At 60.2% G+C, this 57671-nt stretch carries 51 protein-coding genes and 1 pseudogene (1 of these 52 only partly in view); 22 read left to right on the forward strand and 30 right to left on the reverse strand.

Features of this window, described 5'->3' with window-relative positions; translation table 11 throughout:
• Both M0D68_RS10360 and M0D68_RS10365 read left to right on the forward strand, forming a co-directional pair.
• Positions 1-592, forward strand: the 3' portion of a protein-coding gene (locus M0D68_RS10360) for an ABC transporter substrate-binding protein (RefSeq protein ID WP_200621773.1). Its footprint begins 197 nt before the window's first position; 592 of the gene's 789 nt are visible here — the last part of the coding sequence; the start codon falls outside the window, past its left edge; it ends in the stop codon at positions 590-592.
• A 64-nt stretch (positions 593-656) separates the two neighbouring features.
• Complete coding sequence (locus M0D68_RS10365; protein WP_200621774.1) at positions 657-1898, forward strand: FAD-binding oxidoreductase; 1242 nt, start codon at positions 657-659, stop codon at positions 1896-1898.
• A 171-nt stretch (positions 1899-2069) separates the two neighbouring features.
• On the opposite strand, the gene M0D68_RS10370 is transcribed toward M0D68_RS10365, so the two are convergent.
• From M0D68_RS10370 to M0D68_RS10390, 5 genes are all read right to left on the reverse strand, one after another.
• Complete coding sequence (locus tag M0D68_RS10370) at positions 2070-3029, reverse strand: alpha/beta fold hydrolase (protein ID WP_234487069.1); 960 nt, start codon at positions 3027-3029, stop codon at positions 2070-2072.
• A 45-nt stretch (positions 3030-3074) separates the two neighbouring features.
• The gene (locus tag M0D68_RS10375; protein ID WP_200621776.1) at positions 3075-4376 is read right to left on the reverse strand and encodes a UDP-N-acetylglucosamine 1-carboxyvinyltransferase; all 1302 of its coding nucleotides are present in this window, start codon (positions 4374-4376) and stop codon (positions 3075-3077) included.
• Positions 4377-4538: 162 nt separating this feature from the next.
• Positions 4539-5540, reverse strand: a complete 1002-nt coding sequence (locus tag M0D68_RS10380; RefSeq protein WP_200621780.1) for an NADP-dependent oxidoreductase — start codon at positions 5538-5540, stop codon at positions 4539-4541.
• 93 nt (positions 5541-5633) lie between these two features.
• Entirely contained in the window at positions 5634-6443 is an 810-nt protein-coding gene (locus tag M0D68_RS10385; protein ID WP_200621781.1) for an oxidoreductase, read from the reverse strand.
• Positions 6444-6559: 116 nt separating this feature from the next.
• The gene (locus M0D68_RS10390) at positions 6560-7168 is read right to left on the reverse strand and encodes a TetR/AcrR family transcriptional regulator (RefSeq protein WP_200573809.1); all 609 of its coding nucleotides are present in this window, start codon (positions 7166-7168) and stop codon (positions 6560-6562) included.
• A gap of 433 nt (positions 7169-7601) precedes the next feature.
• Between M0D68_RS10390 and M0D68_RS10395 the strand changes: the two genes are divergently transcribed.
• A complete protein-coding gene (locus M0D68_RS10395) occupies positions 7602-9158 on the forward strand; it encodes a methyl-accepting chemotaxis protein (protein WP_266224225.1) in 1557 nt (518 codons plus the stop codon).
• A gap of 143 nt (positions 9159-9301) precedes the next feature.
• Entirely contained in the window at positions 9302-10399 is a 1098-nt protein-coding gene (locus M0D68_RS10400; RefSeq protein ID WP_200621778.1) for a beta-propeller fold lactonase family protein, read from the forward strand.
• 700 nt (positions 10400-11099) lie between these two features.
• Here M0D68_RS10400 and M0D68_RS10405 read toward each other — a convergent pair.
• Positions 11100-12344, reverse strand: coding sequence for a M20 aminoacylase family protein (locus M0D68_RS10405; protein ID WP_200621782.1), 1245 nt, complete (start codon positions 12342-12344; stop codon positions 11100-11102).
• 44 nt (positions 12345-12388) lie between these two features.
• The gene (locus M0D68_RS10410) at positions 12389-13708 is read right to left on the reverse strand and encodes an MFS transporter (protein WP_054038300.1); all 1320 of its coding nucleotides are present in this window, start codon (positions 13706-13708) and stop codon (positions 12389-12391) included.
• A 123-nt stretch (positions 13709-13831) separates the two neighbouring features.
• Between M0D68_RS10410 and M0D68_RS10415 the strand changes: the two genes are divergently transcribed.
• Complete coding sequence (locus M0D68_RS10415; RefSeq protein ID WP_200619847.1) at positions 13832-14713, forward strand: LysR family transcriptional regulator; 882 nt, start codon at positions 13832-13834, stop codon at positions 14711-14713.
• Positions 14714-14771: 58 nt separating this feature from the next.
• On the opposite strand, the gene M0D68_RS10420 is transcribed toward M0D68_RS10415, so the two are convergent.
• Positions 14772-16073, reverse strand: coding sequence for an aspartate aminotransferase family protein (locus M0D68_RS10420; RefSeq protein WP_211702633.1), 1302 nt, complete (start codon positions 16071-16073; stop codon positions 14772-14774).
• Between the two features lie 78 nt (positions 16074-16151).
• On the opposite strand from M0D68_RS10420, the gene M0D68_RS10425 reads away from it, so the two are divergent.
• Positions 16152-17036: a LysR family transcriptional regulator gene (locus M0D68_RS10425; RefSeq protein WP_266224249.1), complete on the forward strand. Its 885-nt coding sequence runs from the start codon at positions 16152-16154 to the stop codon at positions 17034-17036.
• 124 nt (positions 17037-17160) lie between these two features.
• Positions 17161-17634 carry a VOC family protein gene (locus M0D68_RS10430; RefSeq protein WP_200619849.1) on the forward strand — a complete coding sequence of 158 codons (474 nt, stop codon included), beginning with the start codon at positions 17161-17163 and terminating at the stop codon, positions 17632-17634.
• An 84-nt stretch (positions 17635-17718) separates the two neighbouring features.
• On the opposite strand, the gene M0D68_RS10435 is transcribed toward M0D68_RS10430, so the two are convergent.
• From M0D68_RS10435 to M0D68_RS10445, 3 genes are read right to left on the reverse strand one after another with little or no spacing between them, the layout of a single operon-like run.
• On the reverse strand, positions 17719-18813 hold the full coding sequence (locus tag M0D68_RS10435; RefSeq protein ID WP_234486761.1) for a hypothetical protein: 1095 nt from the start codon (positions 18811-18813) through the stop codon (positions 17719-17721).
• Complete coding sequence (locus M0D68_RS10440) at positions 18810-21047, reverse strand: FAD-binding protein (protein ID WP_200619850.1); 2238 nt, start codon at positions 21045-21047, stop codon at positions 18810-18812. The genes M0D68_RS10435 and M0D68_RS10440 overlap by 4 nt, the downstream gene beginning before the upstream one ends.
• A gap of 7 nt (positions 21048-21054) precedes the next feature.
• Complete coding sequence (locus M0D68_RS10445) at positions 21055-21426, reverse strand: DUF805 domain-containing protein (RefSeq protein ID WP_154560212.1); 372 nt, start codon at positions 21424-21426, stop codon at positions 21055-21057.
• Between the two features lie 206 nt (positions 21427-21632).
• On the opposite strand from M0D68_RS10445, the gene M0D68_RS10450 reads away from it, so the two are divergent.
• From M0D68_RS10450 to M0D68_RS10460, 3 genes are all read left to right on the forward strand, one after another.
• Positions 21633-22619 carry an alpha/beta fold hydrolase gene (locus M0D68_RS10450; protein ID WP_200619851.1) on the forward strand — a complete coding sequence of 329 codons (987 nt, stop codon included), beginning with the start codon at positions 21633-21635 and terminating at the stop codon, positions 22617-22619.
• A gap of 90 nt (positions 22620-22709) precedes the next feature.
• On the forward strand, positions 22710-23831 hold the full coding sequence (locus M0D68_RS10455) for a sensor histidine kinase (protein ID WP_200619852.1): 1122 nt from the start codon (positions 22710-22712) through the stop codon (positions 23829-23831).
• Between the two features lies 1 nt (position 23832).
• Positions 23833-24321 (forward strand): SRPBCC family protein, encoded by a 489-nt coding sequence (locus tag M0D68_RS10460; RefSeq protein WP_093633157.1) that lies wholly within the window; start codon positions 23833-23835, stop codon positions 24319-24321.
• A gap of 22 nt (positions 24322-24343) precedes the next feature.
• Here the strand turns inward: M0D68_RS10460 and M0D68_RS10465 are convergent, their stop codons facing one another.
• A complete protein-coding gene (locus tag M0D68_RS10465) occupies positions 24344-24910 on the reverse strand; it encodes an isochorismatase family cysteine hydrolase (protein WP_200619853.1) in 567 nt (188 codons plus the stop codon).
• Between the two features lie 126 nt (positions 24911-25036).
• A pseudogene (locus M0D68_RS10470) lies at positions 25037-26368 on the reverse strand (PLP-dependent aminotransferase family protein).
• Between the two features lie 90 nt (positions 26369-26458).
• Between M0D68_RS10470 and M0D68_RS10475 the strand changes: the two are divergent.
• Positions 26459-27055, forward strand: coding sequence for a DJ-1/PfpI family protein (locus tag M0D68_RS10475; protein ID WP_200619855.1), 597 nt, complete (start codon positions 26459-26461; stop codon positions 27053-27055).
• A 56-nt stretch (positions 27056-27111) separates the two neighbouring features.
• Here the strand turns inward: M0D68_RS10475 and M0D68_RS10480 are convergent, their stop codons facing one another.
• The 5 genes from M0D68_RS10480 to M0D68_RS10500 form a co-directional block, all read right to left on the reverse strand.
• Positions 27112-27843 carry a hypothetical protein gene (locus M0D68_RS10480; RefSeq protein WP_200619856.1) on the reverse strand — a complete coding sequence of 244 codons (732 nt, stop codon included), beginning with the start codon at positions 27841-27843 and terminating at the stop codon, positions 27112-27114.
• 194 nt (positions 27844-28037) lie between these two features.
• Positions 28038-28358, reverse strand: a complete 321-nt coding sequence (locus M0D68_RS10485; RefSeq protein WP_093633152.1) for a DUF4148 domain-containing protein — start codon at positions 28356-28358, stop codon at positions 28038-28040.
• Positions 28359-28544: 186 nt separating this feature from the next.
• Complete coding sequence (locus M0D68_RS10490) at positions 28545-29537, reverse strand: asparaginase (RefSeq protein ID WP_200619857.1); 993 nt, start codon at positions 29535-29537, stop codon at positions 28545-28547.
• A 34-nt stretch (positions 29538-29571) separates the two neighbouring features.
• The gene (locus M0D68_RS10495; RefSeq protein ID WP_200619858.1) at positions 29572-30822 is read right to left on the reverse strand and encodes a D-amino acid dehydrogenase; all 1251 of its coding nucleotides are present in this window, start codon (positions 30820-30822) and stop codon (positions 29572-29574) included.
• 168 nt (positions 30823-30990) lie between these two features.
• Positions 30991-32070, reverse strand: a complete 1080-nt coding sequence (locus M0D68_RS10500; RefSeq protein ID WP_200619859.1) for a GlxA family transcriptional regulator — start codon at positions 32068-32070, stop codon at positions 30991-30993.
• 319 nt (positions 32071-32389) lie between these two features.
• On the opposite strand from M0D68_RS10500, the gene M0D68_RS10505 reads away from it, so the two are divergent.
• On the forward strand, positions 32390-33514 hold the full coding sequence (locus M0D68_RS10505; RefSeq protein WP_200619898.1) for a branched-chain amino acid ABC transporter substrate-binding protein: 1125 nt from the start codon (positions 32390-32392) through the stop codon (positions 33512-33514).
• 87 nt (positions 33515-33601) lie between these two features.
• Here M0D68_RS10505 and M0D68_RS10510 read toward each other — a convergent pair whose 3' ends face one another.
• Positions 33602-34633 carry an NAD(P)H-quinone oxidoreductase gene (locus M0D68_RS10510; protein WP_200619860.1) on the reverse strand — a complete coding sequence of 344 codons (1032 nt, stop codon included), beginning with the start codon at positions 34631-34633 and terminating at the stop codon, positions 33602-33604.
• A 151-nt stretch (positions 34634-34784) separates the two neighbouring features.
• Between M0D68_RS10510 and M0D68_RS10515 the strand changes: the two genes are divergently transcribed.
• Complete coding sequence (locus M0D68_RS10515) at positions 34785-35669, forward strand: LysR family transcriptional regulator (protein ID WP_200619861.1); 885 nt, start codon at positions 34785-34787, stop codon at positions 35667-35669.
• Positions 35670-35683: 14 nt separating this feature from the next.
• On the opposite strand, the gene M0D68_RS10520 is transcribed toward M0D68_RS10515, so the two are convergent.
• The 7 genes from M0D68_RS10520 to M0D68_RS10550 form a co-directional block, all read right to left on the reverse strand.
• Positions 35684-36145, reverse strand: coding sequence for a MarR family winged helix-turn-helix transcriptional regulator (locus M0D68_RS10520; protein WP_093633146.1), 462 nt, complete (start codon positions 36143-36145; stop codon positions 35684-35686).
• A gap of 245 nt (positions 36146-36390) precedes the next feature.
• Positions 36391-36663 carry a hypothetical protein gene (locus M0D68_RS10525; RefSeq protein ID WP_200619862.1) on the reverse strand — a complete coding sequence of 91 codons (273 nt, stop codon included), beginning with the start codon at positions 36661-36663 and terminating at the stop codon, positions 36391-36393.
• Positions 36664-36733: 70 nt separating this feature from the next.
• The gene (locus M0D68_RS10530) at positions 36734-37180 is read right to left on the reverse strand and encodes an Ohr family peroxiredoxin (RefSeq protein ID WP_200619863.1); all 447 of its coding nucleotides are present in this window, start codon (positions 37178-37180) and stop codon (positions 36734-36736) included.
• A 216-nt stretch (positions 37181-37396) separates the two neighbouring features.
• The gene (locus tag M0D68_RS10535) at positions 37397-39217 is read right to left on the reverse strand and encodes a PAS domain S-box protein (RefSeq protein WP_234486762.1); all 1821 of its coding nucleotides are present in this window, start codon (positions 39215-39217) and stop codon (positions 37397-37399) included.
• Entirely contained in the window at positions 39214-40305 is a 1092-nt protein-coding gene (locus tag M0D68_RS10540; protein WP_234486763.1) for an ABC transporter substrate-binding protein, read from the reverse strand. Before M0D68_RS10540 ends, M0D68_RS10535 begins: the two co-directional genes overlap by 4 nt.
• 295 nt (positions 40306-40600) lie before the next feature.
• Positions 40601-40864, reverse strand: a complete 264-nt coding sequence (locus M0D68_RS10545; protein ID WP_093633142.1) for a hypothetical protein — start codon at positions 40862-40864, stop codon at positions 40601-40603.
• Between the two features lie 243 nt (positions 40865-41107).
• Positions 41108-42094, reverse strand: a complete 987-nt coding sequence (locus tag M0D68_RS10550) for a helix-turn-helix domain-containing protein (RefSeq protein WP_200619865.1) — start codon at positions 42092-42094, stop codon at positions 41108-41110.
• A gap of 94 nt (positions 42095-42188) precedes the next feature.
• Here M0D68_RS10550 and M0D68_RS10555 point away from each other — a divergent pair, with 94 nt between their 5' ends.
• The 3 genes from M0D68_RS10555 to M0D68_RS10565 all read left to right on the forward strand — a co-directional run bounded on the left by M0D68_RS10555 (position 42189) and on the right by M0D68_RS10565 (position 45956).
• Complete coding sequence (locus M0D68_RS10555; RefSeq protein ID WP_200619866.1) at positions 42189-43433, forward strand: DUF1479 domain-containing protein; 1245 nt, start codon at positions 42189-42191, stop codon at positions 43431-43433.
• A gap of 103 nt (positions 43434-43536) precedes the next feature.
• Complete coding sequence (locus tag M0D68_RS10560) at positions 43537-44784, forward strand: ABC transporter substrate-binding protein (protein ID WP_200619867.1); 1248 nt, start codon at positions 43537-43539, stop codon at positions 44782-44784.
• Between the two features lie 98 nt (positions 44785-44882).
• Positions 44883-45956, forward strand: coding sequence for an aldo/keto reductase (locus M0D68_RS10565; protein WP_234486764.1), 1074 nt, complete (start codon positions 44883-44885; stop codon positions 45954-45956).
• Between the two features lie 27 nt (positions 45957-45983).
• Here M0D68_RS10565 and M0D68_RS10570 read toward each other — a convergent pair whose 3' ends face one another.
• From M0D68_RS10570 to M0D68_RS10585, 4 genes are all read right to left on the reverse strand, one after another.
• Positions 45984-46871, reverse strand: coding sequence for a LysR family transcriptional regulator (locus M0D68_RS10570; protein ID WP_200619868.1), 888 nt, complete (start codon positions 46869-46871; stop codon positions 45984-45986).
• 105 nt (positions 46872-46976) lie between these two features.
• Positions 46977-48287: an MFS transporter gene (locus tag M0D68_RS10575; RefSeq protein WP_200619869.1), complete on the reverse strand. Its 1311-nt coding sequence runs from the start codon at positions 48285-48287 to the stop codon at positions 46977-46979.
• Between the two features lie 98 nt (positions 48288-48385).
• The gene (locus M0D68_RS10580) at positions 48386-49675 is read right to left on the reverse strand and encodes a M20/M25/M40 family metallo-hydrolase (protein ID WP_200619870.1); all 1290 of its coding nucleotides are present in this window, start codon (positions 49673-49675) and stop codon (positions 48386-48388) included.
• A gap of 219 nt (positions 49676-49894) precedes the next feature.
• Positions 49895-50392 (reverse strand): NYN domain-containing protein, encoded by a 498-nt coding sequence (locus M0D68_RS10585; RefSeq protein WP_200619871.1) that lies wholly within the window; start codon positions 50390-50392, stop codon positions 49895-49897.
• 99 nt (positions 50393-50491) lie between these two features.
• On the opposite strand from M0D68_RS10585, the gene M0D68_RS10590 reads away from it, so the two are divergent.
• The 6 genes from M0D68_RS10590 to M0D68_RS10615 all read left to right on the forward strand — a co-directional run bounded on the left by M0D68_RS10590 (position 50492) and on the right by M0D68_RS10615 (position 57662).
• On the forward strand, positions 50492-51505 hold the full coding sequence (locus M0D68_RS10590; protein WP_200619872.1) for an Ldh family oxidoreductase: 1014 nt from the start codon (positions 50492-50494) through the stop codon (positions 51503-51505).
• A 248-nt stretch (positions 51506-51753) separates the two neighbouring features.
• Positions 51754-52890, forward strand: a complete 1137-nt coding sequence (locus tag M0D68_RS10595) for a porin (protein ID WP_234486765.1) — start codon at positions 51754-51756, stop codon at positions 52888-52890.
• 161 nt (positions 52891-53051) lie between these two features.
• Positions 53052-54461 carry an MFS transporter gene (locus M0D68_RS10600; protein WP_200619873.1) on the forward strand — a complete coding sequence of 470 codons (1410 nt, stop codon included), beginning with the start codon at positions 53052-53054 and terminating at the stop codon, positions 54459-54461.
• A gap of 9 nt (positions 54462-54470) precedes the next feature.
• A complete protein-coding gene (locus M0D68_RS10605) occupies positions 54471-55016 on the forward strand; it encodes a GAF domain-containing protein (protein WP_093633132.1) in 546 nt (181 codons plus the stop codon).
• Between the two features lie 163 nt (positions 55017-55179).
• On the forward strand, positions 55180-56328 hold the full coding sequence (locus M0D68_RS10610; protein WP_093633131.1) for a branched-chain amino acid ABC transporter substrate-binding protein: 1149 nt from the start codon (positions 55180-55182) through the stop codon (positions 56326-56328).
• Between the two features lie 59 nt (positions 56329-56387).
• A complete protein-coding gene (locus M0D68_RS10615; protein WP_093633130.1) occupies positions 56388-57662 on the forward strand; it encodes an FAD-binding oxidoreductase in 1275 nt (424 codons plus the stop codon).
• Positions 57663-57671 lie beyond the last annotated feature (9 nt).

Below are 57671 nucleotides of genomic sequence, written 5' to 3' on the forward strand. Positions count from 1 at the left end.
CGTGAAATGCGAGTGGGTGGAGAATTCGTTCGACGGATTGATTCCCGCATTGCAGGCGCGCAAATTCGATGTCATCAATTCCGCGATGAATATTACGGACAAGCGCAAACAGTCCATCGATTTCACGCCGCCGATCTACGTGGTGCCGATCGTGATGGTGGCGAAGCGCGGTTCCCCCTTGTTGCCGGATGTGAAGAGCCTGCAGGGCAAGCGCGTCGGCGTCCTGCAGGGATCGTCGCAGGAAGATTTCCTTAAGCGCCACTGGGCGAATGCCGGTGTATCGATCGTTTCGTATCAGGACCAGGATCAGGTGTACGCCGACCTCGTTGCCGGACGCCTGGATGCCGCCGTCCAGGAAGCGCAGACTGTTGAGGATGGTTTCCTGAACAAGCCGTCAGGCCATGACTATGCGATTGTCGGCCAGCCACTCAGCGATCCGGCAACGCTTGGCGAAGGCACGGGCTTTGGCTTGCGCAAGGGCGACAAGGCGCTGGCCGGAAAGATCGATGCCGCGCTCGCCGCGCTAAAGAAAGACGGCACGCTCAGCAACCTGTCGCAGAAGTATTTCAAGCGCGACATCATCGCGAAGTAACCGGTTCATGACCCGATGCGAGCCGATTCGCATCGGGATCCGAAATGAACATTCGAGCGGGCTTATGGATTTCGATGTGATCGTGTTGGGAGCCGGGATTGTCGGCGTGTCGTCCGCGCTGCATCTGCAGGATCGCGGTCGCCGCGTGGGGCTTGTCGATCGGCGCGGCCCCGGCGAAGAGACCAGTTTCGGCAATGCCGGGCTGATCGAAAGCTCGTCGGTGGTTCCCTACGGCTTTCCGCGCGATCTCGGTACGCTTCTGCGCTACCTGCGCAATCGGTCGACCGATCTTTACTGGGACTACAAGGCGCTGCCGTCTTTTGCGACGTGGCTCGCGCGATTCTGGTGGGAGTCGTCTCCTGAGCGGCTCGAGGCTGCCGCGCACGACATGTTGCCGTTGATCCGGCGCAGCGTTGCCGAGCACGATGTGCTGATCGCGCGTGCCGGCCTTCAAAGCCTCGCGCACGACGGTGGCTGGATCGAGGCATTTCGCACGCGCTCGGAATATGAACGGCAGGCATCGGCCGCCGAAGTCACGGCGAGGACATACGGACTGCGCGTGGTGCCGTGCGACGCCGATGCACTGATGGCGCGCGAACCGGGTATCGCGTCGGGTTTTAGCGGCGCATTGCATTGGCAGGACCCGAAGAGCATCTCCAATCCGGGTGCGCTGACGAAGGGCTATGCGCGGCTGTTCGACGAGGGCGGCGGCGCGCTGCTCACTGGCGAAGTGGTCACGGTGCGTCAGGAAGCCGATGCATGGACTGTGCAGACATCGCAAGGCAGGATCAGCGCCAAAGAGGTGGTTGTAGCGCTCGGCCCTTGGTCCGACAAGGTTTTTGAACCGCTCGGATATCGGATACCGCTACGGGCAAAACGCGGCTACCACATGCACTACGAGGCGACGAAATCGATGCTCTCGATACCGCTGGTCGACACGGAAAAAGGGTATGTGGTCGCGCCCATGCAAGGTCGCTTGCGGCTGACCACCGGCGTAGAAATCGCCCGACGCGATGCGCCACCGACGAGCGTTCAACTGGACCGCGCGGAAGCCCTTGCCCGGCCGATATTCGGTCTAGGCCGCCGCCTCGATGACGCGCCATGGCTCGGGTTGCGGCCGTGTACACCTGACATGCGGCCTGTCATTGGGCGCGCACCTCGCCATCGAGGGTTGTGGTTCTCGTTCGGGCATAACCATCACGGATTGACGCTCGGTCCCGTGACAGGCCGTTTGCTCGCGGAAATGATGACGGGTGGCGAGCCTATTACCGATCCCCATCCGTTCCGTCCCGAGCGATTCCGATAGGGGGCCGTAGCGGACCCGCTTCATCGATAAGTCACTGCGTCACGAATCATCGCGTATCGGGTATGCGAACAACCGGAACGTACTTGAAACGGGGCTGGCGAAGGTTTCGGAATTCCTCGCGAGGTTCTGATCGCTGTAGGCTGCACGCGATCGAGCCGGGCAGCGCGCTGCCTACAGTCCCTTCAGGAACGCAACCAGCAACTCGCTCACTTCCGCCGAACGCTCGCGCTGAATCCAATGACCCGCGCCGTCGAGAATATGGCATCCGCGCAGTCCGGGCAGTACGCGTGCCAGATTTGCGATACGGGCCTGCGCGCCCGGAAACTTAAGGACGTCATCTTCCGCGCCGGCAAAGAATAGCGATGGCTGCCGGATCACGCAGCCTCGCCACGCGGCCATGAGTTCCGACGAGCGCCGAATGCTGCGATACCAGTTCAGGCCGCCTCTGAAGCCGGTGCGCGCGAATTCGCCCGCCACGTAAGCGATTTCTTCGCTGCTCAGCCAGGCTGGCAGCGTCTCGGGGTCCACTGTGTTGTCGAGAAAACTTGTGCCGGGCGCGAGTATGCCCGCCACCACGTGGTCGGGCCCATCGCCCGACATGCTGAACATGACGCGTCGAATGGTGGCTTCGGGATCAGCTTCGAACTCGCGCTCAGCTACGCCGGGTGTCTGGAAATACTGCATGTAGAACGTTTGCACGCCTTGCCGCTCCAGCGCACTGAGCAAGTCCTCCCGCGCAGGCGGATGGAACGGCACGCTCATGCCGACGACGGCACGGAACAGATCCGGCCGCAACATCGCCGCGTTCCAGGCCACCGGCGCGCCCCAGTCGTGGCCGACGATCACCGCCTCACTCTCGCCGAGAACATTGACGAGCTCGACCATGTCGCCGACGAGATGCAGCATCGTGTACGACTCCGCGTCCGGCGGCGCATCGGTGCCGCCATAGCCACGCATGTCAGGTGCGACGGCGCGGAACCCGGCGGCTGACAGCGCCGCCAACTGGTGCCGCCAGGCGTACCAGGATTCCGGAAATCCATGACATAGCAGCACCAGCGGGCCGCTGCCCTGGCTGGCCACACGCATGCGCAGTGCACCGACCTGCAGTGTCTCGAGGCGAAGTTCGTGCAAGGTTTGCTCCATGATGTTCGGGTTCTGGCGGATCGCCTTAGACGATCATTCGCTGCTGGTCCATTCCACGCGCGCGCCCACCGAGCGCAGGTTTTCCACAAAATTGGGGTGTGCACGGCGGATTGGCAGCGCATTGGTGATTTCCGAGCGCCCCTCGATACTTGCGGCGACCATGAGCAGCGCAATCGCCACGCGAATGATGTACGGACTCTCGACCTTCGCGGGACTTAACCGAAGTCCGCCGAACGTGATCAAACGATGAGGGTCTGACAGGAACACGTGCGCACCGAACTTGGAGAGTTCAACGGACCAGCCCATCGCGCCGTCATAGACCTTGTTCCAGAACATCGCGCTGCCTTCTGCCTTCACGCCAAGCGCGATGAAGATGGGGAGCAGATCGACGGGCAGATACGGCCAGGGCGCCGCTTCCACCTTGGTGAGGATGTTCTGCGTGAAAGGCCGGCGCACTCGTAACGGACCCTCCCGAACGGCATGCGACCAGCCATCACGATGCTCCACCTGCACGCCGAACTTCGCGAAGGTTCGGTCGATCAGTGGGAACTGATCGGGCGCGCTGTTTTTGACCTTGATGTCGCCCCCGGTGATTGCGCCAAGCGCGAGAAAGGTCGCGATTTCGTGGAAATCCTCGCTGAACCGGAACTCGCCGCCGCCGAGTTTATGGCCGCCTTCCACGCTCAGGCGCGATGTGCCAATGCCGTCGATTGGCACACCCAGCATTGCCAGAAAACGGCAAAACTCCTGCACATGCGGTTCCGATGCTGCATTGACCAAGGTCGACGTACCGTTGGCCGACGCCGCGCAAAGCACGAAATTCTCGGTGGTGGTGACCGACGCGTAGTCCAGCCAATGATGATTCGCCGCCATTTGAGTGCTCGCGCGCACGATCAGCGAGTCGGTGGTGCGCTCAATGCCCGCGCCGAAGCGCTCGAACACCTCAACGTGCGGATCGATCTCACGTACGCCCAACGTGCAGCCCTTCACGTCGTTCTCGAGACGTGCAACGCCGAAACGCGCCAGCAGCGGCGGCACCAGCATGATCGAAGAGCGCATCTCCTCGGGCAGCCTGTGCGCGACGGGATCGAAGGACGTGGCGTGATGATGCAAATCGAGAATGCCGGTAGCAAAGTCCATCGACACATTGCTGCCGAGCGTGCGAAAGATATCGAGGATCTTCCTGACGTCGGTAATCTCGGGTACGCCGATGAGACGCAGTGGCTGGTCGGTCAGCAGCGTGGCGCAAAGGATAGGCAGGACAGCGTTCTTGTTGGCGGATGGCACGATCTCGCCGCGTAACGGGAGGCCGCCATGTACGATCAGGTTCGACATGTTCGGGAGAGAGCTGGTGGATTGAGAAGCGAGGCCACTATCATGCCACTGGATGGCATGCGGAGGATGTTTCGGGATTCCGGAGCCGTTTTTTTCTTGTCGCTGCTTAAAGCGAACTATCCAGCATCTCCCGGCCAATGGCTCGCGACCGGTCCAGGCCGTCTAATGGATCTTGATGACAACCTTACCCTTTACACGCCCGGTTTCGACGTAAGCCATGGCCTCATTGGTGGCCGCAAACGGGAAGATTCGATCGATCACCGGCCGTATGGACCCTGCATCGATTAGTGCTGCGATCCGGCTCAGTTGGTCTCCGCTGGCGCGCATGAACACAAATGAATAGCTGACGTCATGACGTTTTGCGGTTTTCCGGATGCGATAGCTCAAAAGACGCATCACCGTTTTCAGGAACCACGAAGCGCCCATCTCTTTGGCAAAGTCGGGATCGGGCGGTCCCGCGATTCCGATGAGTTTGCCACCTGGTTTGAGCACGCGCAGTGACTTCTTGAGCGTATCGCCGCCCTGCGTGTCGAGCACGAGATCGTAGCCATTCAGGATGTCAGCAAAGTCGTCTTTTTTGTAATCGATGACGATATCCGCACCGAGTTGCTTCACCAGTTCAGCATTGCGCGCGCTCGTTGTCGTTGCGACGGTCGCGCCGACATGTTTCGCCAGTTGAATGGCAAATGTGCCGACGCCGCCGGAGCCTGCATGGATCAGCACTTTCTGCCCTTTCTTGAGTTGTCCTTTTTCGATTAGCGCCTGCCACGCGGTCAAGCCTACCAGCGGGATCGAGGCTGCTTCCTCCATGGCGAGTGATTTGGGCTTCAACGCCACGCCGTCTTCTTTGACCGCAATGAATTCCGCGAAAGTGCCGATGCGATCTTTGTGCGGTCGGGCATAGACCTCATCGCCTGGCTTGAATTGCCGAACGCGCGATCCAACGCGGACGACCACCCCGGACAGATCGTTACCCAGAATCAGCGGCAAACGATAAGGCAGAATAAGCTTGAACTCGCCGTCCCGGATTTTGGCATCGAGCGGATTCACGCCCGCGGCGTGGATCTGGATCAATACGTCGTCCTCGCGCAACTCCGGGACCGGCATTTCGCCGGCTCGCAAGTCATTCTTGCGTCCGTATCGATCGACAACAAAAGCTTTCATCATGTTTCCTTGTACGTTTCTCGTTGAGTCAGAGTGCTTCGCGGGGAGTAGGGGATGCAGCGTTCCAGATCGATCGCAACGCAGTCATGCCGTTCAAGTTTGAAGTCGCAGGTCTTTGCGAATACCGGCATCCACAAGGCCGGCGGGCGCAAACCTGCGCAGCAATCGCAGACGGGCGGCGAGTCCACCGGCTGTATAGCGAAGTTTCGGGCGAGCCGCGATGGCGGCCTGCAGTACGGTCTCGGCCACGACCTCCGGACCGTCAGCGCTCTCGACAACCTCTTTCACACGCCTCGCGATGGCCGTGCGTATCTCAAGGTAGTCGTCGAGGGGAACGTCCGGCTCCATGAAGTTCGCGTCGAAAGGCGTCTTGATGTAGGCGGGCTCAATGACGGAGACCCGGATGCCCATTGTGCGCAACTCATGATCGAGCGATTCCGAATAGCCTGCGACCGCATGCTTGGTGGCGGAATACAGCGCCATATAGGGCATGGGCAAGAAGCCCAGCACCGAACCAATATTGATGATGCGGCCGCTGCCTTGTTGCCGCATTTGGGGCAGCACGGCGCGCGTCATGCGAACGATCCCGAAGAAGTTCGTATCGAAGATCGCACGAGCCTGGTCAATCGAACTCTCTTCCGCAGCAGCAGGCGCCACGCCGAAACCAGCGTTGTTCACCAGCAGGTCGATGCGGCCGTGCAGGCGCAGTACTTCCTTGACGGCAGCTTCGACGGATTCATCGCTAGTCACGTCCAGTGGCAGCATCCCGAACGTCCGCTGGCCGGCCTGTGCGCCGCGCCGGCTGGTGCCGTAGACCTTGTATCCAGCCTTCGCGAGCCGCTTGGCGGTGGCTTCGCCGATTCCTGACGAGGCGCCCGTCACGAGCGCTATTCCAGTTTCCATGATGTCCTTCCGATGTTGAGGGATGTCTTCAGGTGCTTGCGTGAGTGTTTGTCTTGCTAAAATATGACGTTCATCATATTTTCGATCCAACAAAAACCGGCACCGGGCCGGTGGACTTACGCGTCAGTAGGCGCGAGTTTTTTCAATGCGGCTTCAAGAAAATCTTCCGACAGTTTCGGGTCGTCGACGGCGCGCGCCAGCACCATCGTGCCAACCATGGTGGCCGCCGTGACAAGCGCCTGCTCGTGCGCGCCCGGCTGACCCCAATCGGGCAACTGGCGCGCAATGACATCGATCATCTCCTTGATGCGGCGGGTGGCTGCGCGCCGCACGACCGGCGCCTGGCGCGGCATCTCGGAACCAAGGGCGGAGACAGGGCAGCCATTCTCTATGTCTTCGCAATGCTCCTTCGACAGATAGGCGCGCACCATCGACGGCAATGCATCCTCTGGCGGGACCGAGGCGGCGATATGTTCGGACAGGGCTACGGCTTCAGCACCGGCGCGGTCAGCCGCTTCGGCAAGCAGCACCTCGCGCGATGGGAAATGGGCATAGAAGCCGCCATGCGTCAGGCCGGCCTCCTTCATGATGTCGGCCACGCCTGTGCCGTCGTACCCGCTGCGCCGGATTGCGCGCGCGGCAACTTCGACGATGCGCTCGTGCGTGATTTCTTTGCGGCTGGCAGCCTTACGATTGATTGATGGCGTTTTCATGATGACCATCATATAACATTTCGACGCAATTTGCTGGGCGAGACCATGTCGATGACGGTCAATGTTCGTCAGACTGCGCTGAGCAGTGCAACCAGCTTCGGCGTCTTGGCTGTAAAGATAATGAGTGCGTGGGCGCGTTGCTTCGTTTGCGATATCGGTGATCGCGGGAGGCCTGATAGATATATGACGTCTTATAAATGGGATCTCGTCTGCTATCGCGCTGAAAGGAATTGAAATTTAGCGAAAGGGGAAAATTTGGGTGAATACGCATCAAAGAATTTCTACAAAGGGTCAATTCATCTTGTATGATGACGTATCTCGAAATGAATCTGCACGACGCCACGCGGCGCAGCGGTCTGTACGGCAATCTTGCGAGCTGGACGGCTCAGGTTTTGCGTTGTTTATGTCGTAAACAAACGAACAATGGTTAACTGGATCGGTAGGCATGCGTAATCTCACAATAAGAAACAGTCTCCTTGCCGTTCTCGTGCTTTTCGCGGGCATGATTCTGATCGGCGGCGTAGTGGGGGTGCTGGCGCTTGGCCGTTCTAACGACAACGCTCGGCGTCTGCACGATATCGCCAGCCAGGAAGTGCTGGTCAACGATGCCTATAAAGACTCCACACGCACCCGCGCGGCACTGACGCGTGCGTATTCCGCATTGAAAGAGCGCAATGACGAAGCGACCCGCGACTCGGCGCTCAAAAGTGCCGCCACGACGTTGGAGCGTGCGGACCGTGAAACCAAGATGTTTCGTGATGCAGATAAATTTGCGGGCCAGGACGACGAGCTGAAGGAGAAACTTTTCGATTCTTCCAATGCTCTAGCCACGATTCTGCATGCCGCGTTCGACGCCTTGCAGCGGGGCGATACGAATGCATACGTATCGATCAACGACAAAGACATCACGCAGGCCGGCGTCGCCTATTCGGCCAATGTCGAGAAGTTCCAGAAGCTCGCTGAAGCACTTGCCCAGGATTCCGCCGCGCAAGGTGATCGTGAATACACCTGGGTTGTCACGATGGTGGCGGCGGGGGTGGCGCTGGCCCTTGCATTGATCGTCGCCGCGCATTTCGCTTTGCGCAAGATCGTGGTCCGTCCGCTGCAGGTTGCCTCTGAGTTGCTCAACCGTATCGCAGGAAGCGACCTTACCGTATCGATTCCGGAAGGCGGCAGGAGCGAGCTGGGGCAGCTGTTTACAGCGATGTCGCAGATGCAGACGGGCCTCGCGAAGACAGTGTCGAATGTGCGCGTGAACTGTGAAGCCATCCACGGTGGTGCGCGTGAGATCGCTGCCGGCAACCTCGATTTGTCGAGTAGAACCGAGCAGCAGTCTGCATCGCTCGAAGAAACGGCGGCCAGCATGGAAGAGCTGACGTCGACCGTCAAACAGAACGCCGACCATGCCCGCCAGGCGAGCAAGCTCGCCGCCAACGCGGCGGACGTCGCACAGCGAGGTGGCAACGTCGTGCAGCAGGCTGTGCAAACGATGACGGCAATCACGGCCAGCTCGAACAAGATTGCCGAGATCACGGGCATGATCAACAGCATCGCATTTCAAACCAACATTCTGGCCTTGAATGCGGCGGTCGAATCCGCGCGAGCAGGGGAGCAGGGCCGCGGTTTTGCGGTTGTCGCCGGTGAGGTGCGCACGCTCGCGCAGCGCAGCGCTGCCGCGGCACAGGAGATCAAAACGCTGATCGCCGCGTCCGTCAACGATATCCGTGATGGCAATGAACTCGTTGTTCAGGCCGGGCAGACCATGGGTGAGATTGTGGGCGCGGTGCAAGGCGTTGCCACCATCATGGCTGAGATTACTTCGGCGACCGTTGAGCAGAGCTCCGGCATCGAGCAGGTCGGGCAGGCCGTCAGCCAGATGGACCGGGTAACGCAGCAGAACGCCGCGCTAGTCGAGGAGGCCGCCGCTGCCGCGAGCGCACTTGAGCAGCAGGCGCAAGCGATGACGGATGCTGTTTCCGCATTCCGCCTCAATCGGGCTTAACCCGCATCCATATCCAGTAAAAGCATCGATCGCGCATGTGCCGGGGTGGCAATGCGCTGCCACCGGCCGTCGAAATTTTTTCGAAAAGACTGAGGCGGCCGATGCTGGATGTTCATATTCAACCATTTCAACGGAGTGTCACGATGAGCGTTAGGGCCACCCTGGTCGCAGCAGTTCTGTTTGCGGGTGCTTTGGGATCGGGCGTATCGCAGGCTGCTACGTATGCCTACGTATCGAATGCGGACAGTCAGGACATCTCTGTCTTCAGCCTCGACAAATCGAGCGGCTCACTTGCCGCAGTCGAGACAGTACCGGTTGGTGGCACCGTCATGCCGATGGCGCTTTCGCCCGACCATCTCCGGCTCTATGCAGGGTTACGCTCCAAGCCGTATAGCGTGGTGAGCTTCGCGGTCAATCCGCTCGACGGCCGGCTGATCGAACTGGGCAGGGCGCCGCTTGCGGAGAGCATGGCCTACGTATCGACGGATGCGAGCGGCCGCTACCTCTTTTCCGCGTCGTATGGCGGAAACCTTCTGGCGGTGAACCGTATCGCCGCAAATGGCGTGGCGGGTGATGTTCAGCAAACCGTCAAAACCGGCCCAATGGCTCACGCCATCCGCAATGCGCCCGACAATCGCTATGTCTTCGCATCGGTACTCGGCTCGGATGCTTGGTTGCGTCTGAAATTCGATGCGTCGAACGGTCAGTTGACCGAAGACGCCGCGCCCGCCTATTCGTTGCCTCCGAAGTCGGGGCCGCGTCACTTTGTGTTCTCGCCGGATCATCGCTTTGTCTATCTGATCGATGAGCTCGACGGCAAACTGCATGTGCTCGCCTTCGATGGCACGCATGACAAGGTCAAACCCGTTCAGACCGTTTCCATCCTGCCGCCCAATTTTTCCGGCGACAAGCCGTGGGGCGCGGATGTGCACGTCACACCAGACGGACGCTTCCTGTATGCGACTGAACGCACGTCCAACACGCTGGCTGTCTATCGGGTGAGCGCGAAATCGGGTGAGCTGACGCGCATCGGCACGTACCAGACGGAAAAGCAGCCGCGCGGATTCAATATCGATCCGTCGGGCAAGTATCTGCTTGCAGTCGGTCAGCTGTCGTCAAACATGAGCGCTTACCGCATTGATCGCGACTCCGGCGCACTGGCTTTGATTGGACAGTACCCTGTGGGTAAGGGCGCGAACTGGATTGAGATCGTTGAGTTCGAGGGATCAAACGGCAATTGAGCTTTGCGGATGAGGTTCCGCGCGACAGCGCAGCACTGTCGCGCGGAACGTCAACACGTTAGTCAATCCTGCGACTGCTTGCCGAAGAGCGCAGAGGTGGCTCTCCCGATGGCGTGTGCCCTGCGAGTCGCCAGCCGCCACAAACGGCCCACAGTCGCAAGAATGTCGAGGAACGGTGGCCCTGTCGTTGTCGGCGGGTCATCCTCTGAAATCATCGAAATGGCTGGCCGGCCGAAGTGGCCTTCCTGCATTGGAAGATTCCAGTACTCGTATGGGTACAACATCCGGGCGAAGCGAATACGTGCATCGCATCCGCTATCGTGCCATTCGCCGGTCGTTTCCCAACGCGTTGCCGACATAGGGCTCCGGGTTGGGTAGATCGCAGTACTTGCCACGCGGTCTTTGCTGCAATCGTCGATTGCAGGCAAGCCGGATGGGGCCAACTTTGGGCTTCTTTCGTCCATGTTCATCTCCGCTGGTGATGCCGATCACGGAGACGCCACAAACAAAAAAGGCCTCAACCGTATTGTCGGCGAGGCCTTTGAGCTGCGTTCCTGCTTATCTAACGCGCGTTGGCCTCCGATGGCATGCCCGAACGGACTGCCATGTGGCTTTGAAACGCGAAGGAGAAGAGGTTTAGCGTCAGCATGGGGTCAAGTTTCTTTGCAATTGGAACGCGTGTCAACACGTGTGTGTTGGGTCAAGCCGACAGTTCATTTTCCGCTGAGCCTGCTTTTGCCTTTGCGCCCGGATGGCCGAGATAGGCGTGCGCAAGCGCGACCCAGTACGACGTGCCAAGAGGCAGCAGCGCGTCGTTGAAGTCATAGCTCGCACTGTGCAACTGGCAGAGGCCGCTCGCTTGTCCGGGCAAGCGCGCCGAGCCGTCGCCGTTACCGATGAACGCATAGGCGCCGGGTTTGTGCAGCAGATAGAACGCGAAGTCCTCCGACGTCATGGTGCGTTCCACGTTTTCGTCCACGCTCGCGGCGCCTACCAGGTCGCGCATGATGTTGCCAGCGAGCGCGGCTTCCGCCGCGTGATTGACAAGCGCTGGGTAGATGCGCGTGAAATTGAACGTGAGCTCGATATCGAATGCAACGGCGATACCTTCCGCCACTGTGCGCATGCGGCTTTCTATCATGTCGAGCACATCGGCGCTGAAACTGCGTACGGTGCCGTTGAGCATAGCCTGCTCAGGGATGACGTTCACCGCGCTGCCAGCGTGAATTTGCGTGACTGACAACACAGCCGACTCGTTTGGATCGACGTTGCGCGACACGATCGTCTGCCAGGCTTGCGCGATCTGGACAGCGACCATGACAGGATCCGCACTACGATGTGGCTGCCCGGCATGCGAGCCGCGTCCGTTTATGCGCACTTCGAACGTGTTGCTCGACGCCATCAACGCACCCGGACGGATGCCGAAATTGCCCGCTGGCATGCCCGGCCAGTTGTGAACGCCAAACACGGCGTCCATTGGGCATCGGTTGAACAGGCCGTCCTCGATCATCAGACGCGCGCCGCCACCGCCTTCCTCTGCAGGCTGAAAGATGAAGTTTACGGTGCCGTCGAACTGTCGATGCTGGGAAAGATAGCGCGCCGCGCCGAGCAGCATGGCGGTATGTCCATCGTGGCCACACGCGTGCATCTTGCCCGCGTAACGCGACGCGTGCGCGAAGGTGTTCGCTTCGTGCATCGGCAGCGCATCCATGTCAGCGCGCAAACCAACGGAGCGCTCGCTCTTTCCGTGACGCAGAACACCGACAAGTCCATGCCCGCCGATCCCTCGAACGACCGGTATTCCCCAGTCGTCAAGAAGACTGGCGACATAGTCGGACGTCCACTGTTCTTCGAAACGGAGCTCGGGATTCGCATGGAGATGTCGCCGGATACGGATCAGTTCGGGTTCAAAGGCGATAATCGATTCGTCGTAAATCATTTTCAATTTTGATGAGATCTGTTTTTAGGGCATGCGACTGGGCGATGCAATTACTCGAGCTGGGCCTGGGCAGTGTCCGGTTCCGGGTTGCCTTTGCCTTTGCTCATAAACAGCACCGGCACGCAGCTGATCAACGCCGCGGCCGCGAGGTAGTACCCGATCACAAGGCGATCGCCGGTGAAACCGATCAGCGTAGTCACCGCGACCGGCGTAAAGCCGCCAAACACCGTCACGCCGATTGCATAAGCAAAACCGACGCCGGTTGCGCGAAATTCCGTCGGGAAGACCTCACCGAGCACGCTCGATGCACAAGCGGCGTAGCAGGCAAGCAGGATCGCGATGGTGACCTGCACCGCTACGAGCGTAGCGAGTCCTGGGTAATGGGAAAGCAGCACGAACAGCGGATAGGCGGCGATTGCAGTGAGCGCGGCACCGATCAGCATGGGTGTACGGGTGCCGATCCGGTCCGACAGATGACCGATGATGGGACACATCGTCATCATTGCCATGCCATAGCTGACCTGTCCGACATAACTGTCAAAGAGGCTTAGATGAACCTCGCGAACAGCGTAGGTCGTGAAGTAATTCGAAACGTAGGTGGCGATGGTCCAGAACACCATGATTGCCACACCGGTTGCCACCTGGCTCCGGTATTCGACCAGTTGCGTCCACAGGGCTCGGCGCGGCAAACGCTGAGATTGTTCGAAGACCGGTGTTTCATCGACAGAGCGCCGGATGTACCAGCCGACCGGACCGATCAACAAGCCGAAGGCGAACGCCAGGCGCCATGCGCCGCCGAAGATCTGCTCCTGGGTAAAGAGGCTCGTTAGCGCCAGTCCGACGAATCCGGCGATCAGCGTGCCGCCGCCTTGAGACATTTGCTGGAAGGAGCCGAACAGCCCCTTACGCGACGGTGGCGCGTTCTCGACCAGCATCGCTACCGTGCCGCCGATCTCGCCGCCGGCCGAAAAGCCCTGGATCAATCTGCCAAGCACGATGACAAGCGGCGCGGCAATGCCGATGCTCGCGAACGACGGGCACACGGCTGGCACAACGGTACCGGCAGCCATGAGCAGCAGCGTGAGGCTCAAAGCCTTCTTGCGACCCGCGCGGTCCGCGTATCGGCCTAGTACGAGCGCGCCCACTGGCCGCACGAGGAAGCCCACCGCGAAGGTGATGAACGTCAGGATCAGCGCGGCGAAGTCGGAACTGGCGGGGAAAAACGTCCTGGATATGGGCACCGCGAAAATGCCATAGGCAATGAAATCGTAAATCTCAAGAACATTACCCACCGATGCCGCTGCAACCGCGCGTCGGCTGGGCACCGCCACCCTGTCTGGTCGATGACCGACCGCTTTCACACTCGCCATTTTGTCTGCTCACGTGTAGTTATGCGTGTCAGTACACTAAGCGCGAGGCGTGCCGCGGCACGCATACTCTTCAAAAATGGCAGCTATACTTTTGAAGCATAGGCATGCCCAACCCGATAAGACATGGAACTCCGACACCTTCGATATTTTCTTGCCGTAGCGGATTGCGGCAGCGTAGCGGAGGCCGCGCGACGACTCCATATTGTTCAGCCGGCATTGAGTCGGCAGATCCGCGATCTCGAAGAGGAACTGGGCAGCGACCTGTTTCATCGCAACGCCAAGGGCGTGCAACTGACCACTCCGGGCGCGCAGTTTGCCATCGACGCGAGACGTGTACTGAACGATGTGGAAGCGGCGCGCGACTTATTCGTGCGCATTGCGAGAGGCCAATCGGGTGCGTTGAGAATCGGACTTGCGCCGAACTACAGTTGGCATCCCGCGACGCTGAAGCCGGTTCGTGACTTCAAGATCACTCATCCCGATGTCACGATCATGCTCGAACCGGCGCTGGCAGCGAAGCAGTTGGCGCGGATTTCGGATGGCAGCCTCGACGGCGGATTTCTCGCGTGGCGCGACCCGCGCGATCCGACTTTCTCCGCGTGTCATCTGTTCGACTGCCGTCTCAAGCTCGCGATGCCGCGCCCTGGCGACGGGTCTGCGCCCGCCATACCGGAACGGTTAGCCGACCTCAAGGACGAGCCATGCATGTGGTTCGCAAGGGAAGTGGCGCCGGCGTACTACGATTTTCTGATTCATCAATGCCAGCTTGCCGGGTTTTCGCCGCATATCGTGCCTATCGGTGGCGACGTATCGACGATACTCGGCCTGGTGGCAGCGGGCATGGGGTACGCGATCGTTCCTGAGGCGTCCATATATAGTTGCCCGAATCAGGTTGTTCTGATGGATCATGCGGACCTAACCCTATCTTATCCAGTCGAGTTTGTCTGGCGAACCGACACGGTCAATCCTGTGCTGGAAGAGTTCATCAAGGTTGTGGCAGGGTGACTTGAAAGTGTGAGCATTACATGTCGTTTCCGGCCGTTTGTTATGAACACCGAAGCGATTACAGCGAGCGCTCGATCGCCTGCCCAAGCAGATCCAAACCCAGGTCGATCTCACTCTCTAACACGGTCAACGGAGGCGCGATTCGGAAGACGCCACCCATACCTGGCAATTGCACGATGTTCATGCTGAGGCCCAGGTTCATACACTCGCGGGTGATCTTCGCGCCGAGCCCATCCGCCGGCTCCTTCGTGCGGCGGTCCTTGACGATCTCCATCCCCAGAAGCAGCCCGCGTCCGCGAATGTCGCCGATGCACTCGAAGCGTTCCATCAAATCGAGCAGGCCGCGCTTGAGTCGCTCGCCCATCAGATTTGCTCGCGCGACCAGCCCCTGGCGCTCGACCACATCCAGCACCCGCAAACCGACAGCGGCGGGAAGCGGATCGGACACATGGGTCGTATAGAACAGGTAACCCAACTCGTGCGCCCGCTCCTCGATCTGGGCGGAGGTCACAACGGCCGCGAGCGGTAGACCTGCGCCCAGCGTCTTCGACAAGGTGAGAATGTCGGGCGTGACGCCATCGCGCTGACAGGCGAACATCGTGCCCGTGCGCCCGACACCCGTTTGCGCTTCATCGAGGATCAGCAGCATGCCGCGCTCCTCGCATTTGCGCTTCAGTGCGGCCATGTAGCCGACCGGCAGTTCGATGATGCCGCCGGAACTGAGGATCGGTTCCGCGATGAAGGCGGCGAGATTGCCACTGGACTGACGATCGATGAGATCGAAAGCGTAGTCCAGCTCGGCCAGGTAATCGTATTCGCCATTGCGCTCGAAACGTGGCCGGTACGGGAACGGGGCGGGGATCGCATAGGAACCGACGGCTGCCGGACCGACACCCTTGCGACCGGCGCTATAAGTTGCGGATGCCGCGTTCCCCGTCATGCCGTGCCACGACTGCGCGAAACCGACGATTTCATATTTACCGGTGACGAGCTTCGCCATGCGAATGGCAGCCTCGTTCGACTCCGCACCCGTGCTGAGTAACAGCGCCCGGTCGAGCCCGTCAGGCGTGATCTCAGCCAACCGGGTCGCCAGATCGACCACCGGCCGCGACAGCATCCCGCTGAAAAGATGGTCGAGTTTGCCGGCGTATTCGTTGATGACCGATACGATTTCCGGATGGCTGTGCCCAAGCACCGCGCTCATCTGCCCCGAGGTGAAATCCAGAATCGCGCGGCCGTCCGCGTCATAGACGAAGCTGCCCTGGGCGCGCTCGATGATCATCGGCTCGAAGGTGCCGCCGTAGCGGATGAGGTGCTGCCTGGCGTTGCGCCAGAAATTTGCATCGTTGTTCAGGGACACCTTGCTTCTCCTTGGCGGGTGGCGAGAATAACTTGCAGTCTAGATGGCTCTCTGCTTTCATAGAATCGAATAGTTCTTATCGAAGATAGAAGCGGGGCTTATACCTTGAGTCTTTCCCTGGAAATTGATCTGCTGCGTTCGTTCACTGTCATCGCCGAAGTCCGGGCGCTTAGCCGTGCGGCCAACCGGATCGGCCGAACCCAGTCTGCGCTGAGTCAGCAGATGAAGCGCCTCGAAGAAATCGTCGATCAGCCGCTGTTCCAGCGCACGGGGCGAGGGGTGGTGCTGACCAATCCCGGCGAACGCCTGCTGATCCACGCCCAACGCATCCTGCGTCTGCATGACGAGGCGATGGCTGATCTGTCCGGTAAAGGGCTGTCGGGGACGATCCGCTTCGGCTGCCCGGATGACTACGCTGCGGTTTTCCTGCCGCATTTGCTGCGCCAGTTCTCGAGCCAGCACCCGCATGCCCTGGTGGAGGTCATGTGCGCCCCGACCCCGCGATTGCTCGAACAACTGGAGATGCATGCGCTGGACCTTGCCATGATCTCGCTGCCGGACGACGCGGCGAATGACAACATCATTCGCCGCGAACCACTGGTCTGGGTTGGCTATCCGGGACTGGATTCCGCGCACTTCGCCCCCTTGCCGCTGGCGGTTTCCGATCCTGACACGCTCGACCATGTGGCGGCCTGCGAGGCGCTGCAACGCGCGGGCAGGGCTTACCGCATCGCCTATGCGAGCAGTAGTCTTGCCGGTCTGACGGCGCTGGTCCGCTCGGGGCAGGCCGTTGCCGTTATCACACAGACGGCAGTGCCCCCGGATCTCTGCATACTCAATGGGGATCCGGCGCTTCCATCCCTGCCGACCGTTGGCATTACCCTGAAGTTCGAGCGGGAGCGTCCTGCCCATCTGATTACGGTATTCGCGGAGCACATCAGGCTGACGTTGCCGTTGCTGTAATCGCAGCGGGTAAAAAGTGAAATTTTTCTTCCCGGCATGTCGATTTTGATAGTCTTCCTTCGTCGTCTCAATGGCAGCATGCGGCTTACCTCCGCATTCAGCCACCACTGACAGGAGATTTGCCATGACGATTCAAAAGATCACGCCATTTCTTTGGTATTCCGATCAGGCTGAGGAGGCCGCTGCTTTCTATGCGAGTATTTTTCCGGACTCGCGCGTCAACCGGGTTACACCGGTGCCGGCCGCCGGTTCCACGAAGATGGTCGAATTTGTTCTGTTTGGGCAGCCCTTCATTGCCATGACCTCTAGCGGGGGCGATCCGTTCAACCACGCGATATCCCTCATGGTCGACTGTGCCGATCAGGCAGAAGTCGACCGCTACTGGAATGCGTTTCTTGAGGGTGGCGGTTCGCCCGAGGCGTGCGGGTGGCTGAAAGACCGCTTTGGCGTCTCATGGCAGATCGTTCCAGGCGATCTCATCAGGATGATGGCTGACCCCGATCCGGTAAAGGCAGGGCGTGTCGCTCAGGCCATGATGAAAATGGTGAAGTTCGACGCGGCGGCCCTGAAGGCCGCTTATCTTGGGACGGCGGATTAACAGAAGGTCCTTTGCATCGTGTGCGCTATAGAGCGTCGGTCAGGCTTGCCCGCTTCCAGCAGACGCTCCGCACACTCTGCCGATTCAATAGTCGTACACGTGCTCCGTTACCAGGCCATTTTTTTCGGCTGCCGCCAGAAAATCGGATAGATCCCGAACCGGCATCAACAACGCGACGCGTCGGGTATGTGCCGGCATTGCCAGCGGCTGTTCGAACAATATGCGGCCGCTACCGGCGGGCAACGGTGCGTCGTCTTTCGCCCACACCGTGACCAGAATGACTGACGTGTTGCCGGCGATGTCGGTGAGATGAATGCCCTGTTGCGCAAGCGCTGTCGCCGCAAGCCTGAAATCGAAATAGCGCGGCAACGCAAGTAACGTCCGACCGTCCGGCAGACGGGCAAGCACGCTGACGTGAGCCGGCGCCGACCACCCATCGGGCAGACGGTCGACGACCACGTCAGTCGTCATCAGTGCCGGTGTGTAGGTGGCCCGCGTCGCCTTCTCGATCAGTTTTCCGTACACGGCCTTGATCGCGTATTCGGTGGTCAGCGCGTAGCGGCGTTCCCATTTGCGTATGAGATCCGGTCCCCACATCGGGACATCGCTCCAGAGATGGCGAAGGCGGGCGCCGAAATCGAACAGGTACCAGGGCTCCTGACGGATGAAGTCCACGTACTCCTGAGCCGCTTGGGCGCCATAGCGGTCTTCATCGGTCAGCTTTTTCCCGCCGAGCAGCCAGCTCGCACGACCCACCGTATTTTCGTAGAGGGAGCGCAGCGCATACTCCACGGTCGTACTCGATGCGATCACCCAGATCATCACGTGGTAACCGGGATTGAGCGGATAGTTGTCATGCATCTGCTCACGCGTGACGGTCGCATAACTCGACCAGAGTTGGCCGATCTGATCCAGAAACGGAAAATCGTGCGACGGTTCGTGTTGCACGATTCGCGCGTATTCCGCCGGGCTGTGCACGAGATACCACTCCGGAAAAGTCAGCAGCGTCTGCTCAGTGCCGCGGCGATCCGCTGTCGGCACAGGGCTTTGGTATGAGGCTCCTGGTGTCTCAGGCGTCGCGGAGGACGCTGCAGCATGCGCAACCGGCATCGCGAATGTGAGCGCGACGGCGACGGTGACGGTGACGGTAAGAAGCGCCTTGCGCAACGGCCACATCATGCCGCCTCTCCATGGCGCACAAACGCCATCAGGATGTTGTCCGACGGATCGCCTTGTTGGGTCAGGCGCATGCCGGTATGGCGAAAACCTGCCGCTTCGACGCGCGCAATCCAGTCGTCCACGCCGGCGAAATGACGCAACTCCGACCGGTTGGTTTCCCACGTTTCGCCGAGGCCCGCGTTGAAAACCGTATGGGCAAGTGAAACGAATGCATCCATTGTCGGCGTCGTGACATCGTGATCGCGGACCACGAAATAGCCACCGGGGCGGACGATTCTCGCAATCGAGTCGAGAAACGGCGCGAGCTTCGCGGGCGCCATGTGGTGCAAGCCGACAAAGCAACTCACCAGGTCCGCACTAGCGGCAGGCAGCGCGATGGGCGCGTAGTCGTTCAGCGGCTGGAACTCGCCGATCGAGCCGATCTGCCCACGCTCCACAATATCGACCGGGCTCATTCCCGGTCGCACGTCATGAACCAGGGTCACCTTGCCTTTGAGCCGCAGATACTTCTTCATGGCCCGCACGTAGCGCCCTGTCGTGCCAATCTCGACATAGTCCTGCAACGGTGACTCGCCCAGCAGCATGGCGGCTTGACGGCCCATTTCAGCCTTCTGCATCGAGAGGGACGGCAGCGCGTGCGTGAGCATCGCGAGGCGCGGCGTGATCGGTTTGATGCCCGCCTGGATCGCGCGGTAGATACGTTCGTCGCCCGTGTGTTCGGTTGTCGAAGTCTTGATCAATGTATGCAGACGGTCTTCGGGCAGCACATTAAAAATATTCTGCAGGAATGCATAGAAACGATCGGCTTCGCGCTCGTTACGATAGATCGTGGCGAACAGGGTGCCGTTGCTGTTGCTGTCCTCTTGTGCCGCCGTCACTTCAGGTATCGCGTCGAGCGTGCTTCGCTCAGGCGCATAGTAGCGATCCCACAGCGCGCCACGCAGACGGTATTGCGGATCGAGCTCCCGCTTGAGCGCAAACATCTCGCGCGCTCGCGGATACGCACGATGGAACTGTTCGCGCGTTGCGTGCAGCTGGTAAGGCAGATAGTACGTGCCACCCACGGCGAGCACGGCGTCGATCAGTTCGCGCGTCCATACCGCAACGCGCTCTTTGGCATTCTCGCGAGTACGCTGCTTGTAGTAGAGCACGAAGGCAAACGTCTCGCCGCGCGCCCATGCCATGACGGTGCGGTTGTCGGCGAGCGCATGGCGGATCGAAATGTTGACCGCGTTCACCCGATGCCGCGAGAGAATCACCGATAGCGCCTCGGCGAATCGCGTGACGGCGTCTACAGGCACGAAGTACTCCTGCAGCACATATGTGCGCTGGCGTCGCCCGACTGGCTCGAGTTCCGCGACGTCGTAACCGGCTTCGTAATTGCGCCAGTGCACCTTCTTGCCGAAATGCAGCAGCGGGTCGTACAGATACTCGCGACGAAACTTGCCGAGCGGCGTTTCAGTGATTGCCCATAGAAAGTATTTCGCGGCAAGAAAGCCGCGGCTGAGCGGCTGCAATCGAGCTGACGTGGCCGGCTCATCGGTGACGGTCCAGCTGATCGCCCTGCCGCGTGTGTAGCGCGGCGGATAAAGATCGAAATTGTGGAAGATCACATCTTGATGGCTGCGCACGGTGGTATCGAACCATGCCTTGTAGTCGGCAGTGCGCATCTTGCGGTCGCTGCGCTTGACCCGCGTATTGGGCACAAGGTCGAGCTCCGCTTCCGTGATGATGCCTACGCCACCATACCCGCCGATCGCCGCATTGAACAACACGCTGTTCTCGGTGGGGGTGGCGTTGACTGCTTCGCCGTTGGCGAGCACGAGCGTAATCGCCCGTACCGAGAGCACCACCGGCCCCAAGCCCATGTATCGTCCGTGGGCGTTCACCGACAACGCACCGCCCACCGTGAAGTTCGCATAGGTCTGCATGATCTTGACCGACAGACCGTGCGGATCGATAAACCGCTGGATATCGCACCAGCGGATACCGGCTTGCACACGAATCACCGACGTGTGCGGCTCGAACCGGAGTACACGGTTCATCTTGCGCATATCGAGATGCAGAGTGCCCGGACTCGCGGTGTGTCCGCCCATGCTGAAGTGGCCGCCGCCTACCGACACCGGCAGATTGGTCTGGGTGAGCGCCTCGACGACTTCCTGCGTGGAGGTGGGCGTAGCGATTGAAAATACAGGAATCCGGTTCAGCTGAGTGACGTCGTTGACCGTTGCCATATCTGCATCACTCCCCGATGTTGACTTTGAGGTAATCCGCGCGAGTTGCCGGATCGGGGCCAAAGCGGTTCTCGTGATCGACGCCGCGGCGCAGCACGTGGATTAGTACCCAGATCGGCCCGAACACCGGGACGATGGCGGTCAGCAACGACCATCCGCACCGTCCGGTGTCGTGCAGGCGCTGGGTGGAGAGCGCAACCGCGCTCCAGAGAAAAACGATCGCGAAGACGGCCGCACCGATCTCGCCAAACCAGGAACCGGCAAGACTGCCGAAGGCGGCGCATACGAATGCGGCAATGATGATTCGGGTCAGCCATTCGCTGCGGGTAATACGACCGCGGCTCAAAAAGAAAGCGGGGGTGAGGGTGGTTAATAGCATTTTTTATTTTTGCCTATTCCCGGAAGTCAATTGGTGATTCCTGAAGCCATCAAAACGTTTCATTCGGAACGCAAGTTTAAGCGGACTTGATATTATCGGTCGATCTCAATCTTGAGAAAATTGGCTGAGCATAACTGTACATAATCATCGGCCAGAATAAGTGTGCCGCCGAACCCATCAAGCATAAAAAGAATACGTTGAACGCCATGAAACTTTATAAAGTCGCGGTCGCACTGGTTGTTGTGCCGATCATCGCGCTGGTTGCCGTATTAGGCGGCGCGGATCTGATCGCCCATAGCCGCGAGCGGGACATCGCGCGGAGCGCGGCGCCGGCCGGATCGCGCTTCGTGCGTGCCGCGGACGTGGACATGCTGATACAGGAGCGTGGTCCCGCTAGTGGCCCGCCGATCGTTTTCATTTCAGGCGTGGGCGCCTGGAGCTCGACATGGCTTCCGACCATGGATTATCTCGCTCAAGCCGGCTATCACTGCATCGCGGTGGATCTGCCGCCGTTTGGGTACACCAGCCGGCCAGCGGATAACACATACGACACAGGCCACCAGGCCTTGCGTATTCTCGGGATGCTCGACACGCTGAAGCTTTCGCGGGTAATTCTCGTGGGTCATTCGTTCGGAGGACGGGCTACGGTCGAAGCATTGATGGCCGAACCCAAGCGATTTGAAGCGGCGGTATTGGTGGACGTTGCGCTCGCTATCGATCCGCCGCCAGCCGAACGTGGCTTGCTCGGCAGCCTGATTGAGGTACCGGCCGTGGCGCGGCCCGTGATTGCTGCGACGGCGACCAATCCGTGGCTCACCGGGTGGTTTCTGCGGAAATTCACCTCACGTCATGATGCGCTGACGGCTGACCGGATTGCCGTCTATCAGCGACCGCTTTCTGTGGTGGGGACAACGCAGGCGTATGGCTACTGGCTGGATGCATTCGTCAATGATCCAGGGCTCAGTAGAAGCAGTCGCTCGCCGGACTACGCGTCACTGAGCATGCCGGTCGAGGTGATCTGGGGGAGGACCGATGGTGTAACGCCCGTTAGCGAAGGATTGCGCCTGTCGCGACTGTTGCCCGACGCACGCATGAACGTGTTGCCGGGAATTGGGCATATACCTCATGTCGAGGACAATGGCGCGTTCAATCGGGCGCTTGAGGGCTTCCTCGTCCGTCTGCAGGGCGTTTAGGGGCCTGATAGAGTCAAAGCAGCTATTTGTGCGTAATATAAGTTCAGCGGATGCGCCATACTGTCTCTTTCGGCTTCTTTGAGGGCAAACATGCGATTGGCTGACTTCATCCTGCGCGACATGGAAACGATTCTGGTGCAGTGGGAGACGTTCGCCGCCACGCTGTTGCCGGCAGCCGTGGACATGAAATCTCTCGCCCTGCGAGACCACGCGCAACAGATTCTGCAAGCCGTCGCGAAGGATCTGTCGACGGCCCAGACCCGGGAAGCGCAAGCCGAAAAGTCGATGGGGCGGGCCCCCATACTGATCGGGGCGCCAGAGACAGGTGCGCAGACGCACGCCCTTCTGCGGGCGCGAGGCGGGTTCGACATTAACCAGTTGGCTGCTGAGTATCGCGCCTTGCGCGCGAGCGTCCTGCGCCTCTGGATGGACGAATGCCAGCCCGAAGCGCCACATCCGGATGATGTGATCCGGTTCAACGAGGCCATCGATCAGGCGCTTGCCGAATCGGTCGGGTATTTCAGCGCCCAAGTCGATCAGGCTCGCAATCTTTTGCTTGGCATGCTCGGGCACGATATGCGCAGCCCACTTCAGACCATCCTGATGACGGCCCAATATCTGGCGGCACTGAACGCCGGGGAGCAGGTATCCGTAGCGGCGTCCCGTTTGATCAGAAGCGGCGCTCGCATGCAGGCGCTTCTGAACGATATGCTTGATTTCAATCGAACCAGGCTGGGTTTGGGGATCAATATCGCGCCGACTGATGCCGATCTGGAGAACCTGCTTGCCGACGAGCTCGACACGTTGCGGGCAGCGCACCCGGACCGTCAGATCGATCTGGAAGTGGAAGGGGACTGCCGGGGTGTTTGGGACGGCCGCCGTCTGCAGCAGTTGCTCGGCAATCTGGTGTTGAATGCGATCAAATACGGCGCGCCGGACGCGCCCGTGCGAGTGGTCGTGATCGGTGAAGAACGGAACGTACGTTTCGAGGTGAGGAACCAGGGACCTGTCATCGATGAAACGACGCTGCATCGGATCTTCGACCCGCTCCAGCGCGGCCTGCATCACGAAGACTCATATAACGCCGACGGCAACCTGGGGCTGGGACTGTATATCGCGCGCGAGATTGCCAAGGCCCATGGCGGCGAGATCGAGGCACGCTCCGACGAGGCAGAAACCGCGTTCGCGGTGCGCCTGCCGCGTCTTCAATAACTTGCGGACGGCCGAATACCGCTTTTCCACCATTTGGCGCATCGATGCGCCAGTGCAGGAAGTTTGGGCGGCAATCCAGGATTCGGCGCGCTGGCCCGAGTGGTGGAACAACGTTGAGCGCGTGGATCAGCTGGAGGCCGGTTCAGATCAGGGCGTGGGCGTCGTACAACGCTATACGTGGAAAGGCCGGCTGCCCTATCGCCTCGTGTTCGACATGCGAGTAACGCGCGTCGACCCGTTGGTCGCGCTGGAGGGGGAGGCCAGTGGCGACGTCGAAGGCGCCGGGCGGTGGAGCTTTTCAACCGACGGACGCAACCTGACCGTGGTCCGCTATGACTGGCGCGTGCGTACCACCCGCGCATGGATGAACGCATTGGCACCGTTGTTGCGACCGGTTTTCCAATGGAATCACGATGCAGTGATGCGCGAAGGCGGCGCGGCGCTAGCGCGTCGGCTGGACGCGCGGCTGCTTGGCATCGAGCACGGTTGAAGCCGGCGCGGACGTCGAACGTCTAGGCGAGCAGCAGTAACGCATCCGCAAGCGACAGCACCGTGGTGCGCGAATCGAATGCGGTAGAGAACAGGTGTTCATGTACCACCTGATCCGGGTCGTAACAGCAATCCTTGACCGTGTACAGGCGGAAGTCCGCGTCGCTCGCATATGCCACCGACGACAGCACGACACCGGTCGATGCAATGCCGACCATAATCAGCGTATCGACACCTTGTGCGAGAAGTCGTGCCTGCAGACCGGTGCCGAAGAACACGCTGGCGCGATGCGCGATGATGACGGGTTCACTGGCCTGCTGGCCTAACTCTGGCGAAGGCCGGTCGTCGACGAATAAGCCGAGTTGCTTGATTCCCTGCCCATTCTTGTTCAATGGGCTGACCTCCGGATAGCCCGGACTGAAGCGGAGATTGGCGAAACAGACACTGACGCCTTTGGCCCGCGCCGCGTCGCATAGCTTGCGCGTATTGGCGAGCAAGACCGGCGCGACCGATGGAAAGAGCCCGAGAATGTCAGTCTGATAATGCATGACGACAAGCGCGGTTTGCGCCGGCACGATTTCTGGATTCATGATTGACGCCGCCTATTAGCCGTTCTCAATGCTACTGCCTCCATTTACACGTTCTCCTTTATATCGACCATTAAGCCCTTTGACCAGCGACTCCTGTCTGTCGGATTGCGCCGCCGCATCCGTGCATCAGTAGGTCTGGTTGGCAACAACACGAGCCACCGTCTCCAGTGACTGCTTTAACGTGGACAGGCTGACGGAGCCGAGCGCCAACCGGATGGCATGAGGCACATGCGCTGACGTCGCGAACGGATGGGCCGTCGACACGGAGATGTGTTCGCGCATCAAGGCCATTGCGATCGCGTCTGCCCGAACCTCCTGCGGCAGAGGAAGCCAGACGAAGTACGACGCGGGATGGCTGATCCGTTTCAGCCCGCGCAGGACTTCAGCGGCAATGCTTTGGCGCTGTGCGGCATCCCGCCGTTTGTCGGCCTCAAGCCTGGCTACGGTGCCGTCCTCGATCCAGCCGCAGGCGATAGCCGTCATGGTCGCGGGGGTGTTCCAGGTCGTCGCTCGGATGGCCCGTTCGAGCCTGGGAACCCATTCGCGCGGGGCACAGACGAAGCCGACGCGCAGCCCGGTCGCGACACTCTTCGACAAGCTCGATACATAGACTGTCGTCTCCGGAGCAAGCGCTGCCAAAGGCGGCGGGGCGCCTTCCGCCAGGAACGCGTAGGCGGCGTCCTCGATGAGCATCAGTCCATGCTGCCGGGCGATGGTGACCAGCTCGCGACGCCGCGTTGCGCTCATCACCCAGCCGAGCGGGTTATGGAGCGTCGGCATCGCGTATACGGCGCGTACTCGCCGCCGCTTGCACAGTGCCGCCAATGCATCCAGATCTGGGCCGTTCCCGGCGGCAGGAATGGGGGCGAGTTCCAGCCGGTTGACCTCGGCGGCGAGCTTGAATCCCGGGTACGTCAAGGCATCTACGGCCACCACGTCGCCGGGCTCGAGCAGGGCCATGGCGATCGTTGTCAGCCCGTGCTGTGCGCCGCTCACGAGCAATACGGATTCAGCCGGTACCGCCAGTCCCCGGCTGGTCAGGTGGCGCGCCACGGTCGCCCGCTCGTGCTCTCGCCCGCCATGAGGCTGGTATCGAAGCAGCGTCTCCAAGTCGCCTGCGGCGGCGAGCTAGCGCAACGCCGCGCGCAGAAGGTCTCCCTGATCCGGCAACGAGGGATTGTTGAAACTCAGATCCACTGTGTCAGCGCTCCAGGCTTGCAGATCAATACCTTGACCGCGCGGGAGCGCCTCCTTGACGAACGTGCCGCGACCGGTTTCGCCGCTTACCAGGCCCATCGCTTGCAGCTCGGCGTAGACGCGCGTGGCCGTGACCAGCGCCAGTCCTTCTCGAGCCGCGAGATCGCGGTGCGTTGGCAGCCGCGTGCCGGGACGCAGCCGCCCCGCGCGGATATCGGCCGCGAGGCGGTCGACCAGTTGCTTGTAACGGGGCTGAGGCATGCCTGAGCGTATCCATGACAATTATTTGAATGTATTGATTATCGGTTCTACGATGGCGCAATACAACGTCTCCACTCGCACGAGGCCCCCATGCACATCGCTATCCTGACCTTTGAAGGTTTCAACGAACTCGACTCGCTGATCGCGCTCGGCATTCTCAACCGGGTCAAGCGGCCGGGCTGGCGCGTTTCGATCGCCAGTCCGACAGACAAGGTGCGTTCGATGAACGGTGTGGTGATCGAGGCGCAAGCGTCGCTAAAGGACGCATGCGACGCCGACGCAGTGCTGGTTGGGAGTGGGAGGCTGACCCGGGACGTCGTCGCTGATGCCGCGTTGATGTCGCAACTGAAGTTCGATCCGACGCGCCAGTTGCTGGGCGCGCAGTGCTCGGGAACGCTGATACTTGCCAGGCTGGGCCTGCTGGACGACGTTCCGGCCTGCACGGACCTGACCACCAAACCTTGGGTCGAGGAGGCGGGTGTGGCCGTGCTCAATCAGCCGTTCGTGGCGAAGGGAAACGTCGCGACAGCCGGCGGGTGTCTGTCGTCACAGTATCTGGCAGCCTGGTTCATCGCGCGTCTGGAAGGTGTCGAGGCTGCACGTAGCGCGATTCACTATGTGGCGCCAGTGGGGGAGAAGGAAGTCTACGTGACGCGCGCGATGGAGAACATTTCGCCGTTCCTCTAATGCGCAAAGGGTCTCGACTTGGGCGGACCCGAAAGACCGCCCGTCATTTCGTTACCCTAAGCCGTAGTCGACACCAGGCTCCCAACCGTTTGCATATGCGAATGTCCCTTGAGGTTATCCGCGAGCGTCTGCACAAACGACTGCAACGACGTGCCCGAGTTGCTATCGCCGAGTGAGCTCAACAGAGACTGAAAATCCGTCTGTAGCGTCGACGCCGGCGAAGAAGACGAAGAAGAATCGCTGCTTGCATCCGAAGTACTGGACGCGGTACCTGAGCTCGTCGTACTGCTGGACCCGAGCTCCTGGGCGAGCGCATTCAGCGCGCCGCCAATATCCCCATAGGAAGAACTCGCGATCGAACTCGTCGAGCCGCTCGTGCTATCAGACGTGGAGCTATCACCGTTGCCCGTTTGCTGAAGCGATCCTAGTGCCTGAAACAACGCACCGAGAAAGGCCTGCAGCGCGCCGGAAATTGTGCTCGTTGACGACGAATCGCTCGTCGAGGAGGTGGAAGAGGCTGCGGTGGTGGACGAGTTCGAAGAAGCCGTCGTACTCGACGTGCCCGAAGTAGCCGTGGTCGATGACGTGCTGCCCGTGCTGCCAATGCCAAGCGCCGACAACGCCGCCTCGAGTGCCGACAACAGCGGATTCGAGTCCGTCGAACTGGTCGATGAAGACGAGGAGGACGACCCTGTTTCGCAGCCGCCGCCGCCGGCCGAGCGACGAGTGGCGCCGACAGAAAGCAGGCTCGTGCCGGTTTGTGAACCACTTACACTTTGTATGCTCATGATGTTTGACCTCCTTACGAGTTGAGCATTTAGAGTAAGCGATGACAACACTTCCAAATGCCTGGTAAGGGGTGGATTCACCCGCCATCTCGGCTATCGGTAAGGCGCGGAAAGTTTTCGCTCGGAAATAGTCGTCCTTTCAACGTGCTACTTCGTTGACGTCAATTTGAAAATATGCAGGCAAAGCCCATTCCTTACGGCGTGGGCTTTGCCTGCCCGTTCTGGCCTGCGTTCATCATCGCGTCTCTTTCCGCCCGGTGTTTGGCGGCAACCTTCTCTTGCGCAGCCTGTATATCGGCGGGGTACGAACCGTCGTCACCCTGGGATGGGTCGTAACCCGCGGCCTCCAGTTCTTCGAGTTCATGCATAACTTCCGCACGTGTGACTTGATGGGGTGCGGGCTCCGGCATGGCTTGCGCAAAAACGCTCGCTGAACTTGCCATCAGCACGGCTCCTGCCATCACGAAGCTGAGTAATGGCGAGGCAGTACGCCGATTCGACGAATCCGATTTCATGTTGGTACTCCTTGTGCCTTGCGGGCGAAAGAATGCCGGACGTTCACTGAGCCGTGTTGTCCGTGGCAGATGCGTTCCGCTGCGCCAGATGCTCGCGCTTCGTGCGTGCTCACCTTGCAAGACTGCACGCGTGTGCCAGTTATTCCCTCATTCGCCTGAAGGCAGTGGAGAGCAGGAGGATGCGCTTCAGTAGCGCTCGAAGGCGACTTGCAACGCTTGCATGTCGTCCGTTTGGGTGAGTGCGAGCGTCAGAAGGATGCGGGCTTTTGGAGGGATCTGATCTTCGACGGTGAGCCAGCCGTATGCGTCGTCGGGTTGTGCGCCATTGCGTAGCACGATTCCATTGCCGGTGCGCGATGCGCGCACCACATGAACCCCGCGTCGGGCAGCGTCGCGCAGCGGCTCGATGAGGTGCTCTGCGACGTTGCCGTTGCCGGTGCCCACATAGATCAGCCCCCGCGCGTGCGCGGCGATTGCCTCCACCGCGTCGGGGGAGAGCGCGCCGTACGCATAGACGATGTCTACTTTGGGCAATGCCCCAAGCGTATCGATCGACCACGGCGTGTCGAGCGTATGGGCACGCCATGGGCGACGATAGTAGCGCGGCCGGCCTTCGATCACATGGCCAAGCGCGCCGTACGGTGAACGAAACGCCTCGAGCTTGATACTGTTGCTTTTTACGACGTCCCGGGCAGTGTGGATCTCGTCGTTGGCGACGACCAGCGTGCCGATGCCACGCGAGGATGGATGCGCAGCTACTGCAATCGCATCATAGAGATTCAACGCCGCATCGGAACTCATTGCCGACGGCGGTCGCATCGAGCCGACCACGACTACGGGCTTCGCACTCTTGAGCGTGAGATGCAAAAAGTATGCGGTTTCCTCGATCGTATCGGTACCGTGCGTGATCACCACGCCATCAACGTCGTCCTGCGCGAGCAAACTGGAAACGCGCCTGCCGATTGCAAGCAGATGCTCGTTGTTGAAATTCTCGGAGCCGGTTTGCAGCAACTGCTCCGCTCGCAAATTCGCCAGCTCGGATGCATGCGGAATCGTGCGGAGAATCTCATCGATGCCGAGTACTGAGCATAGGTAGGCCGACGTGTTGATGACGGCTTTGCCCTGGCCGGCAATGGTGCCACCTGTACCGATGACGACGATGTTGGCCTTTTCTGTCATGCGAGGTCGATAATGTTTTGAAGGGGAAGCAGCGTCAGTGCGAAAGGGCAAATGCGCTGCGCAGTTCCTGGCCGTTGCTGCCTGCCAGCCACTGCGCCAGCAGCGCCGCCGAACCCGTCGCAAGTGTGAAACCGAGCGCACCATGGCCGACGTTGAGCCACAGATTGCGGTAGCGCGTCGGTCCGACGATCGGCGTGCCGCGTGGCGTCGCGGGGCGTAAGCCGATCCATTCGCTACCCATGGAAGATCTGGCGACGTCGGGGTACATGGCAGCCGCCTCCGCCCGCAGTGTCGCAAGACGTGAGCGATCAGGTTCGAGCGAATAGCCGTCGATATCGGCAATGCCCGCAACGCGTAGCCGCTCGCCGAGCCGGGCATAAACCACCTTGCGGCTAAAGTCGGTGATGCTCACATGGGGCGCGGCCGTCTGTGCTTGCAGGTCGAACGTCAGGCTGTAGCCTTTGAGCGGATAGATCGGCACACGGATGCCGATCGGCTTCAGTAGCCGTGCCGCAGCCGAGCCTAATGCGACGACGACATGGTCGGCCGCGAGCGGCGCACCGTTGCTCCAGGCTTCAACGCTACCGCTTGCCGTAAGCCTCAGACAATCGATCGATGTGTTCATCCGGAAGTGCACGCCGCGAGCGCGCAGCAATGCTTCGAGGCTCTTGCAGAAGCGTTCGCAATCAGCCGTGTCTTCGCTCGGCGTATGGATGCCGCCCGCGAGAAATGGACGCAGATGCGCGAGCGTCGGTTCGAGTTCGACGCACGCGTCGGCGCTCAGCGCCTTTTGTTCGCAGCCGAGCGTGCGCTGGAATTCAAGCAGCTTGATCGCGCTCTGCATCTCGCTCGAGTCACGATGCAGCACGAGCTTGCCCGAACGGACGAAGTCGAAGTCGAGCGCCGGTTCGGCGGCGATCAGTTCGTGGATCAGCGTCCGGCTCAGGAACGACAGCGACAGCAGTTTGCGTGTCGTGAATTCGCTTTGTTCACGCGTGCATGCCGACAGAAATTCGAAGCACCAGCGCCACTGTTCGGTGCTCAGCTTTGGGCGGAAACGCACCGGTGAATCCCCGCGCGTGAGCCAACGCGGCAGCTTCGAGACCACACCGGGGCCGGCGAGCGGCGCGACATAGCTATACGACAACTGGCCGCCGTTGCCAGAACTGGTTTCGCTCGCTACGTCCGGATGCCGATCCGCGACGGTTACGTCGTGGCCGGCGCGGCTCAGGTAATACGCACTCGACAAGCCAATGACGCCCGCACCGAGGATCAATATCCGCATACAGCTGCACTCGCTTTTTCGTGTGTTTGCAGGGAGGCCATGTGCCGCGGGTGCGTCGTCAGCCCTTTGACTGGACTGTACGGCGCCACCGATGCGCCGAATTGCATTGATCTGCCGGAAAGTAGAAGAATCGCGACAGGCTTGCGGATAGCAGGGCGGCGGAATGGATCAGGCGGCGGCCGCGCCACGCGATGCGCGCAGCTTGCCAGGCGTCACGCCGTAGGCCTCGCGAAACACACGGATGAAATGCGCGGAGTCCGCAAAGCCGCATTCGTAGGCGATATCGGTGATCTTGCGCGCCGTATTGACCAGCATCCAGCGGGCGTAACGCAGTCGCATCCGCCGGTAAAACTCGTTTGGCGATGAGTTCATCTCGGTCGCAAACGCGCGCTCGAGATTGCGCACACTGGTGCCGATCATCTTCGCAATGACCACGATGTTCAATGGTGCTTCGAGGTTCTCTTCCATCAGCAGCACCGCGTGACGTACGGTTGTATCTTCCACCGACAGGTAGCCGAGCGCCGCGCGCCGTTCGACGAACGAGGAGCCGCCCTGGCGGCTTACCGTCATCTGATGGATTACTTTTGACGCACGGTCCGGTCCGCAGTGCAGGCTGATCAGGCGCGCGGCCATCTCGACCACGGAAATGCCGCCCGCGCAGGTGATGCGCGTGCCGTCGATCAGGTAGTCGGCGTGGGTCACGACGCGCAGCGCCGGGAACATGCGCCGGTAATCGTCGAGGTGAAAGCTGTGCACGCAGGCAACATGGTCTTCCATCAGGCCGGCACGCGCCAGAACGAAGCTGCCCGTGCACATGCCGATGAGCGGAACGCCCGCCTCGGCAGCCTGTTTCAGATAGTCCCAGTAGCGCCGGTCGACTTGATCGAGGTGGGGAAGCAGGCCGCCGATCACGACGAGATAGTCGAATTGCGCGACATCTGGAAACGTGGACTGCGCCTGCACTGGAATGCCGCAGCTCGCTTCGACCGATTCGCCCTGTGCGCCGACGATGGTCCACAGGCAGCGTAGCTGACGGCTCTGGTCGCTGCGGTCCGCTGCGTGACGCAGCGCATCACATAGGCCGCCCAGCGAAAGCATCGGAAAGCGCGGCCACAACAGAATGCCGACGCTCAGTTCCGCGCCTGAACGGCTCGGGCGCGCCTGAAGCGTACGCGGCAGCGCGTCCAGTTGTTCGACCAGTTGGTGAGCTGTCTGGGTTACCTGACTGGAATTGTCGGCAGTGGTCATGCGCGAACTCGAGGGCGGATCGCCCAGATTATACGGCGACGCCTAGCGAATCAGTCCCAGGCGGCCCTGCCGCAATTCTTCTATTTTCCGGCAGATCAATGCAATCCGGGCGCATTGTGGCTACATAAATTCAAACCCGCTAACGAACGACGCCGCACTGTGGGGTGCGAACGATCCGGCGAAGGCAGGCACACCGTCCGCATTGCTGGCACAAACGGCCGCGTGCTTCCGATCGGCGGGCGGCCGTTAGCGTCCGTTCCGACCATTACAACTTCTTTTCGGGTGAAGCATGAGCACAAGCACAGTCTTGGGTCGCGGTATGGCGACCGTCTGCATTCTGGGAGTATCGGCGGCCGCTGCAGTGGGCGTCGCCCGTGCCGACGAGATGGTGAAGATCGGCGAGGCCGCACCCGTGACGGGGCCGGCCTCGTATCTTGGCAAGGACACCGAGAACGGCGCGCGGCTCGCGATCGAGGAGATCAACCAGACGGGCCTCGTGATCGGTGGAAAGAAGGTGACGCTGGTGTTCGATGCGCAGGACGATGCGGGCGACCCGCGTCAGGCCACCCAGGTCGCACAGAAGCTGGTGGACGACAAGGTCGTTGCGGTGGTCGGCCACATGCAGTCCGGCTCGACGATTCCGGCCTCGAAGATCTACAGCGATGCAGGTATCGCGCAGGTGTCACCGTCCGCGACGAATCCCGCCTATACGCAGCAGGGCTTCAAGACGGCGTATCGCGTGGTCGCGACCGATGCCCAGCAAGGGCCGACGCTCGCCGACTATGCAGCGAAAACGCTGAAGGTCAAAACGGTCGCCATCGTCGATGACTCGACCGCATACGGCCAGGGTCTTGCCGTCGAATTCGAAAAGCAGGCGAAAGCCAACGGCATTACGGTGCTGTCACACGACGCAAGCACTGACAAGGCCGTCGATTTCCGCGCGATCCTCACCAAGATCAAGGGCGAAAAGCCGGATGTGATCATGTATGGCGGCCTCGATGGCACGGGCGGTCCGTTCGCGAAGCAGGCGAAGCAGTTGGGCATGACGATGAAAGTGCTGGCCGGCGACGGCTTGTGCGCCGACGATCTCGCGAAACTCGCGGGCGATGCGGCCGACAACGTAATTTGCTCGATCGCCGGCGCGCCGCTGTTGAAGATGAGCGGTGGGCCGGCGTTCGTCGAGCGCTACAAGAAGCGCTTCGGTTACGCGCCGGTTCTGAACTCGCCGTTTGCGTACGACGCGGTGGGTGTCATCATTGATGCGATGAAGCGCGCGCAATCAACCGAGCCGGCAAAAATCCTTGCTGCCATGCCGGCGACCGATCATCAGGGCGTGCTCGGAGAAACACAGTTCGATGCGAAGGGCGATCTGAAGCACGGCGTAATTTCGCTCTACAAATACGTCGGAGGCAAGCAGGCGCTGCTCGGCGTTGTAGAGCAGTAAGCGGATTTGCGGGTTGTGCTTTGCCGAGCGCTTAAAGTCACCTGTCAGTGCGTGGAAGCGCCCGGCATTTACTGCACCACGCAATCTTCAGCCAATAAGATCGGCACCTGTCGTCAAGACAATCTTTCCAAAGTGGGTGCCGGAGTCGATCAGCTCGTGAGCGCCGCGAGCGTCGGCCAGTGCGAAGGTCTTGTAGACAACCGGTTTGATCTTGCCACTCTCGAAGTGCGGCCAGACATGCTGCTCGAGTTCATTGACGATAGCCGCCTTGTCCGCGGAGGTGCGCGATCGCAATGTCGAGCCCATATGCGTCAGACGTTTCGTCAGCATCGGCACGAGGTTAAGATCCTTCGCCGGTCCCTTGATCACGCCCACCTGGAGGATCCGTCCGTCCATGGCTGCGGCCTCATAGTTTCTCGCCACGTAGTCGCCGGCAATGATGTCGAGGATCACGTCGACCCCTCTTTCATCGGTAAACCGCTTTGTTTCGGCGACGAAATCTTCCTCGCGGTATTCGATCGCGAGGTCTGCGCCGAGCGCCAGACTGGCCTCCCGATGTGCCTGCGAGCCCACGGTCGTGATGATTTTCGCCGCACCGAATGCCTTCGCCAGCATGGTCGCCGTGGTACCGATGCCTGACGCGCCGCCGTGGATCAACACCGATTCGCCGGCAACCAGCTTGCCGCGCTGGAACAGGTTCAGCCATACCGTCATGAACGTTTCGGGCATGGCGCCCGCTTCCACCAACGTCAGGCCTTTGGGGATATGCATCGTGTTGCAGGCGTGCGCGACGGCATATTCCGCGTAGCCGCCGCCGGAGATCAATGCGCACACCAGGTCGCCGATCTGGAATTGGGACACGTCGGTGCCGACGGCGACCACTTGACCTGCCACTTCCAGCCCCGGAATGTCCGACGCGCCGGGGGGCGGATCATACAGCCCTTTGCGCTGGAAAACGTCTGGGCCATTCACGGCAGCAGCGTGGATGCGAATCAGAACCTGATCGGCGTCCGGCACCGGCACCGGGCGCGTGGTCGGCACCAGGACCTCAGGACCGCCGGGCTGTTTGATTTCAATCGCCGTCATGGTCGACGGCACACGATAAGTTGAAGCAGACATGGATACCACTCCTTCGATTGATGAGGCTCGATTGATCCGGTCGGATCACTTGGCGAGGAACTCTTGCGTTCAGTATAGGCATCGACATTGATGAATAAACGCAGCATTATTCATGTAGTGAGATGCAAATTTGCATCAGGAGGGTGGCACGATGAACTGGGACGACGCGCGAGTGTTTCTCGCGGTGGAGCGCGAAAAAACGCTCCGTGGAGCGGCGAGAACGCTCAATCTCGATCAGGCGACGGTCGGCAGGCGGATTGCGGCGCTGGAGCACGCCCTGCGGGCAACGCTCTTCCTGCGCACCTCTGAGGGTTACGCGTTGACTGCGGCAGGGGAGGCCGCGCTGAGATCGGCGGAGAAAATGGAACACTCCGTGCACGAATTCGTCAGACGAACTCAGGGCACGGATACACGGCTTGCGGGGGACGTAAGAGTCACCAGCACGGACTCGATCGCGCTCGATTTTCTGCTGCCCGCCATCGAACGCCTGCATGCTGCGCATCCCGAAGTGCGGGTCCTGCTGGACACGTCGACACGCATGCTGAATCTGGCAAGGCGTGAAGCGGATATCGCGGTCCGGTCAGTCAGGCCCGACAATCCCGATCTTGTCGCGCGACGCCTGGCTCGCTGGCCTATGGCGCTCTTTGCATCGAACGCGTATCTCGAGCAGCACGGCAGGCCCGTTCCAGGCTCCGCATTCGAGGGCCACGATCTTGTCGTCTATCAGGGAAGCTGGACCGGTAATCGATCGCCAACTCTTGCCGGCGAACCGGTACACGCTGGGCGCATCGTATCGACCTTCAATTCCAGTCTTATGCTGCGTACCGCGGTAAAGGCCGGCATTGGTATCGGTGAGCTTCCGATCCATCTGGCTGAACGGGACGGCCTCGTGCAGCTATGGCCGGAACCCACACGTGGGGCGGTCTATGAAACCTGGCTCGTTACGCATCAAGACCTTCGGCATACCGCGCGCATCGCAGCGATGATTGACGGCATCGTCTCCGCGTTCGAAGATCCCACGACCCACACAAACTAGTCACGCACGAGCGCTCATTCGTCGTCCTGGACTGACTTGATCAGATTGTTTCGCAACGTCACGATTGCCTTCTGCATCTTCTCGAACTCGTCGGGCGCGAGGCCCGTTGCTTCGACGAGGTCCATTTTCAGGGCCTTTTCGCGCAAGCGTCGTCCGCTTTTCGTCAGACTGACACGTACCTGACGTTCGTCTTCTGGATCGCGCAGCCTTTCCAGATAACCCATTACCTCAAGCTTCTTCAGGATCGGCGTAAGCGTGTTGGATTCGAGAAACAGTTTCTCGCCCAGTCCGCCGACGGTCTGATGGTCTGTCTCCCACAGCGCAATGATCGTGATGTATTGCGTGTAAGTGAGCCCGAGTTCCTCGAGTATCGGCTTGTACGCCTTGCCGAACGCCAGGTTCGCGGAGTAGATCGCAAAGCACAGATAGTCGGAGAGCATTCGATTTGCGGGTTCAGGTTGATCGATGGATTTCATCTGTATCCTCTTTGGCTGGAGCCTGATGTTTCACAAGACGTACGAAGCGATATGTATCGTATGCGATTATATCGCAATGTGGTGAAAGTCGGACTGCTGCCTTATAGCGTGCAACTGGTGGTCAATTTCACCGGCCCGCTATTTCGCATCGTAGAGGTCTTGCGGCGGCGCCCTCCTTGGCGCTGTGGTCGCCGCGCATGAGCAACGGAAATGCGCGACGGCCCTGCGGCGAGAGGGCACGCGATCTAGCGATGCGCGTACAGGCTATCGCGCGGCGTCACGGCGACATGGCTGCCCGCCTGGGAGAGTCCGGCGACTACGCCGCCATATGCCTCTTGCGATGCAGTTACGTCGTCACGTTCGGCGGCGACGGTTCGCGCGGTCTGACCGCTTTGCGACGCCGGTGCGCCAACCGAGGGCTTGTAGAACGGGGCTGGTCCATAGCCGCTGGCGAACGCGGGTGCAGCGGCGAATGCCGAAACGGCGACGAGCAGTGCAACGATGAGCTTGGTCTTCATGATGGAAATTCCTTAGAAAAATGTTCGGTGAAGGGCGCGTGCTTGAGTGAGATGCATGTGCCTTGATGGATTACGCCGTGACGACATTCAGGCCGATTTCGATGTTGCCGTGCACAGCCTTCGAGTAGGGGCAGATCTGATGGGCCAGGTGCGCGACTGCCTCGACGACTTCCGTTTCCAGGCCGGGTGCGCGGATGGTGAACTCGGCGCCGAGGAACCACGCGGCGCCGGTTTGCCCAATGTTTACCTGGATGTCCACGGAATAGTCGGACGGCAGCGTGACCTTCTTCAGCGAGGCCGCAATCTGGAACGCGCTGGTGTAACAGGCCGACCACGCGCCCGCAAACAACTGCTCGGCTATCGGGTGCGGCTCGGTGGCGATGAACTCGAGGTTTTCGACGCCAGACGCCGACAGCTTGAGGTCGAGGACGCCAAACTCGCCGCGCTGGAGATTGGGGTCGCGATTAACGGTGGCGTGGCTGTTGCCTGAGAGGAGGATTTGGTCGATCTTGGCCATGATGGATTCCTTTGCGAATAAGGGTGTCAAGGTGCTTTAAATCGTATGCGATGTAATCGCATGCGTCGCATGATGCGGGAAAGAGCGACGAATGTCAATCGCAAAAGATTAAATCGCATGCGATATTTATAGGGAATGAACGAAGATCCCCCGCGGGCAAAATGCGAAGCGCCCGGCTGCCCGTGGCATTTCACGCCACAGGTGTGCTGGTCCGGATTACGTGACAATCACGGCATCATCCCGAACGAATAGCCGCACGACAGAACCGGAATCGGGCGTGCTCTCGATGAACAGCTTCGCGTCGATCAGCCTGGCGCGCTCGGCCATGCCCTGCAGTCCGTACGAGTAGCCGGCCCGTGCGGTAACCATATCGAAGCCTCGGCCGTCATCGCAGATGGTCACCTCGACACCCGCTTCGCTGTTGACCAGGGTCACATCGACACGCGACGCACCGGCATGACGGGCCACGTTGGTCAGCGACTCCTGCACGATACGGAATAGCGCTGTGGCGCGGAAATCCGAGAAAGTCGGTTCGGAACCCGTGACGTTGAAGTGACAGGGAATGTGAGTATGGCGGGTGAAATCCTCCGCGAGCCATTCCAGCGCGGAGGCGAGGCCGAAATTCAGTGCGACCGGCCGAAGGTGACTGGCCACATTGCGCACGATCTTGATGGTTTGTTCAACCAGATCGCGCATCTGTTCGGCTTTTTGCATGGCGGCGGAACCCGTCGTCAGTTGCATCCTCAGCAACGACAGGTCCATTTTCAACGCGGTCAGCAACTGGCCGAGTTCGTCGTGAACTTCCATCGCGATGTGCTTCCTTTCCTCCTCGCGAATGGCTTCCAGATGCGCGGACAACTGCTGCAGCTGTTCGCGCGACGCCAGCAGTTCCAGCTCGGTCCGCTTGCGCACCACGACTTCGAGTTCGAGCTGGTCGCGATGGCGTCGCAGGCTTTCCACTGCATGCTTGCGGGCCGTCATGTCGGTCAGCAGGCCTTCAAGTCCCCTCAGGCTACCGTCGTCGCTTGTCGCGCCTCGTGCGTTTAGCTGAACCCAGATGGGTGTGCCGTCGAGACGCTGCAACTGCAGCTCGAGTCCCACGATCTCACCCTGCGTGCGCAGAATTTCGAACAGGGTTGCAATCTGCTCCGGCGAGAACGGCTGTTTGTGGGCGGCGCTCGCGGCGGCCTCGATCAGGTCGGGCACGTCACGATAGCCGAGCAGTTGTGCCATTGCCGGATTGGCTTCATCCAGTTGCCCGTTCCGATCGAGCAGGAAGATACCCTCGAGGGCATTCTCAACGATGCTGCGGTATTTCCGTTCACTGGCGCGCAGACTTACCGTCGATTCCTGAAGGCGGTCAGCCATGACATTGACGCGCAAGGCGAGCCGGCCTAACTCATCGCCCGACTCAACTGTGCAGCGCGCACGAAGGTCGCCGCTCGCGATACGGTCGACCATTTCCTCAAGACGGTTGATCGGGCTGCGCACCATGCGCTTGAGGAGCAGGAAGGTCGCGGCGTAGAGCACGGCAACGACGGCCGTGATCATGGCGAGAATCGCCCGGCGGGCGTCGCTGATCGCCTGTTCTGCCACTGCCTTCGTCAGGACGACACGAACCTCGCCGATCTTTTCCCTTGGCGCATTGCCGGGTGGAGTGTATTCAATCGCCCTGACACGCACCACGCTGTCGGCAGGTTTCGGCTGAACGGCTTTCCCCGCGGTGGACACCGTACCGTAGCCCACTGCAGTGACGGTGAATTGGGCCACTTCGGGATTCGGAGCGAGTGCGGCAAGCTGGCCGTTGATCGCGCCAAGATCGATGTTCCACAAAGGTTGCGCGAGCGATTGGCTGAACAGGTCGGCAATCCGGGTGGCACGCTCCTCCAGCGCAGTGAGCCGGCGCTGCCGTTCGTGCGCGACCAGCGCATACGCCGACGTGCCGGCCACGATCGCGACAAGTATGACGAGCGCCAGCATCAGCTTGGTGTGCAAACTGGGCGAAGGCAGCGCGAGCCGTGGGGACAGACGCATCATGAAGCCCTGGACGCCGTGTCCAGAAGATATTGGAGATTGAAATCGTAGGGGCCCGGACGCGGGGACCGGGTTTTCGAGTACTGGCCAAAGTCGAGTATCGCTCCGCTCCGGAAAACAAGGTCGGCATAGCGGGGGGCGTTCTCGCGATGGATCACGGTCAGAAAGTCGAGCTTCTGGCGCAGACCTCCGTTCGTGGCAAAATCGTTGCCCTGATTGTGATCGTGCAACAAAACCATCGCCCAGGCGCCGAGGAAGTAGTCGCCAGCCATCATGGCAGCGAGGCTGCCGTCAGCCACCTTGGCCAGTGCCTCCTGCAACGCACCTATGCCGCCTACCAGAACGCGCGCATTGCGCGCTTTGACGGCGTCCAGCGCCCCAAGCGTCATCGCGTCGTTGGCGGCCCAGATCACATTGGCATCCGGATACCGCGCGAGAAGCACGCGTGCCTTCTGATCGCTGTCGGCATAGCTCCAGTCGCTGAAGACCAGTTGGCAGGTGTGCGCATTCGAGGCGTGAAACAGGAAGTCGTCGACACCGGCGGCGCGCTCCAGCGAGACCGGCGTGCTCGGGTCTCCCGTAATACCGATCACCTGCGCCCCGTGCTGGCCCAGTTGTTGATACAGAAATTGCATCAGCCGGTACCCGGCGCGCTCGGCGTTTGCCGTCACCGTGCCGATCCAGTTCGGGATCAGTTCCCGTTCATTGCCGACCGCGTGGCGCTGCTCAGACGTCAGGTCGTTGTGGATGAGCAGCACCTTGGCCGGCGAGCGCGCCAGTGTTTTGAGCATCTGCTGTGCGGCCATCTTTTCGTTGACGATGACGACGTAGTCCGGTGCGTCGGCGCGTCGCGCAACGTCTTCTGCCTGGCGCTGCATCAGTAGATGGTCACGTTCCGCGTACAGCACCTCCAGTTGCATATCTAAGGTGCGCGCCGCCATTGTCATGAATCGGGAGACCAGTTGCCAATGCTGTCCCGTACCGCGTTGCACAGCCTCGCCGGGGTTGAGGAACACCACACGCGGCGCGCGCTTTGTGGCGAAAACGCGGCCGGACACACCGGTCAGGCCGGCATACGCGCAGGTGAGCAACGCTTGCCTACGATTCATAAGACCATTCACTTGATTGCCGTCGGGACGCGCGGTTGCGCGCCGTGCAAGGATCGCGGTCAGGCGACGGACACGGCAATGCACATTCTACGTGCCAGGCTGGCGTTGGCAATATTCGCCCGGGATAGACCGGCTTTCGTGATATTGCTTTGAACGGGAGATTGCGGACTGAATCGACCGCTCACGTTTCTGATGGCAATCTGCTGCTGCCTTCTGTTTTCGCAAAAAAAACGGGCCGCGAGGCCCGTAACAACAGTTCGGTTGCTATGCGATGCTGTTAGCACTCGCCCTTTTTAGCGTGTCCGGGAGGGCAGTGGCCATGATCACCATGGTGGTGGTGATGTTCCTCCCATTCCTGGCGTTCCCAGTAGCGATGACCGTCGTAGTATCTGTCCCCATGCCAGCCAATGACAACTGGTGCCTGGGCGACCACTACGGGGGCAGGCGTGCCGATATTGACGTCTACGTTAACTGCATTGGCCACGCCGGATAGGCCAATTCCCAAGCTCGCGACCAACGTTGCCAAGAGAGGATATTTCATGCCGTACTCCAAAATAGAATTCTATGAATGCACTTGGCCTGTCGCCGCAGTGACGGTGCACGGCATGTAATTCGCCGATCCTCCGTAAACGGGAAATGCTGCGATGTCGTTGACGAGGTTTTCTCAGGCAGCGTGTTATTTGATAAAAGTTAACACTATGCCCGATGCGGGCTAACGTTCGCGATGTTGCTCGCCGAAGGCCATCGAAGGTCGGATACGGGGCGCAGATTGCTATCTGCGGGATCAGGCGCGGGACTGGCCAGCCGTCTCTTCCACGTTTCGCTCACTGGCTAGTTTCCGCTTCTTTTGCAGTGACGGAGACCGTTCGGTCAAGCGCGCCGCTGCGTCCTTATCCGGAGAACCCGCGGCGGCGAACTGCCGTCGATATTCGGCCGGCGTCGCCTGCTTTGCGGCCTTGAACTGTCGATTGAAATTGGCGACGTTCGCGAAGCCCGAACGAGCAGCGATGACGGCAACCGGCATGGCGGTGTCAACCAGCATCCGGCACGCGTGACCAATCCGAACCCGCGTGATATAGCGGCCGACGCTCTCACCGATATGCTGAACAAAGTAACGCGTGAGCGTGCGTTCCGACAGGCTGGCGGCCGCGCAGAGCTCTGACAGTCGCAACGGTTCGGCAAAGCGCGCGTCAATCATCGAAAGGACCCGGTTGATCCGTTCGGGCTCGTGGCCGGACGGACCGGTGGTTGCCTCGTTGAAAGCACTCGGCGAGGCGAGTGGCTGGCCCGGCGCGTCGGCGAGCGTACACATAACGTCGAGGGCAGCGCCAAGGCGGTCGCGCGCCACGCTCGACAGCAATTGTTCCAGGCGCTCGCGCATCCATTTGCCGGCGGGTGGCTCGAAGGCCAGCCCACACGCGGCCCTGCGTAACAGCTTGCGCAGCGGTTCATATTCTGGGCAACAGTCCGCCATACGCCGCGCCCAATCGCCGTCGAACCAGATGACGATGGCGACCTGCGGCGAAGATGGATCGATCGAACGATTCGACGCCCAGGTGTGCGGAAGATCCGGCGGCACGAGGACCAGATCTTCAGCCTCGTATTCGTTGACAGAGTCGCCGATGTAGCGCTTGCCATGACTGTTCATCGTCAGCGTTAACTCGTACTCCGGATGGTGATGCCACTCGAACGGAATACGCGGCAGCCGCCGGTGGTAAACCCGCACCGAACAGTCCCCACCGAAGTCGACATGCTCATAGGCTGGTTTCATGGCCGAATGCGCAAAAAGATTGCCTGAATAGTATCACCAAGCCACGCATGCGCGTCATATCCTTGGGGCATATCAAATCCCTAGGGAGACAGTCATGGCGTTGAAAATCGACGATTTGCCGAGCGCAATCCGGCAAGCGAAAAAGGAGTTGCGCGCGGCGTTGCCGAACTACCGGCAGGTCTTTGCCGAAGTCGAAGAAGCGATCAGCACCGAGGCGAAGCGAATCGCTACGCAGCGGGATCGTGGAGAAGACGTCATCCCCGAGATTCAGTTTTCCGACATCGCCGAACAACGCGTCACCGCAGACCAGATCGCGCTCGTCAAGGCGCGCGGTGCATGCGTGATCCGTAATGTTTTTCCCCGTGCGCTGGTGCAGGGTTGGGACGAGGATATTGCCGACTATGTCGAGCGCAATAATCTCGACAAGCACCTGGAAAACCGCGCTGAAGACAAATACTTTGGCCAGCTGGCGTCCAGCAAACCGCAGATCTATGGGGTGTACTGGTCGAAGCCGCAAGTGCTGGCCCGTCAGTCGGCGTCACTAACCGAAGCACGTGTATTCCTGAACCGGCTATGGCGCAATGAGAGCGGCGGTCAGGTGCACTTCGATCCGGAGCGCGTGCCGGTCTATGCCGATCGTCTGCGCCGCCGGCCGCCAGGCTCCGCGTCGCTTGGCCTGTCGGCGCATTGCGACGGCGGGTCAGTCGAGCGCTGGATCGAAAGCAATTTCCGGAAGGTGTATCGCCACGTGTTTGCCGGGAACTGGCGCGACTACGACGCGTTCGATGCGGCTTTCCGACCCGACGTCCAGGAGATCGCGTCGCCGGCCGTATGTTCGATGTTCCGCACCTTCCAGGGCTGGACTGCCCTGACGCCGCAAGGCCCGGGCGACGGCACGCTGCAACTCGTGCCCATCGCCAATTCGATGGTGTACATCCTGCTGCGCGCGCTTCAGGACGATGTCGCCGAGGACGACCTGTGCGGTGCCATGCCTGGACGGGCGCTGTCGATCAAGCCGGAATTTCATGCGCCTTTGTTCGAGGCATTGTCGTCGATTCCCAAAATGGAAGCGGGGGACACCGTGTTCTGGCACAGCGATGTCATCCATGCAGTCGAAGACGAGCACAGGGGAGCGGGTTACAGCAACGTGATGTACATCGCCTCGGCGCCCGCGTGCGCCAAAAACGACGCTTATCTGAAGCGCCAGTTGCCGAGCTTCCTCAAGGGTGAAAGCCCGCCCGATTTTCCTGCTGACCATTTCGAAGTGGATTTCACCGGACGCGCAACGGCTGACGACCTGACACCGCTCGGCAAGTCGCAACTTGGGTTTGATCTGTAGATCGGCAAGGACGTTTGACACGCATTAAAACGGGCACGCATGCGCGTTCGATTTAGCTTCGAATGCGCCGCTCGATCAAATAACGAAGACTTCGGAGACTGCAATGAAACGATCACTCACGTCGCTTGCGACGGGTATTACGCTGCTCGTGTCTGGAACACATGCTGGTTTGGCCGCTGAACAGCTTTCGGTACTGCACTGGTGGACCTCTGGCGGTGAATCGAAAGCGATCCGGGTGTTGAAGGACGATATGACCAAACAGGGCTATGAGTGGAAGGACTTCGCCATAGCGGGAGGAGCGGGCGCGGCGGCCATGACGGCGCTGAAGACGCAGGTCATTTCGGGAAACGCACCATCGGCCGCGCAGATCAAGGGTCCTCTGATTCAGGATTGGGCCGATCAGGACATGTTGGTCAGTGTCGATCAGTCCGCTACCGATTGGAAAGCGCATTCGCCATCGCAGATAGATAGCTCCATGAAGGCAGGCGGTCACTATGTGGCTGCACCCTTCTCGGTACACCGAATCAACTGGTTGTGGATCAACAAGGCCGACCTTGAAAAAGTTGGGGGCACGGCGCCCACGACATGGCCGGAATTTTTCGCGCTCGCCGACAAATTTCGCGCAGCGGGTATCACACCAGTCGCACATGGTGGCCAGCCATGGCAAGACATGACCATCTGGGAGACGGTCGTGCTCTCCCAGGGGGCGGATTTCTATCGGAAAGCCCTCGTTGATCTTGACCAGAAAACGCTGACTTCGCCGCAGATGGTGCAGGTGTTCGAGATCGTCCAGAAGATCCGCGGCTACTTCGATAAGGGCTACCACGGCCGTGACTGGAATCTCGCAACGGCAATGGTCATCTCCGGCTCGGGCGGCATGCAGTTCATGGGCGACTGGGCGAAGGGCGAATTCGCCAATGCGAACAAGAAGCCAGACACTGACTATATTTGCGCGGCCGCGCCTGGTACGTCGAATGCCTACACGTACACCGTGGATTCGTTCGCGTTCTTTCAGCAGAACGGTAAGAAGCAGGCGTCGCCTGGGCAGCTTGCGCTTGCAAAGACGATCATGTCCGTCGATTTCCAGCAGCAGTTCAGTCTCTACAAGGGTTCAATTCCTGTTCGGCTGGACGTACCCATGGACAAGTTCGATAGCTGCGCCCGGAAGTCATTCGCTGACGAGCAGGCCACGATTAAATCCGGTGCGTTCCTGCCTTCGTTGGCCTTCGGCAATCTTCAGTCTCCGGTTACCGCTGGCGCGATTACCGACGTCGTAACGAATTTCATGAACTCGAACGAGGACCCGAAAGAGGGCGTGCGCAAGCTTGCCGCTGCTGCGAAGATCAAGTAGACGGGCGTTGCGTGGCGGCCGGTTTGGAACAAATGGCTTCGCTCATGGCAGCGGAGTAAGTGCTTTAGCACTTGCTCCGCTCGACAAAGGAGATAAAGATGGATCCGGTAGCAAAGCGTAAATGGCCGCGTTCAGGGCTCGAGACAAGTGTGATGGGTTTCGGCGCCGCGCCGATCGGCAACATATTCAGGCCGATTAGTGAAGAGGATTCGGCTGCATTGATCAAGGCAGCGTGGGACGCCGGCGTGCGCTACTTCGACACCGCGCCGATGTACGGACACGGGTTGAGCGAAGCGCGCTGTGGTCAGGGGCTGCGCTGGTATCCGCGCGACCAGTTTGTGCTGTCCACCAAGGTTGGTCGCCTGCTGAAGCCGCGCAAACGCGCCGAGATCAACTTTGACCCGTGGGTTGACGGGTTACCTTTCGAAACCGTTTTCGACTATAGCTATGACGGCACGATGCGTTCGATCGAAGACAGTCTGCAGCGTCTGGCGCTGGAGCACATCGATATTGCGCTGATTCACGACATCGACGTATTTACACATGGCGAGCGTCAGTCCGAGATGTTCGAGGCGGCGATGGCTGGCGCGTCGAAAGCACTGCTGAAACTCCGTGACGAAGGAGTTGTGAAGGCGGTGGGGCTCGGTGTCAACGAGTGGCAGGTCGCGCACGAAGCGATTCGCCGGCAGGATTTCGACTGCCTGTTGCTGGCTGGACGCTACACCTTGCTCGAGCAGGATGCGCTGGACGGTTTCCTGCCGCTGTGCGAAGAGCAGCAGGTGTCGGTCATTCTCGGTGGCGGCTACAACAGCGGCATTCTCGCGACGGGTGCGGTGCCAGGCGCGAAATACAACTACGCACCCGCGCCGGAAGCCATTCTTGAGCGCGTGCGCAAGATCGAGCAGGTATGTCAGGAATACTCGGTGCCGCTCAAAGCGGCGGCGCTGCAATTCGTTCTCGCCCACCCTGCGATCCCGACCAACATCCCCGGCGTGCGTACGGTTGCGCAGCTGGACGACAACCTGCAAACCTTCCGCGCTGACATTCCACCGGCGTTCTGGGCCGAGCTGAAGCACCGGGAACTGATCCGGCAAGATGCGCCGACTTCTTCCGATTTCCCAGAAGTCTTGTCGGTGCTGGTCGCCCAGGCGGAAAGTCGGACAACGAAATGAGTCAAGCTTGGCTTGGCGTTAGCCAGTTCATCCGGGTGTGCGAAACGTATTCCTGCAAACTTGCATAAACTGTTCGACCAACGCTGACCGCTCGCCGTTAATGGCCACGCTCGCAACTACCGGAATCGCGATTTCTGGTGCAAGCGGCACGACATTCAGCCCTTGAGCGCGTGCGGAGAGCGCCGCGATCTCGTCGACGATGGTCACGACTTTCGAGCGCGCGGCGAGCGCCACGAGGGAGTGATACGACTGCGCGGTGACGCTCGAGCGGACCGTGACCGAGAGTTCTTCGAGCCGTTTCGCCAAAAGCCGCCCGAGTGGGTCGGCGGGATCGGGTCCAATGATCTCGCGGCCTTCGAGCGCACTGATCTCCATGAAAGGCGCGCTGTCGAGGATGTCCGGGTGACCCACGCAAACGAGCCGGCTCGACGCCAGTTCGATCTCCTTGATGGCCGGATGCGACACGCTGTGATACAGCACGCCGATATCCGCTTCCATCAGCGCGATGTTGGCGACTGCGGTTGCCGAGTAATCCGCGCGAATGGACAGCTTGACGCCTGGATGCAAGGCCTTGAATGCGAGTGCTGCGTCCACCACGACAGTCTGCGCTATGGCGGGGGCGGCCAGAATGCGGATCGACGATCCGTCAGTCCCGCCGCGCAGGTTTTCCGCGAGCCTTTGAACCGCCTGCAGCTGCTCATCGAGCCGCATGATCTCGGGGAACAGCGTTTGCGCCTCGCGGGTCGGAATCAACTTGCCACGCACGCGTTCGAACAGCGGATAGCCCAGCTGGCGCTCGGCGCTCTGCAGGGTTTGCGTGATCGCCGGCTGGGTGAGCGACAGGAGCGCGGCCGCGGCCTTGAGCGTGCCGGTCACGCGGATCGCGTTCACTACTTCGATGTGCCTGAGTCTCATTGGATGCCCGCCAGATGTCGGCCTTCGTCGGATTCAACAGATTCTAAAGGGCGACGGGCGAGCGATCCTGTGAATCAAAAAATGGAACGGGGAGAACGTTGGCGATCAGGCGTTTTTCAGCACGTTCTCGTGAGCAGAAACAGGGGAGGTCCGCTTGCGAAAGTAGAGAATGCAGACGAGTGCGATGACGGCAGTGACCATGACGTAATAAGCAGGCACGAACTTGCTGCCGGTCTCGTTTGCAATCCATGTGCAGATCATCAGCGATAAGCCGCCGAACACGGCAAAAGTCAGGTTATGGACAACCGCGATGCTGGTGGTACGCGTGCTATGCGGAAACAGCTCCGCGACGAACGCGGGCATCGCACCCTGAAACACCATCACGCACGCTGTCAGTCCAGTCACGCAGAAGACATAGACGCCGACCGTGGGGGACGCGACCATCAGGTGAAACGCAGGAATTGTCAGGACGACGGTCAGCAGCGTGCCTGTCGTGATGAGCGCAAGCCGGCCGATACGATCCGACAATGCGCCGAAGACCGGTGGCAATACGATCTGTGCGGCCGAATAGCCAATCGCACCCCACATCGAATCGACAGGGCTCATTCCCAACACCTTCTGCGCGTACAGCGGAATGAAGACGCCCAACAGATAGTTCGTCGAAGCGGCGAGTGAATACAGGCCGATAGCCGCGGCGATCCGCGCTTTGGCCGTCGCAAACGTATCGCGGATTGGATTGCGTTCGTGACTGGATACCTTGAATTCAGGCGTTTCGTCGACGCGCCGGCGAATCCAGTAGCCGAACGGCACGATCGCGAGGCCGATCAGAAACGGCACACGCCAGCCCCACGACGCCAGCGTGTCCGGCGTCATCAGCTTGTTCGCACCGAGCCCGACGATACTCGCGAGGCCTGTGGCAAGGCCAATGCCGACCACCTGATAGCTCGCAAAGTACCCTTTCATTCCCTTGGGCGCGTGCTCCGTGACGAAGGAGACGGTCGAGCCGAACTCGCCACCCGCGGAGAAGCCCTGCAGGACTTTGCCGAGCACGAGGATCAACGTACCGACGACGCCGAATGTCGCGTAGGTGGGCGCGCAGGCGATCACGAGGGTGCCGATGCCCATCAGCCAGATGGTGAGCATCATGCCGGCCTTGCGGCCGTGCCTGTCGCTGTATGCGCCGATTACCATCGCGCCGAGCGGCCGGATGAAATAGCTGACGCCGAAGGTCGCGGCAGAGGCGAGCATCGATGTGTAGGCGTCGCCCGTCGGGAAGAAGGCCTTGGCGATAACCACAGCCAGGAAGCCGTAGACGAACAGGTCATAAAACTCGAGCATGTTGCCCACCAGCGCGGAGGCCAGGATGCGGCGAAATTTGCTGCGTTGCTCAGGACTTAGAACTTTATCGGTGGACATGACATTTCCTTTTCCGATGCGAGGAGCGTAGGGCAGCGCGGCATCCGCGGCGCGTTCCGACGACGAGGGCAATGAGTGCGTGGCAGACGCGGGCCGGTTTAGAGGCCGGCTGGTGCGCTCAGGTAGTCGAAAGCAGTGAGCACGAAGATTTCACCGAGCGCGCGCAATTCGTCTACGTACACGTGCTCGTCGGATGAGCCCATGTTGTAGGACGTCAAGCCGCAGACCACGGTGGGTACGCCGTGCTGCCGGTAAAGCCGTGCATCGGAGGCGCCGACACGCATGTTGACCACCGGTTGTGTGCCGAGCTTCGCGGCACAATGACGGCTGAGTGTTTGAATGATCTCGTGATCGGGAGCGGTCCAACTCGGTTCGTAGCGTCGCGTGATTTCCAGCGAGACGCCCGGATGGCGCGCAACGATTTCCTTGATGCGGTTTTCGATCTCCGCGACTGAAACGCCGACGGGCAAGCGGATGTCGGCGGTAGCGGTGGCGTGGTCCGCGATCAGATTCGACAGACGTCCACCGCTGACCGTACCGAACGTGATGGTGACCTGACGCAAAACGTCGCTCTCTCCTGCGCCGGAGACGAGTTCGGATGTTTCGCTCGAACGGGCGATGGCGGCGAGGACTTCGACCGGCGCGTTCACGGGATAGTCGCGCACCGATTTGAGTTCGTGGATGGCGTCGAGAATTTTCTCGATTGCGCTGTCGCCCTTGTGCACATGGGCCGCATGTGCCGACTTGCCGCTTGCATCGAGACGCAGCCAGATCATGCCTTTCTCGCCAAAGCGCAGCACGTTGGGCGAGCCGGTGTCGGCGCTGATCATCGCGTCGCCGGCTGCGTGCGGCACATGATTCAACAGATAGCCTGTCCCTTCCGTGCCCATGCTTTCTTCATCGCCGGCGAAGGTGGCGACGACTTCGCCCGCGAACGAATCGCGCACGGCGGCGAGCTGACGCAAGGCGAACACGATGGCGGCGACCCCTCCCTTCATGTCCGACACGCCCAATCCGTAAAGCTTCCCGTCGCGTTCCTGACCGTTCGGATCGGCCGACCATTGATGGGCGTTCACGAGCGGGAAGGTGTCCAGGTGGCCGTTGAAAACCAGCCGACGCCCGGGGCTCGAACCACGCACGCGTACCACCAGGTTCATGACATGCGGGAGCGTACCGAATCTCTCGACTTCCACGCCGGAGCCTTCGAACATCGCCTCGATCCGGTCGGCGACCGCGTGAGTATTGCCGGGTGGGTATGCGCTGGGAACGGCTACCAGGGCGCGTGCGAGATCGACGATCTGATGACTGGATCGGGACGCGGCGTCCGCGAGGGTGCTACGCAAACGGGCAATCTCGGCATCGCCCGAGACCAGGGCATCGGTTACCATTTCTGACCTCCATCGGATTGACGCGCTGCGAGCCGGAGGGCGGGCCGCGCCATTGATCCGATAGTCGGTAGCCGAATTGTTCGCGTCTAATCAGCCAAAAACGTGGGGGTATAAGTAAAAGTTAATCGGTGATGGGTGGGTATGGGGTGTCGACGCGCTGCGGCTTGTTGTTCAAAGCTGAGGGCCTTTCTGTACGCATAAGGTGGTGTAGTGGCGGTTTCAACTGTCGAGCCATATCACTCTGTCCGCGAATGATTCCAGTACCGCTGCGCGTTCGCTGTGCGCAATGTAGAGCCAGAGTTCTTTCGAATACCGGAGCCGGACAGCTGAAATTGCCGGCTCCAGGGCCGCGTCGGCAGCGGTCAGGACAAGACGATCACAATCACTTTCTGCGGCGAACCGTACGGCTTCGACCGCCGTTTCGACTGCGAGCAGCCTGCGAGCGTCGCAGCAGGCCGCCTTATTTGCCGTCACTGACAGAGGAACCAGACGCACATCAAACGGGGTTCGCAATCTGTCCGAACGCAGACCACTGAACAATGGACCCGCCAGATCCTGATCGACGTCGCGAGACAGATCGAAATATAACGATCGTTTCATAGGGGCGCCTTGCGCCGCGACCAGTTCCCGCTCCATGTTCGCGATCATTTCGATGGATGCGCCATCGTTCAGGGCGGCCGCCAGATAGGTTCCGTCGACGATCCATACTGTATTCATATGATGGTCCCTGGATGCCCGCCAAGTGTCTTTGTTTGACGACGATAGCCACAACGATTATCCTCAGCCTCTGAATATTGTATCCAAAAAGGCTTGAGTGTGGAAAAAGTCCGCTTGTCTCTCGAAGAGGTGAACGCGTTGTCCATGCGCGTGCTCACGTCCAATGGCATGGCCGAAGATCACGCTCGCGCGATCGCACGGGTGATTACGGCAGGTCAACGGGACGAGTGCCACTCGCACGGAATTTATCGTCTGCTTGTTTGCGTCAGATCTCTTCGGGAAGGCAAACTCGTGGGCGACGCGAGGCCTCAGGTCAGTGAGCTCTCGCCCGCGATTGTTCGGGTCGACGCCGGATTCGGATACTCACAGCTAGCCTTCGAACTGGGCAGCAAAGTTCTTGTTGAAAAGGCTCGCCACGTTGGCATCGCGGCACTCTCGATCAACAACTGCTTCCACTTTTCGGCTCTCTGGCCAGAGGTGGAGGCTATTGCGAGCGAGGGACTCGCCGCCGTAGCGATGACCCCCAGTCATAGCTGGGTTGCGCCGGCGGGCGGCACCAAACCGGTGTTCGGGACCAATCCGATTGCCTTTGCGTGGCCGCGGCCGGGCAGGTTTCCATTCGTTTTCGATTTTGCGACAAGTGCGATCGCTCGTGGCGATATCGAGTTGCACAGAAGAACAGGAAAGGAAATTCCCCTTGGCTGGGCCGTCGACGAGGCGGGGCAGCCGACCACGGATCCAACTGCTGCAATGCGAGGCGCAATGCTCACATTCGGCGGCCATAAAGGGTCTGCCCTGTCGGCGATGGTCGAACTGCTTGCTGGCCCTCTGCTCGGGGATCTGACCAGCCTCGAATCGCAGAAATTCGACGAAGGTGTGGGCGCCACGCCTTGCCATGGCGAACTTGTGCTCGCCTTCAATCCTGACATATTCGCCGCTGGAAAGCGCGCGCAGGGCGACCAGTACGCAGAAGCCATGTTCGATGCGATCGCGGGGCAGGGTGCGCGGCTGCCGTCGCAACGGCGATTCGAGGCAAGGGTTCGAAGCGAAGCAAATGGTGTCGAGGTCAGCGCCCAGCTTTACGCGGACGTCAAGGCGTTGATCCGAAACTAACCGCGCCCTTGTGGTCGCATACAGCATATTTTGGCAGTTCCCGCCATAGGCGCCCGCCCGGGCCCCCCAACATAACCAGGAACGCTGCGGGAACTGCTTGACCGATTATATTGGATCCAGGATATTGGCGACGATTGAGGGCGGTGACGAAAACTTTCATGGGCCGCGCAGACATGTCTGATACCGGGAGATTCGACAGGAGATCCCATTTTTTATTCGTAGCATTACTTACTAAAAAGGAGATCAAGATGAAGAAGACGGGAATGGCGGCGGCGATCATGTCCACCGCGGTCGTGTGTCATGCGCAGAGTTCCGTCACGTTGTACGGTGCGCTGGACGATGGGATCACCTACACAAACAATCAGGGTGGTCATTCCAACGTTCAGGCCTCCAATGGCGCATTAGGCAGCACCAAATGGGGGTTTCTGATCAACGAGGATCTCGGTGGCGGATACAGTACGGTGGCCCGTCTGGAAAGCGGCGTCGATATCAATACCGGAAAGATGAATAACGGCGGGCGTCTGTTCGGCCGTCAAGCCTACGTTGGCCTCGGGTCGCCCTTCGGGACCGTGCTGATGGGACGCCAGTACGACCTGGTGCTCGATTCGCTGATTGGTCTTTCAGCGTCTGGCCGATTCAATGGAATTCTGGCCACGCACGCAGCAGACGTCGATAACGTTTGGGGCAACTACTCACTGAGCAATTCCATCAAGTACATCTCGCCCACGTACGCCGGGTTCAAACTGTCGGGGCTTTTCAGTCTGGGAGGCGTGGCGGGTGACTTCTCCAACGGCAAGAAGGAATCGATCAGCGTCAGCTACGCGAGCAACGCGCTCAGCGCGAGCGCTGTATTTTCGCGAATCAATAATCCCGCGACGTCCATCTACGATGCGACGGCAAACCCTGTGGCCGGTGGCACGTTTGTGAACCCGATTACCAATCCGACTTACAGCGGGTACACGTCAGCCCAGACCCTGCAGGTTGCAGGCGCTGGCATTAACTACCGTCTCGGCGCGGCGCTGCTGGGTTTTACCTACACGAATACGCGCTTCGAAGACGTGGTGCGGACTTCGTCGACGCCATTTTCGGGCACGGCCACCTTCAATAACTACGAAGCGCTGGCAACGTACAACGTCACGCCGGCAGTTCTGCTGGGTGCCTCGTACGACTATACGAAGGCTGAGTCGGCGAAATATCTGCAGCTCAACGTGGGGACCCAATTCAGCTTGTCGAAGCGGACATTGCTCTACGCGACGACCTCCTGGGAGCGGGCGACAGGCATCGATTCGACGGGCAAGTCTGCCGTCGCAGCGCTGTCCTTCCTGACGCCGTCGTCCACGAATAGCCAGGTCGCCGTCCGCGCGGGCATTCGCCATACGTTTTAAGACTTCCGAGTCCTGATTCCGGCTGCCGCGTCCCGGGCGGACACAAGCGCACGCAAAGGTTTACCCGGCCTTGACTCTGGATTTTGGATACAGGATATTGTGACCACACTTCGATCCGGAACATTCTGGATCGGTCGATCCCTCATTTTGGGAGCAATGACATGTCACCGATTGCAGCCCGGCTCGAACGCCTGCCGTTCAGCCGTTTTCACTTCAAGCTGCTCCTCATGGGCGGTCTGGGCTTCATGTTCGAGGCCATCGATGCAGCCATCATCGCGTTTATCCTGCCTGTCGTTCGTACCAAATGGCATCTGACCAGCTTCGAAACAGGGCTGCTTGGCAGCAGCACCTACGTTGGCTTTCTCGTCGGCGCGCTTTTCGCCGGCCTGCTGGGCGATCGCTTTGGCCGCCGTGTCGTCATGATGTGGGCGCTGACCTTCTTCTGCGTGCTCACGTTTGCCAACGCGTTTGTGAACGACTGGCACACGTTCGCTCTACTGCGCGCAATAGCAGGTATCGGGATGGGCGCCGAGGGCGCGATCATTGCGCCGTTCCTGGTGGAGTTCGTCAGTAACCGTTATCGGGGAGCTTTTACCGGCGCACTGGCTGGTTTCTTCTCGTTTGGTTTTGTCGCGGCGGCGTTGATCGGCTACTTTGTGATCCCGCTGAACCCGGAAGGCTGGCGCATCGCGCTGGTGATCGTTTCCCTGCCGGTCGTTGTGCTGCTCTGGTGGCGGCGTTCGCTGCATGAGTCCCCGCGATGGCTGGAGATTCGCGGCCGCCATGCGGAAGCCGAAGCCGTGGTGTCCGATATTGAGCGGCAGGTCGAACGTACAGGCGTAACGCTGTCTCCGGTCGTGCCTTTGGCAGGTACAACGGTCAGCTATGAGCACTCGGGTTCCTTCTTCGGAAACCTGAAGCTGCTGTGGAAGCCACCTCTCGCCAAGACGACGCTGATGACCTGGTGTCTGTGGCTGTCGGTGACGTTCTGCTCGTACGCATTCTTTGTCTGGATCCCCGGCTTGCTCGTGCAGCATGGCATGACCATCACGAAGAGTTTTTCTGTCTCAATCTTTATCTACCTCGCGCAGATTCCGGGCTACTACTCGTCGGCATACTTTTGCGAGAAGCTGGGACGCAAGACGACGATCGTCACTTACATGGGATTGGCCTGCCTGGCCGGTATCTGGCTGGCAAATGCGGGCAGCGATACAACGATCGTCCTTGCGTCAATCTTTATGTCCTTTGCGATGAACGGTGTCAACGCGGGCGAATACGCCTATACGCCAGAAGTGTTCCCGACGCATCTGCGCGCGACAGGAATGGGTACGGCGTCAGCGTTCGGCCGTATCGGTGCAATCTGTTCGCCAATGCTGGTGGGTTATATCTACCCGTTGTGGGGTTTCGCCGGCGTGTTTGGCATGACCACTGGCATCCTGCTGATCGGCGCGCTCGCCGTGATTTTCCTGGGTGTGTCCACGACCGGAAAGACGCTAGAGGAAATTTCCGAGGCGGAGTATGGCTCCCTGCGTCCCGACGCGCAAAGCGCCGAGCTTCGGACCGCGAAATAAGGAGTTTTCGTGACAAACACAAACCACGCACTCATTCTTCGGGCGATCGAGCGGATAGCCCGGATGCAACAGGAAGGCGGCAAGGCCGACCTTGTATGGTCCGAGTTCGAGCGCTCCCTCACGGAGGTATTCGGCCAGCGGCTCTTTACGGTGCTGGCGTATGACGAGGCGTCGAGCCGGCTCGGACGTCTGCATAGCAATCGCCTGGATATCAATCCGGTAGGTGGACTCAAACGGGTGACGCAAAGTCGCTGGTCGGATCAGGTTCTTCGCCGCGGTGAGATCTTTGTTGGCTCAACGCGCGAGGACATCAAGTCGGTGTTCTCGGAATACGAGGTGTTGTGGTCGATTGGGTGTGAGAGTGTGCTGAACATCCCCGTGCGCAAGAACGGTGTCACGCTAGGCACCATGAATCTGCTTGGCGAAGCTGGGCTGTATGACCAGGCTGATATCGCCCTGGCACTGGTTTTCGCACAGTTGGCGGTTTCGCCGCTCGAAGACCAGGTTCAAAAGCTGAGTGGACTTGAAGATCCTGATTTTATGGAACAGGTGTAGGACCTGGGGCGGGGCGGCAGAAAACCGCGCTCCGCCAATTTTTCGTACGCATTTGACAGACCCGCAGAAGGCGCGCATTATACGAAAAACAGTTGGATATTGGATCCAACATAATGTTCTCGGCGCTCTCAACGCGGCTTTTATGGGTAGTAAGGAGACTGATATGAAAGTTCGCACCATCGCTTTTGCAGCCGCTGCTTCGGGATTTCTGCTTCTGTCCCTCGAAGCCGCACAGGCCGCCGAAACACAAACGGTCAAGCTGGGTCTGGCCGCTCCGATGACGGGCGCGCAGGCTCAGTATGGCAAGGATTTCGAGTCGGGCGTGCAGCTCGCCATTGACGACTTCAATGCCACGAAGCCCAAGATCGACGGCAAGGAAACGAAGTTCGTGCTGGAAGCGCTCGACGATCAGGCGGACCCGAAGACGGGTACCGTCGTCGCCCAGAAGCTGGTTGATGACGGCATCAAGGGCATGCTCGGTCACTTCAACTCCGGGGTGACGATCCCCGCTTCGGCGATCTATTCGCGCGCAGGCATTCCGCAGATTTCGACGGCAACGGCACCTGCCTATACACGCCAGGGTTTCAAGACCACGTTCCGGATGATGACGTCTGATACGCAGCAGGGCAGTGTGATGGGCAAGTACGTCGTCGAGACGCTCCACGCGAAGCGCATTGCGATCATCGACGACCGCACGGCATACGGCCAGGGTCTTGCGGAGCAGTTCGAGACGGCAGTGAAGGCGGCCGGCGGTAACCTCATCGACCATCAGTTCACGTCCGACAAAGCGGTCGACTTCAAGGCGATCCTGACCGGCATCAAGTCGAAGAATCCTGATTTCATCTATTACGCAGGCGCCGACGCGCAATCTGCACCCATGGTGAAGCAGGCGCGCACGCTGGCGATGAAGGCGACGTTTGCCTCGGGTGAAATGTCGAAAACGGAAGACTTCATCAAGATCGCCGGACCGGCGGCGGATGGCGCGATTGTCTCGCTCGCGGGACTGCCACTCGACAAGATGCCGGGCGGCGCGGGCTTTACGCAGCGCTACAAGGCCAAGTTCGGCTATGAACCGACAACCTACGCACCGTACACATACGACGGCGCCATGGCCATGATGCAGGCGATGCAGAAGGCCAATTCGTCAGACCCGTCCGTCTACCTGCCGGTGCTCGCGAAGACGGACATGAAGGGTGTCACGAGCGACCACTTCGCATACGACCAGTTCGGTGATCTGCGCGACGCAATCATCACCGTCTACAAGTGTGAAAACGGACAGTGGAAGCCGATTACGGTGCTCGGATCCAAGTAACTGAAGCCACGGTGGATGGCAGATCGGCCGTCCACCACGCAATACCTCGACTCACGGAAATGACTCAGCAAGTTCAAAACTCCCGGACGACCCCGGACGTTGTGGTTATCGGTGGCGGAATCGTCGGCCTCGCCTGTGCGTGGGCTGCACTGCGCGACGGCGCTACCGTCACCATCATCGATCGCGATTTCGAGGGCGACCGTACGTCGCACGGAAATGCGGGTGGCATCGCCGTGACGGAGAGCACCCCCATTTCAGTGAACGGGTTGTACATGAAGGCGCTGAAGTGGCTGTTTGATCCTCTGGGGCCGCTGGCGCTTGACTGGAAACATGTGCCGACCGCTTTGCCCTGGTTCATGGAATTTCAGCGCTCGGGCAACAAGGACCGCTTCCGTGAAATTTCCCTCGCTTTGGCCCAGTTGAACAACCGCGTCTACGACGACATCGTCCCGATGTTTGAGGACATCGGCGCGATGGACAGTTTTTATCGGCGCGGCGCATTGACGGTCTACGAGACAGACGAAGCCTTCGCCGCGGATCAGCATGAATGGGAATTCAAACGGGATCTGGGCGTGCGCTGGCACGCCATGTCGGCCGACGAGGTTCGCGATTGCGAACCGTCCCTCGCGCCGGTTTTTCGTCATGGCGTGTTTCTCGACGACTGGTCGCACATCGGTGACCCGAAGCGTCTAGTGACGCAGTTGCGTGAGCGCGTGAAACAACTCGGCGCCACGTTTGTTGTCGGCGCGGTGAAGGCACTCGATCTCGCGGATGCACTTGCACCGGCGGCGGTCACCGAGACAGGCGAACGGGTCAAGGGGCGCCGCCTCGTCGTGGCCACGGGTGCATGGTCCGCCGCGCTTGCCGGATCGATCGGCGACCGCGTTCTGCTGGACAGCGAGCGGGGTTACAACACGACGCTTCCCGCGCATGGCATCAGCCTGTCGCGCGAAGTGATTTTTGCTGAACGCAAATTTGTCGCCACGCCACTTGATATCGGTGTGCGCATTGGCGGCGCGGCCGAGTTCGCCGGTCTCAAGGCGCCACCGAATTACAAACGCAGCGACGCGCTGCTCGCGCTTGGAAAGCGCTTCCTGCCCGGTATCAACGACAAGGGTGCCGTGAAGTGGATGGGGCACCGTCCGGCCACGCCGGATTCATTACCGGTCATTGGCCAATCGCCGCGTGCGCCGTCCGTTATTTATGCGTTCGGCCACGGTCACCTTGGTCTGACGCAATCGGCAACAACGGGTGCGCTTGTCGCGGACCTGCTTGCCAATCGAACGCCCGGAATCGGACTTGAGCCGTACTCGATCAGCCGCTTCCGCAATTAACGGGGCCCC

It is taken from the genome of Paraburkholderia sp. SEWSISQ10-3 4, from assembly GCF_030464785.1.
GTDB lineage: Bacteria > Pseudomonadota > Gammaproteobacteria > Burkholderiales > Burkholderiaceae > Paraburkholderia > Paraburkholderia aspalathi.

Excerpts from the sequence above, each read along its gene's own strand:
- M0D68_RS10595 (WP_234486765.1), top strand. The coding sequence starts at position 51,754 with ATGAAGAAGACGGGAATGGCGGCGGCGATCATGTCCACCGCGGTCGTG.
- M0D68_RS10550 (WP_200619865.1), bottom strand. The coding sequence starts at position 42,094 with ATGAAACCAGCCTATGAGCATGTCGACTTCGGTGGGGACTGTTCGGTG.
- M0D68_RS10495 (WP_200619858.1), bottom strand. The coding sequence starts at position 30,822 with ATGCGGATATTGATCCTCGGTGCGGGCGTCATTGGCTTGTCGAGTGCG.
- M0D68_RS10610 (WP_093633131.1), top strand. The coding sequence starts at position 55,180 with ATGAAAGTTCGCACCATCGCTTTTGCAGCCGCTGCTTCGGGATTTCTG.
- M0D68_RS10570 (WP_200619868.1), bottom strand. The coding sequence starts at position 46,871 with ATGAGACTCAGGCACATCGAAGTAGTGAACGCGATCCGCGTGACCGGC.
- M0D68_RS10410 (WP_054038300.1), bottom strand. The coding sequence starts at position 13,708 with ATGGCGAGTGTGAAAGCGGTCGGTCATCGACCAGACAGGGTGGCGGTG.
- M0D68_RS10545 (WP_093633142.1), bottom strand. The coding sequence starts at position 40,864 with ATGAAATATCCTCTCTTGGCAACGTTGGTCGCGAGCTTGGGAATTGGC.
- M0D68_RS10615 (WP_093633130.1), top strand. The coding sequence starts at position 56,388 with ATGACTCAGCAAGTTCAAAACTCCCGGACGACCCCGGACGTTGTGGTT.
- M0D68_RS10520 (WP_093633146.1), bottom strand. The coding sequence starts at position 36,145 with ATGAAATCCATCGATCAACCTGAACCCGCAAATCGAATGCTCTCCGAC.
- M0D68_RS10440 (WP_200619850.1), bottom strand. The coding sequence starts at position 21,047 with ATGGCAACGGTCAACGACGTCACTCAGCTGAACCGGATTCCTGTATTT.
- M0D68_RS10415 (WP_200619847.1), top strand. The coding sequence starts at position 13,832 with ATGGAACTCCGACACCTTCGATATTTTCTTGCCGTAGCGGATTGCGGC.
- M0D68_RS10505 (WP_200619898.1), top strand. The coding sequence starts at position 32,390 with ATGGCGACCGTCTGCATTCTGGGAGTATCGGCGGCCGCTGCAGTGGGC.
- M0D68_RS10445 (WP_154560212.1), bottom strand. The coding sequence starts at position 21,426 with ATGCTATTAACCACCCTCACCCCCGCTTTCTTTTTGAGCCGCGGTCGT.
- M0D68_RS10565 (WP_234486764.1), top strand. The coding sequence starts at position 44,883 with ATGGATCCGGTAGCAAAGCGTAAATGGCCGCGTTCAGGGCTCGAGACA.
- M0D68_RS10395 (WP_266224225.1), top strand. The coding sequence starts at position 7,602 with ATGCGTAATCTCACAATAAGAAACAGTCTCCTTGCCGTTCTCGTGCTT.
- M0D68_RS10530 (WP_200619863.1), bottom strand. The coding sequence starts at position 37,180 with ATGGCCAAGATCGACCAAATCCTCCTCTCAGGCAACAGCCACGCCACC.
- M0D68_RS10560 (WP_200619867.1), top strand. The coding sequence starts at position 43,537 with ATGAAACGATCACTCACGTCGCTTGCGACGGGTATTACGCTGCTCGTG.
- M0D68_RS10585 (WP_200619871.1), bottom strand. The coding sequence starts at position 50,392 with ATGAATACAGTATGGATCGTCGACGGAACCTATCTGGCGGCCGCCCTG.
- M0D68_RS10390 (WP_200573809.1), bottom strand. The coding sequence starts at position 7,168 with ATGATGGTCATCATGAAAACGCCATCAATCAATCGTAAGGCTGCCAGC.
- M0D68_RS10375 (WP_200621776.1), bottom strand. The coding sequence starts at position 4,376 with ATGTCGAACCTGATCGTACATGGCGGCCTCCCGTTACGCGGCGAGATC.
- M0D68_RS10480 (WP_200619856.1), bottom strand. The coding sequence starts at position 27,843 with ATGAGCATACAAAGTGTAAGTGGTTCACAAACCGGCACGAGCCTGCTT.
- M0D68_RS10490 (WP_200619857.1), bottom strand. The coding sequence starts at position 29,537 with ATGACAGAAAAGGCCAACATCGTCGTCATCGGTACAGGTGGCACCATT.
- M0D68_RS10365 (WP_200621774.1), top strand. The coding sequence starts at position 657 with ATGGATTTCGATGTGATCGTGTTGGGAGCCGGGATTGTCGGCGTGTCG.
- M0D68_RS10580 (WP_200619870.1), bottom strand. The coding sequence starts at position 49,675 with ATGGTAACCGATGCCCTGGTCTCGGGCGATGCCGAGATTGCCCGTTTG.
- M0D68_RS10510 (WP_200619860.1), bottom strand. The coding sequence starts at position 34,633 with ATGTCTGCTTCAACTTATCGTGTGCCGTCGACCATGACGGCGATTGAA.
- M0D68_RS10535 (WP_234486762.1), bottom strand. The coding sequence starts at position 39,217 with ATGATGCGTCTGTCCCCACGGCTCGCGCTGCCTTCGCCCAGTTTGCAC.
- M0D68_RS10475 (WP_200619855.1), top strand. The coding sequence starts at position 26,459 with ATGCACATCGCTATCCTGACCTTTGAAGGTTTCAACGAACTCGACTCG.
- M0D68_RS10400 (WP_200621778.1), top strand. The coding sequence starts at position 9,302 with ATGAGCGTTAGGGCCACCCTGGTCGCAGCAGTTCTGTTTGCGGGTGCT.
- M0D68_RS10485 (WP_093633152.1), bottom strand. The coding sequence starts at position 28,358 with ATGAAATCGGATTCGTCGAATCGGCGTACTGCCTCGCCATTACTCAGC.
- M0D68_RS10380 (WP_200621780.1), bottom strand. The coding sequence starts at position 5,540 with ATGAAAGCTTTTGTTGTCGATCGATACGGACGCAAGAATGACTTGCGA.
- M0D68_RS10385 (WP_200621781.1), bottom strand. The coding sequence starts at position 6,443 with ATGGAAACTGGAATAGCGCTCGTGACGGGCGCCTCGTCAGGAATCGGC.
- M0D68_RS10450 (WP_200619851.1), top strand. The coding sequence starts at position 21,633 with ATGAAACTTTATAAAGTCGCGGTCGCACTGGTTGTTGTGCCGATCATC.
- M0D68_RS10435 (WP_234486761.1), bottom strand. The coding sequence starts at position 18,813 with ATGATGTGGCCGTTGCGCAAGGCGCTTCTTACCGTCACCGTCACCGTC.
- M0D68_RS10575 (WP_200619869.1), bottom strand. The coding sequence starts at position 48,287 with ATGTCCACCGATAAAGTTCTAAGTCCTGAGCAACGCAGCAAATTTCGC.
- M0D68_RS10455 (WP_200619852.1), top strand. The coding sequence starts at position 22,710 with ATGCGATTGGCTGACTTCATCCTGCGCGACATGGAAACGATTCTGGTG.
- M0D68_RS10430 (WP_200619849.1), top strand. The coding sequence starts at position 17,161 with ATGACGATTCAAAAGATCACGCCATTTCTTTGGTATTCCGATCAGGCT.
- M0D68_RS10555 (WP_200619866.1), top strand. The coding sequence starts at position 42,189 with ATGGCGTTGAAAATCGACGATTTGCCGAGCGCAATCCGGCAAGCGAAA.
- M0D68_RS10600 (WP_200619873.1), top strand. The coding sequence starts at position 53,052 with ATGTCACCGATTGCAGCCCGGCTCGAACGCCTGCCGTTCAGCCGTTTT.
- M0D68_RS10525 (WP_200619862.1), bottom strand. The coding sequence starts at position 36,663 with ATGAAGACCAAGCTCATCGTTGCACTGCTCGTCGCCGTTTCGGCATTC.
- M0D68_RS10515 (WP_200619861.1), top strand. The coding sequence starts at position 34,785 with ATGAACTGGGACGACGCGCGAGTGTTTCTCGCGGTGGAGCGCGAAAAA.
- M0D68_RS10465 (WP_200619853.1), bottom strand. The coding sequence starts at position 24,910 with ATGAATCCAGAAATCGTGCCGGCGCAAACCGCGCTTGTCGTCATGCAT.
- M0D68_RS10500 (WP_200619859.1), bottom strand. The coding sequence starts at position 32,070 with ATGACCACTGCCGACAATTCCAGTCAGGTAACCCAGACAGCTCACCAA.